Below are 57,450 nucleotides of genomic sequence, written 5' to 3' on the forward strand. Positions count from 1 at the left end.
GACGAGGTTTCCCTCTGTGTCGCCTTTCCAGGCGTGCACCAGCGAAATGTCGGCTATGAGGGCTGTTTCCATGACATACTCATCGTCACCGAACCGACGGACCTCTTTACCTTCGGCGACCAGGGTGCCGACACCGGTCTTCGTGTAAAATGCCGGTATTCCGGCGCCGCCGGCGCGGATGCGCTCTGCAAGTGTTCCCTGTGGATTGAATTCCAACTCTAGAGCGCCGGAGAGATATTGTTCGGCAAAAAGTTTGTTTTCACCGACATAAGACGAGATCATTTTTTTGATCTGCTTACTTTCAAGCAATATCCCGAGCCCGTAGCCGTCTACGCCAGCATTGTTCGAGATGGCAGTGAGGCCCGTTACCCCGGAAAGACGGATCGCTTCGATCAACGTCATCGGTATCCCGCAAAGTCCGAACCCGCCTGACATGATTGTCATGCCATTGACCAATGCCCCGGACAGGGCCTGTACTGCGTCAGTGCTAACCTTTCGCATGTCTCCTCCTCAACCACTCCGCTTCCCAAATCGAAGTTGCAGATATGGTAACCGTTGCCTGGGCGTTCGGTTAGCAGTATTTATACTGCATAATGTCGGTGAAAATCATGCCCGTCGAGACATCCACGCTTCGTTTTTCCTTGGCTGACCTGCCTGTACCCATGGTCTTTGCGACCCACCGCATCATTCGGGATTGCAATGAAGAGTTCTTGGCTCTGTTCGGGTACGCTCGAGAAGAGTTGGTCAATAAGAGCTTTGCGCGGCTATATCCGAAACACGATGATTTTATTCGAACAGGGCTGATGTGGAGTGCTCACCTGCCAGAAGGACGGGTCTATTATGACGAACGGATCATGACGAATGGGAGCGGTCATTCGTTCTGGTGTCAGGTTCATGGCCGCAGTAGAAACCTGGCCGATCCATTCGCAGAGGCTCTTTACTGCTTTCAGCCCATCGCACGCTCCGTTTCGGGGGAGCGGCTGCAACTCACTGATCGTCAGAGGCAAATCTTGGCACTCGTGGCACAAGGCAAGACAAATGCGGTGATCGCCGAAGAACTGGCGCTGTCCGTCAGAACCGTCGAGAGCCATCGCGCCAGGGTGATGAAGGCGGCTGGTATCAAGAATGCAGCGGAGTTGATCGCTCGGTTCAATAGCCTCTAGCCGAGGCAATGTTAAAAACCAGATCTTCCCTGATTAATGATTTGGTTCTCATGATTTTACATATCGGGATCTCGACTGTAACGTGAAGTCACGGACAGGGAGGAGAACCGATGTCTGGCCTGGATTTCGCTTTGACCGACATGGCGGATCAAATCCGCGAAACGACGTCCCGTTTTGCGCGGGACCGCATTGCGCCAATCGCATCGGAGATAGACGATAAAGATCGGTTCCCGGTTGAGCTATGGCCTGAAATGGGTGCGCTCGGTCTTCATGGCATCACGGCGCAGGAGGAATTTGGTGGGCTTGCCCTCGGCTATCTGGAACATGTGGTCGCCTGCGAGGAAATCAGCCGGGCCTCAGCCTCTGTCGGTTTGTCCTATGGTGCCCATTCCAATCTTTGCGTCAACCAGATCGTGCGGTGGGGGTCTGCCGAACAAAAGCAAAAGTTTCTGCCCGGTCTGATCTCCGGCCGACATGTCGGCAGTCTCGCCATGTCGGAGGCAGGTTCCGGCTCGGATGTCGTGTCGATGAAGCTGCGTGCCGACAAGGTAGAAGGTGGCTATCGCTTGAACGGCACAAAGTTCTGGATCACCAACGCGCCCTATGCGCAGACACTGGTGGTCTATGCCAAGACGGTTCCGGATGGCGGATCGAAGGGTATTACCGCCTTTTTGATCGAAAAGGATTTCGAAGGGTTTTCCATAGGCCAGAAGATCGACAAGGTCGGTATGCGGGGCTCGCCTACTGCCGAACTGGTTTTCAACGATTGCTTCGTGCGTGAGGAAAACGTCATGGGCCCGCTGAATGGCGGGGTGAAGGTTTTGATGTCGGGTCTGGATTACGAGCGCGTCGTACTCTCCGGCATTCAGCTTGGCATCATGCAAGCTTGTCTCGATGTGGTGCTGCCATATGTGCGGGAACGCAAGCAGTTCGGGACGCGTATCGGCAGCTTCCAACTAATCCAGGCGAAGATCGCAGACATGGTGGTCGCGCTGAATTCTGCCCGCTCCTATGTCTATACCGTCGCCAAAGCCTGCGATGCGGGGCGCACCACGCGAGAGGATGCCGCAGGCGCAATTCTGTATGCGTCTGAATCCGCAGTGAAGGTTGCCGAGCAGGCGGTGCAGGCACTTGGCGGTGCAGGTTACACCAAGGACTGGCCGGTGGCGCGTTACTGGCGGGATGCCAAACTTCTAGACATTGGTGCGGGTACCAACGAAGTGCGACGGATTCTGATTGGCCGAGAGGTGATCGGCAATGAAGGGCAAAAAGTATGACCCTGCTGCAAACCATGCTCGATACCGCGTCTGAAAGCTTTGCTGTCAACGCTGCCCATAATCGCGCATTGGCTCAAGAATTGCGCGGCAAGGTGGCTACGGCAGCGCTGGGTGGCCCCGAAAAACACCGTGAGCGTCATGTTTCGCGCGGTAAGCTGTTGCCGCGCGACCGTGTGCAGGGTCTTCTCGATGCTGGCGCGCCGTTTCTGGAAATAGGACAGCTCGCCGCGGGCGGCATGTATGGCGATGAGGCTCCCGGCGCTGGCATGATCGCCGGTATCGGTCGCGTTTCTGGCCGCGAATGCATGATCGTCGCGCATGATCCGACTGTCAAAGGCGGCGCCTATTATCCGATGACGGTGAAGAAGCATTTGCGGGCGCAGGAAATAGCTTTCGAAAACCGGCTACCCTGTATCTACCTCGTTGATTCCGGCGGCGCGAACTTGCCGCATCAGGCTGAAGTATTTCCGGATCGGGATCATTTCGGGCGTATCTTTTATAATCAGGCGCAAATGTCGGCGGCGGGAATTCCGCAAATCGCCTGCGTCATGGGAAGCTGTACTGCGGGCGGGGCCTATGTGCCTGCCATGTCCGATGAAACTGTCATCGTGCGTAATCAGGGCACGATCTTTCTCGCCGGCCCGCCGCTGGTCAAGGCAGCAACGGGGGAGGTGATTTCGGCGGAAGAACTTGGCGGCGCTGAAACGCATGGCCGAAAATCCGGCGTAGTCGATCATGTTGCCGAAAACGACGAGCACGCGCTTTTCATCGTGCGGGACATCGTGGCGACGCTCAATCGTCCAAAACATATCGATATCGAAATCACGGAACCAAAGCCTCCTAAGCTTGATCCAAAAGAACTCTATGGCATCGTGCCGAAGGATGTGCGTACGCCTTATGATGTACGGGAAGTCATCGCCCGTATTGTAGACGGGTCCGAAATGCAGGAGTTCAAGCCGCTCTATGGGTCCAGCCTTGTGTGCGGTTTCGCTCGAATATGGGGGATGCCAGTCGCGATTTTGGCCAATAATGGCGTTCTGTTTTCAGAAAGTGCGCTGAAGGGAGCGCACTTCATCGAACTTGCCTGCCAGCGGCGTATTCCACTGCTTTTCCTGCAAAATATCTCCGGCTTCATGGTCGGCGGAAAATATGAGGCCGAAGGCATTGCAAAGAACGGCGCAAAGCTGGTGACGGCGGTAGCAACCGCCTCGGTCCCGAAAATCACGGTGCTAATAGGCGGCAGTTTCGGGGCGGGAAATTATGGCATGTGCGGGCGGGCTTATCAGCCGCGCTTTCTCTTCACCTGGCCCAATGCGCGCATTTCCGTGATGGGGGGCGAGCAAGCTGCGTCAGTGCTTGCAACCGTCCACCGGGACGCGGAACGTTGGACACCGGATCAGGCAGAGGCGTTCAAGGCACCGGTCCGGCAGAAATATGAGGACGAGGGCAACCCCTATTATGCCACGGCGCGAATGTGGGACGATGGTGTCATCGATCCCATTCAAAGCCGCGACGTGTTGGGCCTCGCGCTTTCGGCGACGTTGAATGCGCCGATACCGGAACGCGCGCAATTCGGCATATTCCGCATGTGATGATCGGGAGGATTAAACGGTGATTGAAAGCCTCTTGATTGCCAATCGTGGCGAAATCGCACGGCGTATCATTAAAACGGCGCGCAGGCTCGGTATCCGCACCATCGCCGTTCATTCCGATGCCGATCGCGACATGCCTTTTGTGCGTGAGGCGGACGAGGCGGTGCTGATAGGCCCTGCTGCCGCGCGCGAAAGCTATCTTCGGCAGGACCGTATCCTGGAGGCGGCTAAATCCACAGGAGCGCAGGCTATTCACCCCGGCTATGGTTTTCTTTCCGAAAATGCCGGGTTTGCTGAGGCTGTTATGAAAGCGGAACTGGTCTGGGTGGGTGCACCACCTGAATCCATTCGCGCCATGGGGCTGAAGGATGCCGCCAAGGAAAGGATGATTGCGGCAGGTGTGCCCGTCACGCCCGGATATCTCGGTGAAGATCAGAATGCGGATCGCCTGCAAAGAGAGGCCGCGGCCATCGGGTATCCGGTGCTGATCAAGGCTGTCGCAGGCGGCGGCGGCAAGGGTATGCGGCGGGTCGATGAGCGGGGGGATTTTCAGTCGGCCCTGGCGAGTTGCAGACGTGAGGCTGCGTCTTCTTTCGGAGATGACCGGGTTCTGATCGAAAAATACATCCTTTCCCCTCGGCACATCGAAGTTCAGGTTTTTGGCGATACATTCGGTAACGTGGTCCACCTGTTCGAGCGCGATTGCTCGCTCCAGCGCCGTCATCAGAAAGTCATCGAGGAGGCACCGGCACCCGGCATGGATACGACGACCCGCGAAGCCGTTTGCCTGTCAGCCGTCACGGCGGCGCGCGCGGTTGACTATGTGGGTGCTGGCACCATCGAATTCATTGCAGATGCATCGGAAGGTCTTCGCGCCGACCGCATCTGGTTCATGGAAATGAACACCCGGCTTCAGGTGGAGCATCCCGTCACCGAAGCGATTACCGGTCAGGATTTGGTCGAGTGGCAGTTGCGGGTTGCATCGGGCGAGCCCTTGCCGCTGCGTCAGGACGAGTTGTTCATTAACGGTTGGGCAATGGAGGCACGGCTTTATGCGGAAAATCCGGCCACCGGTTTCCTGCCGTCCATCGGTCGGCTCGAACATTTTCGTCTGCCGAGTGATCTGCGCGTTGACAGCGGTGTTGAACAGGGCGGCGAAGTCACCTCCTATTACGATCCGATGATTGCCAAGTTGATCAGCCATGCACCGACCCGCCGCGAGGCGGCGCAACGACTGGCAACCGCTGCGGCAAACGTCGAGATATGGCCAGTGAAAACAAATGCCGCATTTCTGGCAAAGACGTTACGACAATCGGACTTCCTGAAAGGCGCAGTGGATACCGGCTTCATAGAGCGCCATTCCGCAGAGCTTGTGCCTGCATCCGAGCCTGATGATCATGTGCTGCAAGCCGCCGCAGCCGCGCTCCTGCCTCGTAACAATCGCGATCCGTGGACCGCTCTTCATGGGTTTCGGATGAATGCCGATGTTTCATCCCGTATCAGCGTTGAAGTCGATGACAGGCCTTATCAGGTCGATTTGCGGGACACCAAAATTGCGGCCCGCACTGAAAATGGCGTTCTGTTCGTGGAGGGAGCGGCCTGGTCCTCTGGGCCTCGGCGGGCAGGCCATGCAAGTAGTGCATCCGGTGCCGCAGATGGCGCGATCATTGCGCCCATGCCAGGCAACGTGATTGCGGTTTCGGTAGAGGAGGGGGCGAGCGTCAAGAAAGGTCAGCCGCTTGTGGTGATAGAAGCCATGAAGATGGAACAAACCTTTAGCGCTCCGTTTGACGGTGTCGTCAGAGACCTCAAGGCAATTATGGGAACCCAGGTTGTTGAAGGCAGTCTTCTGGTTAGCATCGAGGGAGCTACATAATGGCCGGTCGTTACTTTGAAGACTGGAATGAGGGAGACCGGATCGTCCATGACATAAGACGCACAGTAACCGAGACCGATAATCTTCTTTTCTCGACGATGACCCACAATCCGCAGCCGCTTCACATCGATATCGAGGCCGCCAAGGCCAGCGAGTTCGGACAAATCCTTGTCAACGGCACCTTCACCTTTTCGCTCATGGTTGGCCTTTCGGTGGGGGACACGACGCTAGGTACGCTGGTTGCCAATCTTGGATATGACAAACTCGTTATGCCGAAACCCGTTTTCATCGGCGATACGATGCGTGCGGAAACCGAAGTCGCTGAGGTCAGAGAGAGCCGCTCGCGTCCCGCAGCGGGCATCGTAACCTTCCGACATGAGTTGTTGAACCAACGCAACGAGATCGTCTGTCATTGCCTTCGCGCAGCCCTTATCCACCGGAGGCCTCGATGAGATTGCGTTCGCTGCTGTTCGTCCCCGGTGACAGGCCAGACCGAATGGAAAAGGCGCTGGCGAGCGGTGCCGACGCCCTTATTCTCGACCTGGAGGACGCTGTGGCTCCAGAGGCGAAGGCGGCGGCGAGAGTAGCGACGGCGGCGTTTCTTTATTCTGCACCGCGCTCGCCAAAACTGTTCGTTCGCGTCAACCAGCTCGACAGTGGGTTGATCGAGGGCGATCTTTCCGCTGTTCTGGAGGCGCGGCCAGATGCGCTGGTTTTACCCAAGGCGGAGGGCGCGAAGAGCGTCGAAGCGTTGGCCGCCATGGCAAAAGACCTGCCAATTCTGCCAATCGCCACAGAAACGCCAGCAGCGATCTTTGAACTAGGCAGCTACCGAGAGGTAGGAGGGCGTCTGATCGGTCTAACGTGGGGAGCGGAGGATCTACCAGCAGCCATCGGCGCATCGAGTGCACGAGAAGAGGACGGTCGCTACACTCCGCCTTATGAACTGGCACGGTCGCTCACCCTGTTTGGAGCACACGCCGCAGACGTCGTTGCTATCGAAACAGTCTATCCTGCGTTTCGTGATCTGGAGGGTCTGTCGCTATATGCCAGCCGTGCTCGCCGTGATGGCTTTACCGGCATGATGGCAATCCACCCTTCGCAGGTTCCTATCATCAACGAGGCATTCACCCCCAGCGAAGAAGAACTTGCCCATGCTCACGCCATCGTTGCGGCATTCGCCTTAAATCCGGGTCAAGGCGTTTTACAGATCAATGGCCGCATGGTCGATACGCCCCATCTTAAGAAGGCGAAGCGATTGATTGAACAGGCGAACGCCAGCTCCAGCGTTGCCAGTGCGGTGGATTGATGATGACCGTAGTTGCACCGACGCCATCGATATCCGCGAACTTCTATAAGTTGCCTATTATTTATTTTATCTCTTAGGTTGTATTTTGTTGTTGCTACGCTGACCGTTATCGAATAGGTCTATCGGTAGACGCTCATTTACGGCAGGTGCTCGATGAAAAGCATTCAAGGTGAATGGAATTTGGTGGGTTGGGAGCGCAAGACGCCCGGTCAGGATGTTGTTCTTCCCTTCGGAAAAAAGCCCAAGGGGCTTTTGATCTACGCGCCGGACAAGAGCATGGCCGTGCAGATGATTGCAGCGGATCGCGCGCAAATCGGAACTGGAGACCCTCTAGGCGGCACCGATGCACAAAAAGCGGCGGCCTATTCGAGCAATCTTTCCTATTTCGGTCGTTACGAGGTGGAAGGTGATGTTATCGTTCACGCCGTTACCGGAAGTGCCTATCCTGATTGGTCGGGAACGGTTCAAAGGCGTTCCTTCGTTCTCGACGGAGATCGGCTGGTCTTAAAAACAATACCGGCTGCCGACGATGAGACCAGAGTTGTAAATTCTATGTTTTGGGTTCGATCCAGCGCCGAAGCCAGATGACGACCCGCGTTCAAGTGTAATCCTATTGCCGTATCCCTCATCAAGGGGGCGGATTGTTCCATCGTGACCATGATTACGGGCGGTAACGCTTAGAGATACCCGCCGGATACCCGTCCGGCTAGCCAGACATAAAAGAAGACGGGCCTTTTCGGTGTGTAGACCGATATTGGTGGTGCGTTCGCGCCTTGGATATCCGTGCGCAGCTGGGGACGCCATAACTTTCGGAGCCTGCCATGACCCACTCGGATCCGGCCTATCTCGGCCCGGCTCTTGGCGCTGCCGCGCCTGCCAGAACACCAGTATCCGCATTCTCACAAACAGATTTGTCGGTTCTGTCGCAATATTTCTTTTTGCTGATGATGCGTAACGTTACGAGTGCCGGTTTTGTCATCGAACACCCACCGGCATCCGGTAATTTTTCGGCTCCGGGCTGCATCATCGCTGCGCCGTCCTATCCGGCCAACACTCCGGGGGTGGATCAGGACTACATCTTCAACTGGGTGCGCGACGGAGCGATCACTGCGATAGAGATTGCGCTGGCTGAGCTCCCTCCTGCTCCCGGAGGTGGTGTTCCAAGCCTGATCGACTACGTGAATTTTGCGGCACTGTGTCAAACCAATGCGAAGAATTCTTCGTCTGTGACGTTGGGTCACGCCTGCTTCACCGTCAGCGGCGAAGTCCGCCCGTGGTCGGAGCAGAACGACGGCCCCGCCATCCAGTCCCTTGCGATCCTCAATGCCTTCGATCAGCTGGACACTGCGACCCAGGCTCTCGGCAAGCAGATCATAGAAACAAACCTCTCCTATCTCCTGGGTGTCTACAAAGACAAGACCACCAATCTATGGGAGGAGTATGAGGGGTACTCATTTTTCTCGAGAGCGGTACAGCTGCGTTTCTTCCGGGAGATTTCCCAAAACACTATAGGCATTACCGTGCCGACCGGCGTTGCGGAGGCGACGACTTGGCTTGAAGCCCAGCTTGCCACTCACTGGAACGGTCAGCTTTACGTCAGCGTCATGGATGCGCCAACGCAGCCCGGGTACGATGCCAATATCGATATCATCTCCTCGGTCTGTTACGGCGCTATCGATCCGACCGACACAAAGGTCATCGCCACCGCCGCCATCCTGAAACAGCAATGGGCCGATCCATCGGTATCGACCTATTTTCCCGTCAATGGCGCGGATGCACAGCAAGGACTTGGGCCGCTGTTTGGCCGGTATCCGGGCGATCACTATGATGGCGATGTGGCGCATCCCGTTCTCGGCGGACACCCATGGGCCTTGTGTACGGCCAATTTTGCGGAGTTCCAGTATCGCCTCGCCAGTGCAATAGAGGTAGGCGGCAAGGTTCCGCTGGACCAATTCTCAAACGGGTTCTTCGAGGACTTGGGGATTAATTCTACCAGCTCGGCAAGCGATGCGGCCGCCGCACTTCGCAGTTCCTCAGACGCAATGCTGCGGGCCATCGTCTATCACAGCGACCACTACGAATTGAGCGAACAATTCGACGGCACCAGCGGCTATGAAAAGAGCGTCAGGAACCTGACCTGGAGTTATGCATCATTCATGTCTGCGGTCAGACACCGTTCGCTGGGCAGCAATCTTTCACGGCCCCCGGCAACCGCCAAGGCTGCGACCAAAGGTGCCGCATGACCAAATCTCTTCAAGCATTCATCAAAATTTCGTCTGTGCTGACCGGATATTCCGAGCTTCAGCTGGGTGCCGCAGATGTTGCGGTGACCTACCAAAGTCTGTTGGAAAGCCTTCTCCAGGCTAACATCTACGAACGGCTGATGAGCCAGGCAGAAGCGCTGCCCGATGATGATTACGACGCTGAACGGGAGGTTGTTGCTCTCCTGATCGACCCTGTGCTTGGGCCGGTACTGCGGAACATCATTCTGGTCTGGTACACAGGCACCTGGAACACTCTTCCCGATGATTGGCGTCAGACATTTGGAATGTCTGCGCTGGACAGGACGCACGTCGTGTCTTCAAGCGCCTATAAGGGCGGTTTGCAATGGCTGGCCTCAGGCGGGCATGCCTCTGGCGCCAATCATCAAGGCTTTGGCGCATGGTCTTTCGAGCCACGGGAGGCTCGGCTATGAGCGAACATCCAGAGCATGATGTCGTCATCGTTGGCGCGGGCATTGCGGGGGCACTGATAAGCAAGCGCCTGACGAACAAGGGGCTAAGAGTTTTGCTGCTTGAGGCAGGGGAGGGAACGGCACTCGATGCAGCTGGATACCAGCACCACCTCGACACCTTTTATAGAGCCAGCGGTAAAGGCCCGGAATCGCCATGGCCTCCATCGAAGGCCGCTCCGCAGCCGGACACTGCCGACCTGAAGAATAATGATGGCTACTTCGTGCAGCGCGGCCCTCAACTTTATGGCAGCAGTTATACACGGCTGGCAGGCGGTTCGACCCTGCATTTCCTTGGCGTTTCGCTCCGTATGCTGCCGGAAGACTTCAGAATGAGGAGCCTGCATCACGTCGCCCGCGACTGGCCACTCAGCTATGATGATCTGGAGCCGTACTACTCCATGGCGGAGCATGAAATCGGGGTTTCTGCGGATGTGGAGGAGCAAGGCTATCTCGGGATCGGCTTTCGTGAGGGCTATGATTACCCGATGAGGAAGGTGCCGCTGAGCTATTCGGATGAATTTCTGGCAAAATCCGTCAATGGCATGGACGTGAAACTGCAGGGTCAGGACTTCAGGGTCAAAATCAGGAGCTATCCGGCCGCGCGAAACTCCATTCCCCGGGGTGATTACAAGCCGGTTGGAATGACGGCATCTGGTTTTGCCGGAATGGCTGGTGAGAGCTATCTGGGGCAACGCTGCGAGGGCAACACGGCGTGTATTCCGATCTGTCCCGTGCAGGCGAAATATAATGCGGGAAAGACGCTCGCCCAATGTCGCCCGGAAGGTCTGTCGCTGAAACTTCGAAGCGTCGTATCGCGGGTGTTGTTCGATCCTGCTCGCGGGGGCGTTCAAGGTATCGAGTACAAGCATTATGACGGACATATATCGTCCAGTTACACCACCCATGTCGCGCGGGGTCGCTATTATATCCTTGCCGCCCATGCGGTGGAAAATGCGAAGCTGATGCTTGCTTCAGGTATCAACGGACCCGCCGATAGCATGGGACGGACGCTGATGGACCACCCGACGCTCTATGCATGGGGACTGGCACCGAAGGAGATCGGGGCTTATCGTGGCCCGCAATCCACTTCTGGTATCGAGGATTTGCGAGGCGGGCGCTTCCGCTCAAGACATGCCGCATTTCGCTTCGATGTCGGCAATGACGGTTGGCGCGCCGCGACAGGTGCGCCGGATAGCTTGGTCGTTCAGGCGGTGAATGGCGAAAATCGCCATGGGCGTGGCCTGCGCCAGCACTTGGAGGGCTTGCTAAGGCGGCAGTTGCGGTTTTCGATTGCTGTGGAGCAACTTCCCTTGCCGGAAAACCGCGTTAGCATCGATCCCCGCTATCTCGATGCTCTCGGCAATCCACGGCCTGTGATCGACTATCGGATCGATGACTATACGCTGAAGGGCATGGAAGCAGCATCCAAGGTGGCGCAGAAGATATTCCGCAAGGCCGGTGTGGAAGACTGTACCGAAAAGACTGCGAGCAACTGGTTTCCGAGTGTCGTCCATAATGAACGAACCTTTCATTACCACGGAATGGGCCACTTTGCTGGAACGCATGCCATGGGAAGTGATCCTTCAAATTCGATTGTGGATAGGGACCAGCGGTGTTGGGAGCATCCCAACCTTTTCATGCTGGGCTCCGGCAGTTTCCCGACCATGGGCACCTCCAACCCGACACTGACATTGGCGGCACTTGCGCTGAGGACCGCCGATAATTTGCTGCAGGCCTTTCAACAGGCGGCTTGAGCCGGCCAGAAACGCCGATCCAGGACAGATTCAGATCGAATTTTTTCGAGGCCGGGCTTTTCTAGCTCGCCTGGACATAAGGGAGAATTGCATGCTTTTTCCAAAATCCTCCGTGCTGGAGATGACGCCTGAAAGGGCCGCATCGGAAGATTATGACATCGTGATCGTCGGCACCGGCATATCCGGCGCGATCATCGCAAAACAGGCGGCAGAGGCGGGAAAGCGTGTTCTCGTTCTGGAAGCGGGAAAGGGCTCCAACCGAACACTCGAAGGTTACGACGACCTGCTGACGACATTTTATTCCGCCGCTACCCGGGATAACCAGTCGCCTTTTCCCGTTAACGCCAATGCCGACATGCCGCGCAGCCCGCGACTGCGGAAGCTCCAGCCGGGGGAAACGGATGCCTCGACCTACATCGTTCAATCCGGCCCCTATGTCAGTGACACAACCTACACCCGGATATTCGGCGGCACCACGATGCACTGGGAGGCGAAGGTTCCCCGTATGCTGCGGAGCGATTTCACGTCGCGCACGACCTATGGGCAGGGGCTGGACTGGCCACTGACACTTGAGGAGCTGGAGCCCGATTACGTCCGTGCGGAAGAGGAAATCGGCGTCTCTGCCGATGTGGAGGCTCAGGAATATCTGGGGCAGACCTTCAGCAATGATTATGTCTTTCCCATGCGCGGCCTGCCGCTTTCCTATCTCGACCAGCAGGTCAACAATGGGATCGAAGGCACGATGGTCGAGCTTCAGGGCGAAACCTATCCCTTAAAGGTGCGCCCCTACCCCCAGGGGCGCAACGGCATACCAAATCCTGACTACGCAGGCGGAAAAGGGTTTCGCCCCGTCGGTGCCGTCGATACGCATCAGGTGGAGGAGGGAGAGCGCTGTCAGGGTAACACCAACTGCGTTCCTCTCTGTCCGGTGCAGGCGCGCTACCACTCGGGAAAAACACTTGCCAAGGCCTTTGCGGTGGAGGCGCAGAGTGGAGAGCGCCGGGTCGAACTGCTGTCGCAGGCGGTCGCTTCCCGTGTGATCCTCGATAAAGACAGCGGCCGGATCAGCGCCATCGAGGTCAAGGTTTACAAGGATGCGTCATCCGGCGTTCACGAGACGATAACCGTCAAGGGCAAGGTCTTCGTACTCGGCGCTGGCGCAATCGAGACCGCACGGCTGATGCTGGCGTCTGGCCTGCGCAGCACGAGCGGCCTTGTCGGACGCAACCTGATGGACCACGCCTATCTGCTCAACTGGGGTCTGATGCCACAGATTTGCGGCACCATGCGGGGTACCAGTTCGACGGGCGGCATCGTTGATCTGAGAGACGGCTCCTTCCGCCAGAAGCAGGCGGCTTTCGCCATCGATATTCACAATGACGGCTGGGGCTGGGCGACGGGTTCGCCGATGTCGGATCTCGTGGAACTCGTGGACGAGGGCAATCTCTTCGGGGCCGATTTGCGACGCGGCATGATCGATCGCGTCTCGCGCCAATTGCTTCTGGCCTTCATGATCGAGGTCATGCCGGTCGAAAGCAACCGTATCACGGTCGATCCGCAATATACCGATCCCCTCGGCAATATGAGACCCATCCTTTCCTTCACGGTGCCCGAATACACGATGCGCGGCGCAGCCTATGGACGTCAGTTCGCCAGAACGGTGTTTTCACGTCTGGGTGTGGAGGACCACACCAACTACGATCCGGGCGATTTCGGCTACACGACCTATGAGGGCGAGGGTTACGCGATCCGTGGTGGCAACCATCTCGCCGGTACGCACATCATGGGGACCGACAAGTTCAATTCGGTTGTCGACAAGAACCAGCGCAGTTGGGACCACGAGAACCTTTATCTGGTGGGCGGCGGCAGCATGCCCACCATCGGCACCGCCAATGTGACCCTGACGCTTGCGGCCATGTGTTTCCGCAGCGGCCGCGACATCCTGAAACAACTGAACTGAAACAACCCGGGGCTGTCGCGCGACGATAGCCTTGCCGCGCACTCGAATTTCCTGAGTGACGATTTCTTGAGTGACAAGGAGCCAACATGTCATCCCACGCAATTACGACGCTCGATGCGTTGAAGGAATTTCTCTACAAGGCCATGCAGCTCGAGCATGCGACGATTCCGCCTTATCTGACGGCGCTCTATTCCATCAAACCCGGTTTCAACCAGGCCGCGACGCAGGTCTTGCGGGTCATTGCCGTGGAAGAGATGCTGCATTTGACGCTTGCTGCAAATCTACTGAACGCCATCGGGGGAACACCCGATCTCACCAGAGCGGATTTCGTGCCGGATTATCCGGCCTATCTGCCAGATGGCGAGGAGGATTTCCAGGTGGGCATCGGCGCGTTCAGCCGCGAAACGCTTGAGACCTTCCTCAAGATCGAGCGACCGGCGATACGGTCCGAGAACGCCAAAATGAAAGACGGTCTGATCCTGCGAAACTATGCGGCGGATCAAACGGTGCTGGCCAGCCATCCCACCCACCCGGACCTGCACTATTACAGCATCGGAGAATTCTACGAGGCCATCGCGCAGGGCATACGGGACCTCGAAGAGGAGGCACGGAAAAACGGCGGCACCATTTTCGTTGGAGACCCCGCCCGTCAGATCACCTCGGAATACTACTACTCCGGTGGCGGCGAGCTTCATGCGGTGCACGATCTGGATAGCGCCATCGATGCGATCAACCTTGTCATCGAGCAGGGCGAAGGCGAGGGCGGGGGCATCTATGATGGTGGAAGCGACGAGCTCGCCCATTATTACCGCTTCGAGGAGCTGGCGAAAGGCCGATATTACCAGAGGGGCGACGAGCCGGGAAAACCGACCGGGCCGCAATTGACGGTGGAATGGGATGCCGCATACCCCATCAAACCCGATGTCAAACTTGCCGACATTCCCGAGCATTCGGAGCTTCATGCAGCCGCTGCCGCGTTCAACACGCGGTATGGTGAGTTTTTGGCGCTGTTGACGCAGGCCTATAACGGCAAGCCCGAGCTTCTGCTTAAAGCCGTTCCGATCATGTTCGAGTTTCGCAACTTAATGTTCGATCTCATCAGAAACCCGCTGCCTGGCCATCCCGGTCTGCACGGTGGACCGACCTTCGAAGTTGCCACGTCTGATCATGAGACGGCGCGACAGGTGGCGGAGGTGGTCGCATGAGCAACCGTTCCGATGCGTTTTTAAGCCTGTCCAGCGCCCTTACGGCATTCTCGGAATTTCACCTGCTGGGGACCGGGCTGGTAAATCGCTATCTTCAGACGCTCGATGATGTCGTCGGCGTCGATATTTCCGACCGATTGCTGGACGCATACACAGCCATACCGGAAGGCGACGAGACGCGACGTCTTCACGCCCTGCGCGTGACGATTATGGGTGACGAGTTGCTCGGCGATGTCGCGCGGGCGCTCACCAAGCTCTGGTATTCCGGCACCTGGTTCGAATTGCCGAGCAGTTGGACCGAGCGTTTCGGCCCCATGCCGAACGACACCACCTTCGTGGTCTCTCCCGATGCCTATGTCGAAGGCCTTCTGTGGAAGGCAATCGGTGCGCACCCCGCAGGCGCAAAGGCTCCCGGTTACGGTTCGTGGGCCTATCCCCCGCAAATCCCGGCGTTTCCGGGCTTTACGCAGACCAACTGACCCTTTTCACAAAGCACAGGCATTGGAAATCAGCCATGGTAAACCCTTTGAAAAATCTGTCTCCCGATAAGGTCTGGTTGGGTGTGATCCCCACATTGTGGTGGAACGACGACTTTATCAATATCGATATCGGCATCCCCTACGAGCAGGCCTTGAGCGAGATGGCGCTGGCCGGATATGTCGGCTGCGGCGTGGGGCACAAATATCCGACCGATTCCAAGGTGCTGCGTCCGGCGCTCGAACTCAGAGGCCTCAGGATTTCCGAACCTTGGGTCAGCACCTATTTCACCATCAAGGCCATGAAAGACCACACCCTGGCCAACGTGGATACGCAGCTCGATTTTCTCCAGGAAATGGAGAAGGATAGTTCGGACCCGCGCAGGGCCGATCTCGTTGTTTCCGAATTTGGTGGCGCGGTGAACCCGCTACCTGTCGCTCTGTTTCCCAATTGCCCGGAATTTACCGACGACCAGTGGACACGCCTGATCGAGGGTTTGCACGAAGCGGGCCGGAAAGCAAAAGCCCGTAACCGGCGCCTGTGCTACCATCCGCATTTGGGAACCGGGGTGATGAAAACGGAAGCGATCCATCGGCTGATGGACAACACCGACCCCGATCTCGTTCACATGCTCCTAGATACGGCGCATCAGGCTGCCGCCGGTGTAGATGTTCTGGCGCTTGCCAGAAAATATGCACATCGCATCAAGCATGTTCATCTGAAAGATATCCGCTCCAAGGTCGTGGACGACATTCACGCCAAGGGTCTTTCCTTTCAGCAGGGTATCGAAGCAGGCATCTTCACGGTGCCGGGCAATGGCGACATAAAGGTTTTTCCGCAGGTTTTGGAAGCGCTGGCCGAAGTCGGCTTCGCGGGCTGGATATGCGTGGAGGCGGAACAGGACCCGGCAAAAGCAAATCCGCTTGAATACGCCAAGATGGGCCGGGAATATCTGCGCCAGTTGCTGGGATGGTGACAATGGCGAACGATATATTTTTCAGCCTGTTCATGTTCACCGCCAATGTGCAGCCAGGGGATGTGGCCTATGGCGAGCGACTTTTCCAACACATGCGAAAGATCGCCGAGCTGGGCTACAACGGCTTCGATATTCCGGTTGCCGCACAGGAAACGGCTGACCATGCCGCGGAAATCGAGCTTTACAGGGGCTTCAGGAGCAGGCTTGAACAGGCCGGGCTTGCACATCTCGGCTTTACCACCAATGTCGGCGCGACGCGAAGCTTCGATCCCACATCACCCTATAAGGAGCAGCGGGAGAGCGCGCTGGCCTATCTGAAGTCCCGCGTGGAGATTACGGCGATATTAGGCGGGAAAACCGTCATGGCTGGTCCGATCGTGTTCCCCTATGGCGTGTTTCCTGTGCTTGACGATGGAACGCCGCTTTGGTCCGACGCTTTGCAGGATTGGCTCAAGGCCAGATATGAGGCCGCAGAACCCGTCATTTCCGAACTGGCCACATATGCGGACAAGAAAGATGTCAAGCTCGCCATCGAACCCGTCGACCATTGGGAAACACCTGCTCCCAACATGGTCTCCGACGTTCTGGATTTCCTCGTCGGGATCAAGAACCCTACCGCCGGACTGACCGTCGATAGCGCGCATGTCGTGCTGGGAAGCAACGGGCCGCTGGTTTTCAAACGGAATATCACCGATCTGCTTGTCGAGAAGCGGTTGCATTACGTCCATGTATCCGCGCCGGACCGCGGGGAATTGAAGGATAGCTGGATACCATGGGAGACGTTTCTGCCGCCGATCCAGAAGCAATATACCGGCCCCTATCTCATCGAAGTCTTCAACGCAGTGCCGCCCTTTCTCCAGGGGCTTCGCATCACCCGCAGAAAATTCTGGATACCGGGAGAAGACACGCCGGTTCCAGGCGCTCCCAGCGCATATGACGTGGCCATAGACGGTTTGAGCGCGCTCCGACAGGCCTTGGGTGACGTCACATGACGATCTTTCAAAACTGAACATTGGCTATTTCCCGCCGCCTGCACGGCTGAACCTTAAAGGATGACCATTATGGATGTGACAGTAACGCCGACACCGTTGCGTGCAGTTGCCCCTCAATCGATCACGGGAGACCGGCTTGGGGCGCTGGAGGATTTGCCTGGCTTTTGGGAAGGAACAGGCTTCAGCCTGATCGCGCGACCGGACCGAAAGAGCCTGACCGGTTTCTTTCTCCAGCTCGACCTGTTGCGGGAGACCATCGAATTTACCAGCATTGGTTCGCCCGTGTTCAACAGGGGCAGCGTTCAGGACGACATTTCGATTTACGGCGTGACCTATCTTCACCGTGTGACCGACGCGGTTTCGGGTGGGGCGCTGCATATCGAGCCGGGCATGTGGCTTAACATTCCCGCCACGACGGACCCCAAGGCGGACGCCAGCATAGCGCGGCTTGCGACCATTCCCCACGGCGATGCGTTTTCCACCATCGGTTTCGTCCAGTATGCGGTTTACGACCGGATTCCGGAGATTCCGCCGGCTAATACCGTTCCCTTCAAGATAGGCGAGCAGCCACCCCCGTCGGGAACTGCCAACCCTTACGAACAATATCGGCTGGATATTCCTTCCCAGTTCAGAAGCTGCCCGCTGGTAAGCGACATAAGTCAGGCCATCGTAACGGACCCCAACCAGATGTTGCGGGATACCCTCAACCGTCAGGTTTTGACGGAACAAAAGACGCTGAAATCCATCACGCGTCTGATTACGTCTACCCAAAATCTCGGTGGCATCGAAAACATTCCCTTTATCAAGGCCAATGCAAACGCAGCGACGTTAGACTCGGTGTTTGCCATAGAGACGGTTATCGACGCCAGTGGTCGGGAGTTCCTGCAACTGCAATACTCACAAACCAGCCTTCTGAACTTCGGCGGCATGAGCTTTCCCCATGTCACGGTAGGGACGCTGGTCAAATCGTTTTGAGCGGGCTTCAGGCTGTCCGTCGAATATCAGCTTATGATTAGTTGCTGAATTGCAACGTCATGCCTGTTTGCTTGTCGAACAAGTCTGGTGAAGCATGCCGATGATGGACACGACGCGCGAATAAGGTCACGGTGATGCGTCGGCGGGGGCTGACCTTTGAAAGGCTTTTTCTATGAACCGCACCATCAAGCTGGCAAGCGCTCTTGCCTTGTTCGCTTCCTCTGCCATGGCGGCTGATCTTACGGTTCAGAACGAACCTGTAGCTGTTGCCGATCCGGGTGGTTTTTATCTCGGTACCCTGAGCAGCCTTAATTTTCTGGACGACACGGGCTTTTCAGACGGCACGTCCGATTTTTCCAGCGATTACGATGTTGGTTTCTACAGCGCGCTTCGTGCAGGTTACAGCTTCGGCTCCTACGGCTTTGTTTCCCCGCGTCTTGAACTCGAAGTCGGCTACGGAAGTGCCGATGTCGATGAGCACACGGTCAACGGCGTTAACGCAGGTGGCGGTTCGTTCGGCTCGGCACGCAGCATTCAGGGCTACGTCAACGCCTATCTCGATGTTCCGACAGGTACGGCCTTCACGCCTTACTTCGGCGGTGGCGTGGGCGCCATGAATCTCGAGTTGCGCCGTCAGGGCAGTTCCGCAACGGGCGTCGTTATGGATGATGACGACACCAAGTTCGCCTACCACCTCGACGCCGGTCTCGGCATCGAACTGAATACGATTTCGCTCTTCCGCGACAGCAGCCTGTTCAACAATACGACGTTCGATATCGGCTATCGTTATACCGCTGCCGACGACTTCCATTTTACAGCAAATGATGGAACGACATCCAGCACCGACTTCAGCAACCATGCCATCACGGCCGGTTTCCGTCGTCAGTTCTAAAAATAAGATTTCAGAACTCGATCGGGCCGCCTTGAGCGGCCCTTTTCTTTGGTTGCAAGCCAATCTTTCGACGTCAGGCCGTGAACACAGCTTCGCCGGAGATCCATGTGGATATGATGTCGTAACCCCCGGTCAGCATGACGAAATCGGCATCGTAGCCTTCCAGCAGACGTCCTTTGCGGTCTGACACGCGGGCGACCTGTGCAGGATACAGGGATGCCATGCGCACCGCCTCCTCGATGCCGAAGCCAAGTTGCCTGTGAACGAAGAGGACGGATGAGAGCATATCGATGTCGGCACCTGCCAGCGTTCCATCCGCCAGCGTCAGACGGCCATCCTTGCGATAGATCTGCCTGCCGTTCAGCGTCAGTCCGTCGATATCGGTCCCGATGGTCGACATTGCGTCCGTTACGATAAAGATTTTTCCGGGACCGCGTTTTGCGCGAAGCGCCGCCCCCATCGAGGCTGGATGGACGTGAAAGCCGTCCGCGATGATGCCGCTCGAGAGCGTACCGAGATCGAGAGCCGCGCCGACCAGGCCGGGCGAGCGGTTTTCCAGTGGGCTCATGGCGTTGAAGAGATGCGTAACAGTGCTTGCGCCAGCCTCGGCATAGCTCTTTGCCGTTTCATAAGAGGCGTTGGTGTGACCGAGGCTGACGATAAAACCTGCATCCGCAAGCCTGGCGACCTGATCGACCGTCACGTTCTCCGGAGCGATAGTGATCATTAGTGCGTCGAAGCTGCGCCCGATGGTGAGAAGCTCTTCCAGATCGCTGTCTTCCATGGGCCGGATAAGCTCTGGGTGATGGGTGCCCTTGCGCGCGACCGAGAGATGTGGACCTTCCAGATGCAGGCCCAGAAACCCCGGTACGCCTGCTTGCTTCGCCTCCAGTCCGGCTGTGATGGCTCTGGTCGTGATCTCACGTTTATCGGTGATCAGGGTCGGCAACAGCGCAGTCGTGCCGAATTTGGCGTGAGCGGCGCAAATGCCCTGAATGGCGGCCACGGACTGGTCATCGTTCAGCATGACGCCGCCGCCGCCATTGACCTGGAGATCAATGAAGCCGGGAACGATGATTGCGCCTTTCGCATCGACGCACGTCATGTCAGGGTGCGATTCTTCAGGGGAGGCGAACCCTGCGATTTTTCCTGCTTCAAGGATCAGCGTCCGGTTCTCGGTCCACTCAACTCCATCGAAAATACGCGCATTGGTGATAGCAGTCGCCATGATCAGCGTGTCTCCGTAACCTTTTTCAGTGCAGCCGGCGCGTCGGGATTGAACCCGCGCGATCGCGACCATGCTTCCACGAAGCCGTAGAACGGAACGATCGAGGCGAGAGCGTCGGTGAACGGATGGCCGGTCTTGACGACAGGCAGTGGGCGGGCCTTCAATGCGCCTTCGGCCGTTATGAAGGCGAGGGCGCCTCTCTGCGCAAGATCGTCAGCAGTCGAAATTACTGACGAGAGAGCTTCATCCTCCACGGCGAACGCAATGACCGGAAAACGGCGTTCGACCAGTGCGACCGGCCCATGCAGCACTTCGGCGCTGGAATAGGCCTCGGCGTGAAGTTCAGACGTCTCCTTGAACTTCAAGGCTGCTTCATTTGCGATGGCAAGAGCAGGACCTCTGCCCAAAACATAAAGCGATTCCGCCTCGGCCAGTTCCGCTGCCAGTTCATTCCACTCCAGCTCTACCGCTCCACGAAGCTTTTCTGGAAGCTCCCGAACTGCGTCCTGAAGGCTGCTATCCTGCGTCCATTCGCCAAGGATCGCGAGCCCGGCGAGAATGGAGTTGAAGAAGGACTTCGTAGCTGCAACTGCAAGCTCCGGTCCGGCATTGATATCGATTGCGTGTTCGGACGCTTCTGCAAGCGGCGACGGGTGGGTATTCGTGAGAGAAATCGTCAGCGCTCCCGATCCGGCCGCAGATCTTGCCAGCGCAACGATATCGGGGCTTTTGCCGGATTGGGAAATGGAGATCGCCGCAGCGTTATCCAGCTTTAGCGATTTTCCATAAATCGAGGCAAGGGATGGGCCGACGGAGGCAACCGCGCGTCCCGCTTTCTGCTCAATCGCATATTTCAGAAACTGCGCCGCGTGATCGGACGATCCGCGTGCGATGGTGACGAGGAAGGCAGGGTCGCGTTCACGAAGCGCCGCTCCGGCTGCCTTTAGGGTAGTGTGCGATTGGCCCAGAAGACGGGCCGCCGCTTCTGGTATTTCGCTGATTTCCTGTCGCATATGCGTTGGCATGGCAATCTTTCGTGTTGTTTGTCTTGAAGTCGTCAGGCGTCCGTAAGCGTCATCTCGGCGACGAAATCGTAAGCGTCACCCCTGTAGAGAGAGCGGGTCAACTCCACCACGCGTCCGGATTCGAGATAGGAAATGCGTTCGATTGCCAGACCGGCCGAACCTTCTGGAACGGCGAGCAGGCTCGCTTCCTCCCGCGTGACGTTGCGCGATGAAATGCGCTGCACGGCGCGAACAGGCGTGTGGCCGTTACGGCGAAGCTCGGCGTAAAGCGATGTTGCGACCAGCTTCGGATCGGGCAGGATATCGGATGCCAGACTGGCGTTCTCGATGGCGAGCGGGAGTTCATTGGCGATGCGAAGGCGCTCGAGGCGGGCGACCATCATCCCGGTCTTCAGCCCTAGCATCATCATTTCGTCCGGCGATGCATGAAAAAGTCCGCGCCGCAGCCATTCGGACCGGGTGACATATCCGCGATGCGCCATGTCCTCCGTAAAGGAGGTCAGGCGCGACAAAGGTTGCTGCAAGCGCGAGACCGGCTTGATCACGAAGGTGCCCGATCCGTGCTTTCTGGCCAGCAGCCCGTCTTTCACCAGATCATCGACGGCCTTGCGCACCGTCACGCGGCTGATATTGGCGAATTCGGCAAGGTCGCGTTCGGGAGGGAGAGCCTGCCCGTGATTGAGCCTGCCGGAGAGGATTGCCTGCTCCAGCGACTTGCGCAATTTGATATAGAGAGGCCCGGTGGACGTTTTCTGCCACTCTTCGGACGACAGGAATTCCGATATCGCCTCTGTCATGCTGCACCCGATGCATGGGACCGCAGGCGCAGAGCACAGGCAGCATCAGTGAACGCCTGCCTGCCTGCGGCACACGCAGTCGCGCGCAGATCTCCCGCGCCGCTGACTTCTCCTGCCTCATTTCGCCACATGATTGGTCTCCTCAATGCACCATACCAAAAAGCTACCAATTATCCAGTGGGAGGCATCATTTTTTAACAGAGGTAAATAAAATGCTTTATATACAATGTTTTGTGAGAGGAATTTCGGATTTTCGCAGCAAAAATAAACGAAATCCTAAAAGGGTGCTAGACAATTGGTATTTTTTTGGCATTAGATTGCGCGAGGAGTTTTCGAGATGAATGTGAGCGCAACGGAAGAACTGAATGGCGAGGCTGCGGGGCTGGATGTTATGGCTCCGCTCGACATTCTGTCTCTTCTGAGCTCAGGCCAGCAGCGCGCTGCTGCGGTGGTCGAAAAGGCGCATCGCGCAATTGCGCAGGCGTCGGCACTGGCGGCCAAATCGATCGAGTCCGGCGGGAAACTCATTTATGCGGGGGCTGGCAGCTCAGGCCTGATGGCCATGGCCGATGCGCTGGAGTTGCCGGGCACCTATGGCCTTCTGCCCGAGCAGGTCGTGATTCTGTTTGCGGGCGGAATGCGTGATCTGTCCGGGATGCCCGGTGGCCCCGAAGATGACGTGGACCGTGCAAAGGCCGATGCCGAGGCTGTCATAAAGCCAGGCGACTGTGTGATCGTGCTGTCGGCAAGTGGATCGACACCCTATGCTCTTGCGGTATCGGAGGTTGCTCAGAGCAAAAAGGCACATGTGATCGCCATTGCCAACAATGCGGGTGCCACGCTTTTTACCGACGCGGATGTTGCCATCTTGCTCCAGACCCCGCCGGAATTCGTTTCGGGTTCCACGCGCATGGGGGCGGCAACGGCCCAGAAAATCGCTCTCAACATGTTTTCGACATTGATGGCGATCCAGCTCGGTCATGTCCATGACGGCTACATGGTCAACTTCCAGGCAGACAACAAGAAGCTTGTGGAGCGAGCAGCCCGCACCGTTGCGGACATAACGGGCGTAGAAAAGGATGAGGCTGGGCGTTTGGTGGAAAAGGCGTCTGGCTCCGTCAAGGTCGCGATCCTGCTCGGGGCAGGGGCGCGGGATAAGAAATCAGCCGAGGATTTGCTTCAGAAAAGCGGCCAGAACGTTCGGCGCGCACTGGAGCTCATCGGCAGATCGGAATGAAAAACCATAGTTGCTGGACGCCGCAATGGCGTCACATCAAGAGGGAGAACAGATAATGACCCGTAATATCACTAGGGCTTTGCTGCTCGGCGTAAGCCTGTTCGGCACTGCCAATCTCGCCGCCGCGCAAGACGTGACGCTGACCATCGAAAGCTGGCGCAACGACGATCTCGCCATCTGGAAGGACAAGTTCATTCCGGCATTCGAAGCGAAAAACCCCGGCATCAAGGTGGTTTTCCAGCCCATGGCGCCGACGGAATATAATGCCGCGCTCAATGCCAAGCTGGAATCCGGCTCTGCGGGCGACCTCATAACCTGCCGCCCTTTCGATGCTTCGCTCGAACTTTTCAAGAAGGGTTATCTCAAGGATCTGACGAAGAACGCCGGCATGGAGAACTTCTCCGACGTGGCGAAGGCGGCATGGTCGACCGATGACGGGAGCCAGACCTTCTGCGTGCCGATGGCATCTGTCATTCACGGCTTCATCTATAACAAGGATGCATTCGAACAGTTGAAGATCGAGGTGCCGAAGACGGAAGCCGAATTCTTCGCCGCTCTCGACAAGATCAAAGCGGACGGCACTTACGTCCCGATGGCGATGGGCACGAAGGATCTCTGGGAAGCTGCGACCATGGGCTATCAGAACATCGGTCCGAACTACTGGAAGGGTGAGGAAGGCCGTCTGGCGCTGATCAAGGGCGAGCAGAAACTGACCGATGCCGACTGGGTCAAGCCCTATGAAGTCCTTGCCAAGTGGAAGGATTATCTTGGCGATGGTTTCGAGGCGCAGACCTACCCTGACAGCCAGAACATGTTCACACTCGGCCGGGCTGCGATCTATCCGGCAGGCTCTTGGGAAATCTCCGGCTTCAACACGCAAGCCCAGTTCAAGATGGGTGCATTCCCGCCACCAGTCGCAAAGGAAGGTGATGCTTGCTACATTTCCGACCATACTGACATTGGTATCGGTCTCAACGCGAAGTCGGCGCATGCCGCAGAAGCCACGAAATTTCTTGAATGGGTCGCTTCGCCGGAATTTGCAGACCTCTATGCAAACGCGCTTCCGGGCTTTTTCAGCCTGAACAATACTGCCGTCAAGATGGCCGATCCTTTGGCGCAAGAATTCGTGTCCTGGCGTGAAAAGTGCAAGCCGACCATCCGCTCGACCTACCAGATCCTGTCACGCGGAACACCCAACCTCGAAAACGAGACCTGGGTTGAATCCGCCAACGTGATCAACGGCACCGATACGCCGGCCGTCGCTGCCGAGAAGCTGCAAAAGGGCCTCGACAGCTGGTACAAACCGGCAAAGTAAGGCTGAATGCTCAATACCCAAGGTGCTTTTCGGCGCCTTGGGTTTTTGCGCTATCGTCACCGCGAAAATCTCGCTGTACCATCGTCGCACCTGCGTTGTGCTTCGATCTGTTTTCCCTGATCCGAGGCCGGGCTGATCAATGAGCACCGACATCACTTCCATCGATGAAACACCGGCACGGCGCCCGGTCCGCTGGCACATCATGCTGTTCATGCTGCCTGCCTTTCTGGTCTACACGGCGGTGATGATCGTGCCGCTCGGCAGCACACTGTGGCTCTCGTTCTTCACGGAAGTGGACGGTCAACGGGTCTTCGTCGGTTTGCAGAATTTCAGGACACTGTTCGGAGAGCCTCGCTGGTCCGAGAGCTTCTGGAACGCGCTGAAAAACAATACGATCTTCTTCATCATTCACATGTTGATGCAAAACCCTATCGGCATCGCGCTTGCTGCCCTGCTCTCGGTGCCGAAACTGCGTTTTTCAGCTTTCTATCGAACCGCGATTTTCCTTCCGACACTTTTGTCCTTCGTCATAGTCGGCTTTATCTGGAAGCTCATCCTGTCTCCGCTCTGGGGCATCGCTCCGATGCTGCTCGATCTTGTGTATCTAAAGAGCCTTTTCGCGCCATGGCTGGGCCGTCCGAACTCGGCGCTGATCACGGTGTCGCTCATCTCGGTCTGGCAATATGTCGGCATTCCCATGATGCTGATCTACGCCGCCCTCCTGAATATTCCCGATGAAGTCATCGAGGCTGCCGAAATCGATGGGATCACGGGGTGGAGCCAGTTCTGGAAGATCAAGCTGCCGCTCATCCTTCCTGCTATCGGTATTATCTCGATCCTGACATTCGTAGGCAATTTCAACGCTTTCGACCTGATCTATACGGTGCAGGGTGCCTTGGCGGGGCCGGATGGATCGACCGATATCTTGGGAACGCTGCTTTACCGCACCTTCTTCGGCTTCCAGCTACAGCTGGGGGATCGTTCCATGGGCGCGACAATCGCAACCGTGATGTTCCTCATCATTCTTGCGGGCGTCGGCTTCTATCTCTTTGCCATCCAGCGCCGCATGCGTCGCTACCAGTTTTGAGGAGATGAGAATGTCCAAGGCACGCTCCTCTTTCGCCCGAACGGCATCTGCCCACGCGATCCTCATCGCCTACACTGCGATCTCGCTGTTTCCGGTGGTGCTGACGATCATAAACTCGTTCAAGTCCCGAAACGCTATATTCCGTAATCCCATGCAGCCGCCGACCCCAGGCACCTTCGATCTGGTGGGTTACACCACGGTGCTGGGGCAGGGGGATTTTGTGCACTACATGCAGAATTCGCTGATCGTGACGGTTGGATCGATTGCGCTGGTTCTGCTGTTCGGAGCCATGGCCGCGTTCGCGCTGTCCGAATATCGCTTTCGGGGCAATACCCTGCTTGGCCTTTATATGGCACTCGGTATCATGATCCCGATCCGTCTCGGCACCATCGGCATTTTGCAGGGAATGGTCGCAACCGGTCTCGTCAATACCAGGACGGCGCTGATCCTCGTTTACACCGCGCAAGGGTTGCCGCTGGCCATCTTCATCCTGTCCGAGTTTATGCGCACGGTTTCCGACGATCTCAAGAATGCCGGGCGCATCGACGGACTTTCGGAATACAAGATATTCTTCAGGCTCGTTCTGCCGCTCATCCGCCCGGCCATGGCAACCGTTGCCGTCTTCACGATGATCCCGATCTGGAACGATCTGTGGTTTCCGCTGATCCTTGCGCCCAGTGAGGCAACCAAGACGATTACGCTCGGCGCACAAATCTTCATCGGGCAATTCGTGACCAACTGGAACGCCGTGCTGGCGGCGCTTTCGCTGGCGATCGCGCCCGTTCTCGTCCTCTACACGATCTTCTCGCGGCAGCTGATCCGCGGCATCACGGCGGGAGCGGTAAAATGAATACGAAACCACTCAGGGTTCTGGTCGCGGGCCTCGGCAATATGGGTTTGAGCCATGCGCTTGCCTATTCTGCCAATCCCGGTTTCGAGATCGTCGGTCTCGTCAACCGCTCCAGGCCCGATTTACCTGCTCCCCTTGCGGGCTACGACATCCAGCAGTCTTTCGAGGACGCGCTGGCCACCCTCAAACCGGATATCTGTTCGATCAACACCTATTCTGACAGCCATGCGGACTACGCGATCAAGGCGATGGAAGCGGGTTCGCACGTCTTTGTGGAAAAGCCATTAGCGACCACGGTCGCGGATGCCGAAAGGGTCGTTGCCTGTGCGCGTGCGAATGGGCGGAAGCTGGTGGTCGGCTATATCCTTCGCCATCACCCCTCCTGGGTGAAGCTCATTTCGCTCGCACGGGAGCTCGGTGGTCCTTATGTTTTCCGCATGAACCTCAATCAGCAATCCTCCGGGAAAACCTGGGCGACGCACAAGGCCTTGATGCAGACGACACCGCCCATCGTTGATTGCGGAGTCCACTACGTCGATGTGATGTGCCAGATAACCGATGCCAAGCCCGTATCGGTGCGTGGCATGGGCTTGCGGCTATCGGATGAGATTGCGCCTGACATGTATAATTATGGGCATCTCCAGGTGATTTTCGACGATGGCTCTATCGGTTGGTACGAGGCCGGATGGGGGCCGATGATCTCGGAAACGGCGTTCTTCGTGAAAGATGTGATCTCGCCCAAAGGCTGCGTGTCCATCGTCATGGACCAGAACGCGAAATCCGATGATATCGATACGCACACCAAGACCTCGACCATACGCCTGCATCGCGCAGAAACGGCTAAAGACGGCCAGTTCGCAAACCCCGACCAGCTTCTTCAGATGGCCGGAGAACCTGGACATCAGGAGCTGTGCGATCTGGAACAAGCCTATGTGCTGAAAGCGATCCGTGAAGATCTCGATCTCGAGCGCCACATGACCGATGCCGTCCAATCGCTGCGCATCTGCCTTGCAGCAGATGAGAGCGTGCGAACCGGCCGCATGGTCGACCTTTGAAATCTGGAGTATTGTTTTGGGTAATCTGACACTCAAATCCGTTGCGAAGTCCTTTGGCACGGTCGATGTGCTCAAAGGCATCGATCTGGAGGTAAAGGACGGCGAGTTCGTGATTTTCGTCGGTCCATCCGGCTGCGGCAAGTCCACGCTGTTGCGCAGTATCGCGGGTCTGGAAGACATCACCTCCGGCCAGATCGTCATCGACGGGCGCGAGGTTTCCACCGTGCCACCCGCCAAGCGCGGCATTGCCATGGTCTTTCAATCCTATGCGCTCTACCCGCATCTGACGGTCAAGGACAATATGGGGCTTGGCCTGAAACAGGCTGGAACGCCGAAGGCCGAAATCGAGGCGCGTGTCGGCATGGCCTCGTCGCTTCTGTCGCTTGGTCCTTATCTCGAGCGCCGTCCGGCAGAGCTTTCGGGCGGCCAACGCCAGCGTGTCGCCATCGGTCGTGCCATCGTGCGTGAGCCGACACTGTTTCTGTTCGATGAGCCGCTGTCCAACCTCGACGCTGCATTGCGCGTACAGACCCGCCTGGAAATCGCGCGTCTGCACAGGCGCCTGAAAGCGACGATGATCTACGTCACCCACGATCAGGTCGAGGCGATGACGTTGGCCGACAAGATCGTGGTGCTCAATGCCGGGCGCATCGAGCAGGTCGGTTCTCCCATGGAGCTCTACAATTCCCCCGCCAATCTCTTCGTAGCAGGCTTCATCGGTTCGCCGCAGATGAATTTCATCGATGCCGAACGGTTGGGAGAAAGCGGGTACAAAACTCTCGGCATCAGGCCGGAGCACATGTCATTGTCCCGTGAAAGCGGAACCTGGACCGGCAAGGTCATTCATGTCGAACATCTGGGCGCCGACACGATCGTCTATCTCGAAAGCGAGGCTGCTGGTCTTTTGACGGTGAGGCTGTTTGGAGAACATGCCTACGCCCCTGACGATGTGGTTCACGCATCGCCCAATGGCGGTTCTACGCATCGTTTCGATTCCGATGGCATTATTATTCGTTGAGGCCATGCCTGATATGATTCTCGAAGTTTGCGTGGACGATATAGAAGGTCTGAATGCTGCGATCACGGGCGGCGCGGACAGGATCGAACTTTGCAGTGCGCTTGCCCTCGGCGGATTGACACCCTCGGCAGCGCTGATGCGCAAGGGTGCGGCATCTTCCTTGCCGTGTTACGCCATGATCAGGCCGCGCTCCGGTGACTTCGTCTATACAGCGAATGAGCTGTCGCTGATGCGTGACGAGATAGAATTTGCAAAATCGTGCGGCGTTGCGGGCGTGGTGTTCGGTGCAAATCTGAATGACGGCAGTCTCGACCTTGAGGCTCTGGCTAAGCTCTCACGAGCTTGCGGTCCGTTGCCAAAAACGCTGCATCGCTGTTTCGATCTCGTTCCCGATTTGCAGGCGGCGATAGAAATTGCAATTGAGTGCGGCTTTGAACGCATTCTGACATCCGGCCGTGCCCCATCCGCAAATCAGGGGATTGCCGATATCAAGGTGGCTACGGAGATTGCCGCTGGGCGGATTTCAATCATGCCGGGGGCGGGGGTCAATCTGCAAACACTGGATAATCTTTTGCAGCTGGATGTATTGGAGTTACACTCCTCCTGTTCGACATCCCGTTTCTCGGAATCTGCGGCGAAATCTTTCGGATTTGCCAAAGAGGATGAAAAACGCACCGACGCTGCCATTGTAGCGGCCATGAAAAAACGCCTGTCTGATTTCAAAGGCAAAGGTATTCGACTGTCGTGATATCTTCGGCGTGCAGCTCCAACGATTTCGAACTGTCTGGGCGATAGTGCGAATGGCAATAAGCGCAAAAGCGTAAAAAAAATCGCCGTCAAGCAGGCCAATCTCACCAGGTTGGCTATGTCGCTCATCAACTCCCGTCGTTTCCGAAGGATGTGTCACAAGGACACTAGCGCGGTTAACGCGATATTTCGTCAGGGACTTATCGCAATACGAAAAGTTGCTATCCGAGCTTATAATTGCTTCTTATAATCAAGGAGTGTTTTATATGTTGGATTTCGGAAACTTGTTGCCGCTGCTCATCGTGGCATTGGCTCTTTTCGGCTTCTTTAAATGGGTAGGGCGCGACATGAGCGGTCCGTCCGAAAAGCGCAAAAGAGGACGGTAGTTCCTCTTTCTTTTGCCAAGCAAGTCTAATGCGGTTTCGAGATCGAAAACGGGGCTCGTGCAAACACGCGCTCCGTTTTGTTTTTCACACGCTTTTGGCAGCCTTAGCGAACCAAAACCGCTGCAGTCACGGCTGACGTCTGCGCGTCTGGGCCGAACTCGTTTTCGTTTTCAATACCCAGCAGTTCCTGGAGCCTCAAGCGAGCGCGGCTGACGCGGCTCTTGATAGTGCCAACAGGGCAACCGCAGATTTCGGCGGCTTCCTCGTACGCGAAACCTGATGCACCGATCAGCAGGATGGCCTCTCGCTGATCGTCCGGCAGTTTGTTTAGCGCCTGTCTGAAATCTTGGAGATCAACAGACCCATGCTGCTCAGGTGGCACCGACAATCGAGACGTATACGCGCCGTCAGTGTCTTGTACTTCCCGCCCTGATTTTCTGATCTGGCTATAGAATTCATTACGCAGGATGGTCACAAGCCATGCCCGCATGTTGGTTCCGGGCTGATAGCTCTCCTGCTTGGCCCACGCCTTCATGATGGTGTCTTGAACAAGGTCGTCTGCCCTGTCGCGGGATCTGATCAATGAGATTGCGAATGCGCGGAGGTTGGGGAGTGCTGCAAGCATTTCGCGCTTGAAATTATTGCTGTTCGCGTCAATGTCTTTGGTCATCATCCCCCCGAAGCTTTCGATTTGCTTTCGGCCTCGTCCAGCTTTTCCAGGAGATCGAGAAATTTGTCCGGGATGCCCTCGTCCTGAACGGCGTCGTAAAGCTCTCTCAGCTTGCGAGAAATGACAGCGCGTCCGGAATCGGGAACAGTCGGACTCGTCCCATTATCAGATGGATCCTGATCTGATTGAAATATACTCATGAGTTCCGGTATTCCTTGTGTGACGTCGCTATAATGCGGGCGACGAAAAATCGTTCCTGACGCGTGGAACTTTTTTTAGACGCTTGCGTTTATCTCGCGGGCTTGCCTTGCAGGCCGCATGAACAGGGGAGAATTCCATGTCAGTTTCTACTCGCATCGCACCGCATCTGCCATACTTGCGCAGGTTCGCTCGTGCCGTTTGCGGTTCTCAATCCACAGGCGATGCGTATGTTGCAGCCAGCCTGGAAGCGCTGATCGCAGATGTCAGCATTTTTCCGCAGGCAAGTAGCGATCGCGTTGCACTCTACCAATTGTTTGTTTCCATCTTTAGTTCCGTCACCATCAATATTAAGAGCGATGAAAACCTGACAGGTTGGGAAAAGCGCGCTTCTGCCAATCTCTCCGCCGTGCCCGCAGTGCCGAGGCAGGCGTTTCTTTTGACCACCGTTGAAGAATTTTCCCCTGCGGAAGCTGCTGAAGTTCTGAAGGTTCCTGAAACTGAGATCGGCAGGCTTATCGATGAAGCCGCTTCCGAGATTGCACGCCAGGTCGCGACCGATATCATGATCATTGAAGATGAGCCGTTGATCGCGATGGACATCGAGCAGATGGTGACCGACCTTGGTCACAATGTCACGGGTATCGCGCGTACGCACAAGGAAGCACTTGAGCTGTTCCATCGCACCAGCCCCAAGATGATCCTTGCGGACATTCAGCTCGCGGACGGAAGCTCGGGTCTCGATGCGATGAAGGAAATTCTCCAGATGACCACTCTGCCGGTTATCTTCATCACCGCGTTCCCGGAACGGCTTTTGACCGGCGAGCGGCCAGAGCCTACCTTCCTTGTCACGAAGCCGTTCAACCCGGATATGGTGAAGGCGCTGATAAGCCAGGCCCTCTTCTTCAACGAGAGTTCACGAGTCGCTGCTTAAACCGCAGACTATTGAAGTGTTCGACAATCGGTATTTTAACCGGTGCCGGCAACGGAATGTTCGCTCGAGCATTTCCGTCTTCAGAACTGTTTCTCGTTAGGAGAGTGAATTTTGCATCGGCTGGCGTGGCACAATGCGGACCGTAATGAGAGTGAGCTGCACGATTCGCTCGTGCTTGCTCTGCTCGACTCCGGCGAAACCGTGATGCTGCAAGATCGCGATAGGGATTACATCTTCATCGCGAACCTTCCTGACGTGTGGTGCTTGCCCCGCAGTGCAGGCGAAGACCCGACGGACGACAATATCTTCGGAAAAGATCTGGCCTCGCGGCTGTTCGAGCTGAAGAAGGATCTGACATCGGCTGGCAGTCGCGGCATGCTGGAGGTGGTGGCCGGTAAGGATCGCGTCTTCCAGTTTCATGTCTATTCGACCGTCAACATGTCCGGGCAGCGGGTCTTGAAGACCACGATCCGGGAGGTAACAGTCGATCGCAGGCGTGAGCAATTGTTGCGGTCTCTACTGCGCGAGGTAAGCCACCGCTCCAAAAACCTCCTGGCAATCATACAGAGCCTTTCGGCGCAGACAGCCCGCTTCAGTCTTACGAAAGACGACTTCCTTCGAAAGTTCAGAGGGAGGCTGCACGCGCTTGCTCAGTCTCAGGATTTGATTACGGATTCAGATTGGCGTGGAGCCGAGATTTTCGACTTGCTTAAACAGCAGTCCGATTTATATTTGCCTGAGTACCCTCATATGATCCAGATGAAGGGTGAGAATCTCCTGCTCAATCCGAATGGCGCGCTTTACGTAGGTCTGGCGTTCCATGAACTTGTCGTGAATACTGTCAGTCACAGCGGTAATCTATCCAACCATCTGCCCATAACGCTTGAATGTAGCTCGGATGATGAGTTCTTCGACGTCCATTGGAAAGAGCCGTTGGCGTTGAACCGTGCGGATTTACCAAACGAAGATACAAAAAGAAGTAATTTTGGAAGCGTCGTCCTCGAGAAGGTTGTTCCGGCAGCACTCGCGGGAACCGCAGAGTATCAGGTTACGGGAGACGAAGTGACGTATTCACTCCGCTTTCCATCCCCATTGTCGGCTTGAACCGCACATCATCTGAAGATTGCGGACTTGCGCTGAATATTCGCGGTCGAAATGGAAACTCCCAAGCTGATCGCCTGACCAAACGAGAAAAGCACGGCTCTGGGGGAGCCGTGCTATTCATGGCAGACCTTCAGGGGCAAAGTCTGCATCGCCAAGCCGCAGGCGGGGACGGGGGAATGGCTTGGCTTGCTTGAAAAACGCATTGGTCGGAGCTTTGTTCCTGTAGAAATGATTTTTATTGAAAAGATTGCTCGGACGGCGGTTTAATGAAATGGCGCGCGGGTGCCGACATTTGCCAAATGAAGCCAGATACCGCGTAGCTTATTGTAATATCGGCAGAAAATGCGCTCTCAGCATGCCGCTTTATAATCGTATTTCCAAAACCCTTACGGGCCGGCGGCTCTGCGGCAGGTCCATCTGCTTCTTTCCATTCGATGTTCAACAGATCGTGATCATCGACAATCACGCGATCCCACCGGACAAACACCTTGCCTTGGCGCTCGGAAAGTGCGCCGTATTTAATGGAATTCGTCGCCAATTCATGAAGGATGAGGCCGAAGTTTTGCGCTGCCTCGGGAGACAGTATAAAGTCATCGCCTTGAAGCTGGATTTGTTGTGCTACGCTTCCAAAAACGTCCAGATGAGACTTTACAAGTCTGCTCATCGGCAAGCCTTCCCATTGCACTTCTGACAGTGCGGAGATCGACATGGCGAGACCCCGCAGCCGATGATCGACTGCTTTTTGAAAATCCGTGATCGATGTGTTTTCCTTAGCCAGCTGCCGCATCATTGCCTGAACAAGTGTCAGCATGTTTTTCGACCGGTGAACCATTTCATGCAAAATGAGATGCGTGCGGTCCTCCGCCTGGCTTCGATCGAATGACGCATTCGACAAGGCTACGGATACCTGGTTCATCTCCTTGATCTTCGTGTTGATGGGAGAGACGATATCCCCTTCTCCGATACGCTCGGCGACGGCGGTGAGCTGGCGAACGGAGCCGCGCAACTGTCTTCCCACCACATAGGCACCGAGTATTGCGCATGACACAAGAACAAGGCTTCCGATCATCATCTGACGCCAGATGCTGGTGAGTGCGGATTCGCTTCTCGCAGTCTGCCCCCAAACCACGGTTTTCCAAGACCAACCGGGTAACTGCGCATATCCGTGTATTTCATCATGCTCATCGGTGAAGCTGCCGCTAAAGGACGCCATCTGCTCTATGACGGCAGGCACAGCATAAAGCTGACCCGTCTTGGCGCTGTTGCTATCGCTTGAGATGATGATGTGGCCAGTGCTGTCCAGCACGGCGGCATGCCACCCTTCGGGTATTCCCTCTGCCGAAATCAATGACGATAAATCGCGGGCATTTTGCGTAATGATCAACACGTCGCCTGCGGCAGAGAGCTGTCGAGGTAGCGGCAGGGTAACGTTAAAGACCCATTCTTTGCTTGTGCTGCCATAAAATATGTTGGAGACGGTTACCCTGTTCGCCGCAATTGCAGCCTGGATATTTGCTTCCGCTGGTACCTTTTGAAGAGGCGAGCCGTAGGCAAGCCGACTGTTCAACCGCTGGGTTCCGTCCCGAGTTGCAATAATGACATATAGCCCACGTTCTCTCAGGCTGTCGCTAACGCGTTTGTGAAAGCTCTCTAGATCGCCGTTTTCAAGTTCTGGAAACTGTGACAACAAGCTCAGCGTCGTCGCCATTTCCTGAAGGCGGCGTTCAATGTTGCGGCTGATGACGCGTGCGTCATCCACCGCTTCACGCTGCAAGTCATCGCGTTCATTTGCTTCCAGCCGGAGCATGAGATAACCGGCGAAGACAATTAGCGGCAACGTGACAACCGCTGTCATTACAACAAGATAAGCCCCGATTGAGGCTGTTGGAAAGAAACCCGCCAGAGCTTTTTTAAACGAAGAAATCTTACTCTTCCGCATGCGTTCGCCGAATTCAGCTTAGGCTGATATTAGTGCCTGATAATACGTGTCTTCATTGCCTGCACAATGTTAAAGAGGGCATTCCTGACCTAATTGCTGTGTCACTGCTGGAATATTTTTCCATAATCCGCGCTCGAATCCCGTCTCGTTACCGCGGAACCAATTTCTCAGTAGCGTCGTTTGCTAATCGAACAGGCTGAAGGGAGGAACGGATAAACCGGCTCCAGCCGTTTATACGACGATGAAAGGAAGGTACGATATGAAAAAGACACTCACCCTAATCGCTACTGCCGCCCTCATGGGTACGACAGCGTTCGCACCGTTGGCCATCGCTCAGGAGGCAACTCAGACAGCCCCTGCTAATCCAGGTGCGGCTGCACCGGCAACGCCAGACGCAACACCGGCTCAGCCGATGATACCTGCGACCCCCGGCACCTCTGCGGATGCAGGCGCTGCATCGGGCACTTATTTGACAGAGCAGTCCCCAACTCAGATTAGCGCCAACGATTATATCGGTAGCGCAGTCTACACCGGTGCATCCGGTGACGAGAACATCGGTAACGTCACAAACCTTATCCTTGAGGAAAACGGCGGCATCACCGCAGCTGTCGTCGGCGTCGGCGGCTTCCTTGGTATCGGTACCAAGGACGTGGCTGTCCCGATGGACAAGATCACCATGACGCGTGATACCGACAACGGTTCCATCCGTCTGACAACGACAGAGACAGCTGAGTCTCTTAAGGCTGCCCCGGAATTCAAGACGATGGAAGACAAGGCGAGCGAAAGTGCTTCGACACCAGCTCCGGCAACCCCGGACAACACTACCACGTCTTCGACCAATCCCTGATAACTCTGGGAGAGGAGAGAGCCATGATGGCTTTCGGAACACCGGCCTTCTGGCCGGTGTTTTTTTATTCGGATGCCAGAAGAGGATAAAGAACCTGTCCATCCTCTTCGCCGCGCGGAAAAGCACCTTCTCGGTGTCGTCGCTCAGCCTCCTTATAGCCCGCTGGACTCACACCAATATATCGCTTGAACATCCGTGAGAAATAATAGGAATCGTTATAGCCGGAACGTTCCGCGGTCTGTTTGACATTGCACCCGCTGGCCAACAGCCCCATCGCCCGTTCCATGCGCTTGAATTCCTGAAACTTGGCCGGTGTCCAGCCGATCTGCCGCTTGAACTCCCTTTTGAAATAATCTGCATTGTACGGCGCGTTCTGCACCACGGTCTCAGCTACCGTTTCGCTCAAAGGCTCCGCCACGATCTGGCTTGCCGCCACCATGATTGCGAATGACAAGGCATCAGGATTGTTGATATTGCCAACGGACTGGTCCCGCCAGTCGATAAATGCCGCGCCGATAAACTCCATCAACAACACCATGAAGAGGTGGTGTTGAAGCAAAGTCGTCGAAGAGGGGGCGGCGATCTCGTGATAACGGCGGACCATGCCTTCGAAGACGGCCCAGTTCGGAAAACGGACACTGCGCCGGAAATCCATCTGCTTCAGCAGGTCCAAGCTGCCAAAAAGATCCAGAGAGAAATGCTGGGCGACGCCAGTGTATAACTCTTTTGATGTCGAGTGACCTAAGAAACGCGTGTGTGCGGGAATGAGCAGCGCGTCCCCCGCCCCGATTTCGATTGTATTGCCCTCGATTTCGTACAGGGCCTTACCGCTGAGGCAAATAATCAGGTCATGAACCGAGTTCGTCTTGTCGATACTCCATGTCGGAGAATGCCACATCTTGATGGTTGATCGCGTTAGCGTCAAAGCCAGCGCATTAGGCGGAATTTCAGCAAAAATGGCACCTTCATTTTTATCCATCTTTTCTTCCGGAAATGTCGATTTCGTCATGCGAGTATGGAAGTCATATTATCTCTCATGCTTGCAGAGGAAGCAAGGTTTCGATGAATTGGGAGGAGTTGGGGGTTTGAGACTGTAGTTCGCCGATATTGGCGGGCAATGTCGAATGTCCTCAAAACGCAGCCATGTATAATATAGAACATCTCTGCGATGGCTTTGATGCTATCGCTGCGCCTATTGGCGCGCTCGTAATCTGGTCAAGAACACCGCAACACGACGTGTCGAGTGAGGCATGGCGATGAGCGGCGATAATCGCTTTCTGGGGCTGTTTTACCTGACGCCCTATATCATTGGCCTGCTGGTCTTCACCGCACTGCCTTTCTTCGCATCGCTTTACCTGAGCTTCACGAATTACAACCTGCTTGATCAGCCGGTTTTCAACGGTCTCGCGAACTACATTAAGCTTTTCACCAGCGACCGCACCTTCCGCAAGTCGTTATGGGTGACGCTGATCTATGTGTTTACGACCGTCCCGCTTAAACTGGCCTTCGCTCTCTTCATTGCGGTCATTCTGAATTATAAGCTGAAATTCATCAATTTCTTCCGCACGGCCTATTATGTTCCATCGATCCTCGGTGGCTCCATCGCCATTGCGGTTCTGTGGCGTTACATTTTCGCCGATACAGGCCTCGTCAATATGGGCCTGAGTTTCTTGGGCCTCGAAGGCGTCAACTGGTTCGGTGACCCGACCAATGCGCTGTTCACCATCACGATATTGCGGATATGGCAGTTCGGCTCTGCCATGGTCATCTTCCTTGCGGCGCTGCAAAGCGTGGACAAGTCTCTTTACGAGGCCGCCTCCATCGATGGTGCAGGTAAGTGGAAAACCTTCGTCCACATTACTTTGCCGCTGATCACCCCGGTCATTTTCTTCAACCTTATCATGCAGATGGTTCAGGCATTCCAGGAGTTCAACGGCCCTTACATCATTACGCAGGGTGGCCCGTTGAAATCGACTTACCTGCTTCCGCTCTACATCTATGACGAAGCCTTCAAGCGGTTCGATATGGGATATGCCTCGGCAATCGCGTGGGTTCTCTTCGTCATCATCATGATACTGACCGTCGTTGCCTTCTGGTCTTCGCGCCACTGGGTCTACTACGCCGGCGACAAGAGGAGCTGATCATGGTCGATCAAACTATCTCCAATATGGACCTGGTGGCTGCAAACGCTGAAAAGGCCCGCAACCGCGAAGTCGTCCGTGCTCGTTTCAGCGCCGGGTTCCGCTACTTCCTTCTTGCCGCCGTCGGTTTGCTGATGCTCTATCCGCTGATCTGGCTGATAGGTGCTTCCTTCAAGACGAATGCGGAAATCTTCAACAATCCCGGTTTCTGGCCGGAAAATCCGACGCTGGACGGCTATATCAAAGGCTGGCAGACCTCGACGCCTTACACGTTTGGTACGTTCTTCCTGAACACGCTCTGGATCGTCGTACCGAAAATGATCGGTACTGCAATTTCCTGCACGGCGGTCGCTTATGGCTTTGCACGCTTCGAATTTCCCTACAAGAAAATCCTGTTTGCATCCCTTATCGCAACGCTTCTCTTGCCGAACGTCGTAACCCGCATCCCGCAGTATCTGCTGTTCCGCGATCTCGGCTGGCTGGATACTTATCTGCCGCTTTGGGTGCCGTCGGCTTTCGCAGGCGATGCATTCTTCGTTTTCATGCTGGTGCAGTTCCTGCGTGCCATTCCGCGTGACATGGAAGAAGCAGCCCGCGTCGATGGCGCGTCAACCATGCAGACCTTGATTTTCATCGTCGTGCCGCTTTTGATGCCTGCGCTGATTTCGGTGTGCCTGTTCCAGTTCATGTGGACCATGAACGACTTCCTTGGTCCGCTGATCTACCTCTCCTCCGTTGAAAAATATCCGGTTTCGCTCGCGCTCAAACTTTCGATCGATACCACCGAAGCATTCGACTGGAACCGCATTCTCGCCATGTCCGTCCTCGCGCTCGCACCTGCTCTGGCAGTGTTCTTCATCGCGCAGAAATACTTCATCGACGGCATCTCGTCTGGCGGCATCAAAGGATAAATGACATGGCACGTCTCCAACTCAGAAATCTCGAAAAAGACTACTCATCCTTCCGTGCCGTGCATGGGATCAACCTCGATATCGAGGACGGTGAATTCATGGTTCTGGTCGGTCCTTCCGGCTGTGCCAAATCCACCACTCTGCGCATGATCGCGGGCCTGGAGCGCATAACCGGCGGCGAAATTCTGATCGGTGGTGAGCTTGTCAACGACAAGCCGCCGGGTGAGCGCGGCATCTCCATGGTGTTCCAGAACTACGCGCTTTATCCGCATATGAAGGTGCGCAAGAACCTGTCTTTCAGCATGCGCCTGAAGCGCCGCTCGAAGGCGGAGATCGAAAACGCCACGCAGGACGTTTCCGAAACGCTTGAAATTCAGGCGCTCCTTGACCGTCTGCCAAAACAGCTTTCCGGTGGTCAGGCGCAGCGCGTTGCCGTTGGTCGCGCGCTCATCAAGAAGCCGCAGGTATTTCTGTTCGATGAGCCGCTGTCCAACCTCGATGCCAAGCTGCGCGCCTCCATGCGCGTCCGCATCACCGATCTTCACAAACGGCTCAAGGCGGAAGGCCAGCAGGCGACTGTGGTTTACGTCACCCACGACCAGACGGAAGCCATGACGATGGGCGACCGCATCTGTGTGATGAAGGAGGGTCACATCATGCAGGTGGCTGATCCGGTCACACTTTACACCAAGCCTGCCAATACTTTCGTGGCCGGTTTCATCGGCAGCCCGGAAATGAACCTGATCGATGCCACCTTGGAAAGCGATGGAGCGATCAACGTCGCAGGACAGAGGCTTGCACTTGGGCCTGAACTGACGGATCGGCTGGCGGCCAACGCGCCGAAAGATATCGTCTTCGGCGTCCGCCCGCAGCATTTCAGCCTCGTTGCACCAGATTCGACCAATGCGATCTCGGGAAAAATCAGCCATGTCGAGTTCATGGGGCACGAGGTCTATCTGCATCTGAGAGCCGGGCAGAACAAACTGATCGCGGTCGTTCCTTCTCATGCCTATGACCGCAAAGCACTGCGCGACGATCAGGTCTGGCTTAGCGCCGACGCGAAATCCGTTCATGTCTTTAACCGCCAGACCGGCGAAAATATCAGCCTGGTCTGACATCCGTCTTCACACGTCGATTTATCGGGAGGAAATATAATGAAACGTGCAATCATTCTCGCAGCCCTTTTTGCTGCAACAAGTATCGGCAGCGCGAGCGCCGCCAATCTTCGCATGTCCTGGTGGGGCAGCGATGATCGCCACCTTGCCACGCAGGAGGCATTGAAGGTCTGCGGCGCGAAGTTCGGCCATATGATTTCGCCGGAATTCACCGGTTGGGGCGGTCATCAGGAAAAGATCGCGACTCAGCTCGCTGGTCGCACCGAGCCGGATATCATGCAGATCAACTGGCCATGGCTGCCGCTTTTCTCCAAGAGTGGAGAGGGCTTTGCCGACCTGAACCAGTTTAAGGACGTCATCGACTTCAGCCAGTGGTCCGATTCAGAGCTGCAAAGCGGCGTTGTGAAGGGCAAGATGAACGGCGTTCCGGTCTCCACGACCGGGCGAATTTTCATGTTCAACAAGACGATTTATGAAAAGGCTGGCATTGCCGTTCCCAAGACATGGGACGAAATGTTCGCAGCGGCTCCGGTTCTAAAAGCCAAACTGGGCAACGACTATTACCCCTTCGAAGCGGCACCTTCCGAAGGCAACGGCCTGAATGCGCGCATCGTAGTCATTCTGCGCGCCACGCAGATGACGGGCAAGACCTTCATCGACCCGGAAACCAACAAGGTCGCCTGGACGGAAGAAGAGCTGGCAGCTGCTCTCAATTTCTACCAGTCGATGGTGGACAAAGGCGTCATCGAATCCTGGAAGAATTCATCAGCGGGAGGCAATCGCCCGCTTTTCGAAAACCAGAAGTGGTCGGATGGCCGTTACGCCAGCTCTTACCAGTGGGATAGCACCTACGGCAAAATTGCCGCTCCGCTCCAGAAAGGTCTCGAACTCGTTCCAACCATGAACCTGACGTCGGAAGGCGGCAAGACGGAAGGCATCTACCGCAAACCGTCCATGCTGTTCGCCATTTCGAAAAACAGCAAGGAACCCAAGGCAGCTGCCGAGATCATCAATTGCCTGCTCAACGATCCTGAGGCCGTGACCATTCTCGGTGCAACGCGTGGCATTCCCTCCAGCAAGATCGCCATCAAGACGTTGACGGATGCCGGCAAGATCAAGCCCGTCCAGATAGACGCCTACAAGATCGTCACGGAATCGGAAGGTCCGAAGGTTTCTCCTCTTATCGAACATCCCCGCATCACGGATGCGTTCGATACCAATCTTGAGGCCTTCGCCTACGGTCAGCAGTCCGCAGAGGATACCGCAGCGGAAATCATCGCCAGCGTCGATGAAGCGCTGACGGGTATCTAAGGGGCAATTTCCATGACAGGTACCGTCATCCAGGTCGTCGCAACAACCTCCCGCACGGCAACGTTCAGCGTGGATTCTCACAGGCATCTTTACGCGCTGAACAGGGCGGCGGGCTGGAGCATTGCGGGGGAGGATGGCGGTGTCGTCCTGCGCGGTGAAACATCCTCTGTCGTTTTTACCGTGACCGGACTCGAGCCCTCTCTATCCTATAATCTTTCCGTGAGTGGTGAGGTTGCGAATTTCTCAACAAAGCCCGAAACCGCTTTGCTCGATATTCGCGACTTCGGCGCGGATACGGATCAGGCCGATAATGCCAGTGCCATCAATCGCGCCATCAAAGCTTTGCCGAAAGGTGGAACGCTTACAATTCCGTCGGGTCTGTGGAAAAGCGGCCCAATCTTCCTGAAGAGCCATATGACGTTGCTGCTTGAGGGTGGCGCTGAGCTTTCGTCTTTGTCGGACTGGAACGATCTACAGATTTTCCCTCACCGGCATGAAGACGGTCGTGTCTTCGGAACCTGGGAAGGTGTGGCGGAGCCGATATTTGCCAGCATCATCAATGCCATCGACTGTGAAAACCTGACGATCACGGGAGCAGGCATTATCGATGGCGGCGGAGATCGTGGCGACTGGTGGACGTGGCCCAAGGAAACGCGGCGGGGTGCGCGGCGTCCGCGCACTCTGTTTCTCTCCGGCTGCCGCGACCTGACGCTGACGGGCTTCACCGTCCGCAACTCACCCTCATGGACCGTGCATCCGGTTCTATGCGACCGTGTGCTGGCGGCCGATCTGAAAATTCACAACGAGCCGAACTCCCCAAACACGGACGGATTGAACCCAGAGTGTTGCCAGGATGTGCGGCTGGTCGGCCTGTTCATTTCCGTAGGCGATGACTGCATCGCCATCAAGGCGGGCAAAAAACATCCTTTTGGCGGGCCGAATCGTCCAACCGAACGTATCGATATCGTCAACTGCCTGATGGAACGCGGCCATGGCGCGGTCGTCATGGGCAGCGAAATGAGTGCTGGAGTCCACGACATCAATATCAGCCACTGCCATTTCGTCGGCACGGATCGCGGCTTGCGCATCAAGACCCGGCGAGGACGAGGCGGGGGCGTTTCCAATGTTCAGGTTCTCGATTGCCGTATGGAGAACGTCTCGACGCCGATTGCCGTCAACGCCTTCTATTTCTGCGATGCAGATGGCCGTTCGGACTACGTGCAGTCGCGTGAGGCTTTGCCAGTGACAGCTGAGACCCCGAGCCTATCGAGCTTTACGATCCGAAATGTTGACGTCATCGACGCATCGATCTGCGCGGCCGCATTTTATGGCCTGCCGGAATCCCAAATCCGTGACGTGACCATAGACAATTACAACGTGACCTATCGAGAGGACGCCGAGCCTGAGGTGGCCGAAATGGCCTGTTATCTACCGGCACTCAGACACGCAGGCATCGTTGCCGAGAACACGCAGTTCAAGAAACTGGCAGGGCTCAGCCCCGCATCCATAGACCCAAGAGAGAATGACAAAGCCGATGCTGAACAGCTATTTTGACGATTACGCCCGCGACTATGATTACTACAAGGGTGGCGCGTGGTGTTATGAGGATGGCTGCCTCTATCGCGGTTTGATCTCGCTCTACGAAGCGAGCGGCGACCAGCGCTGGCTCGACCATCTTCTACGTCTCGTCAATGGGCAGGTGGATGCCGAAAACCGGCTGCGCGAATACCGGATCGATGAGTTCAACATCGACAATGTCCTGGCGGGTCGTGCGCTGATCTATCTTTATCGCAAGACGGGCGATCAGAAATGGTTGGAGACGGCAAAGCCTTTAGCCGAGCAGTTGCGTTTCCACCCGCGCACAAATGCCGGGCCATACTGGCATAAACTCCGTTACCCGCATCAGGTCTGGCTTGACGGGCTATACATGGCCCTGCCGTTCAAGATCGAATATGCCCTTGCCGAAGGTGCGCCGGAGTTACTTTCCGATACCGCAGAGCAGTTTTTGACATCCCTCGATCTTACCCATGATAAGGCATCTGGCCTTTATAAACACGGTTACGACGAGGCCCGGATTCAGGAATGGGCGGACAAGGAAACGGGCCTGTCGCCGTCGCTCTGGGCGCGCGCGCTCGGCTGGCTCGCCATGGCCTTCGTGGATATTCTGGAGTTTCTGCCGCAGGGTTCGCAGAAAAAGGAAATCGAGAAGCGGGCGAGTGCATTTGCAGAGCAAATCTCACGGCTTCAACAGGAAGACGGACGCTGGTTGCAGGTTATCGACAGACCCGATGTCTCGGGCAATTATCCGGAGAGCTCGGCAACGGCGATGTTCGCCTATTTCTTCCTTAAGGGCGCGCGCCTCGGTGTAACGGGTATTATGGCGGGTCCGGGTCAGAGGGCGTTGGACGCTCTTGTTTCCACGGAACTCAAAGCCCAGGCGGGTGAACGCCTGAAGCTGCAAAACATCTGCTGTGTCGCCGGGCTTGGTGGTTTTGGCGGAGTTTACCGGGACGGGACGGTGGAATATTATCTTTCGGAAATCATTCGTGCCGATGACATCAAAGGCGTCGGCCCACTGATGATGGCGCATAGCGAAAGTCTGCTCGCGTCAAAGCAAAAGCCGGTGTTGGCAGCGGCGGGATAACCCGCCGCTTCGAGCGTCTCGTCTCAGACGCTGGCGTTCCGCGAAGAATGCCAGCGCCATGCTGAGCGGATGATGTCAGTCAACGTATATTTCGGCTCCCAGCCCAACACGTCTCGGGCCTTGTCATTATTGGCGACAAGCGTGGTCGAGTCGCCTTCGCGGCGTTCCGCAAACTCTACGGGGAACGGTCTGCCCGAGACTTCCGAAATCGCGTCGAGCAGTTCCTTGACGGTGGTTCCGGTGCCGGTGCCCAGGTTCAGTTCAACTGTTTCACCGCCTGCCAGCAGATAATCCACGGCGCGTACATGCGCGTCGGCAAGATCGAGAATATGGATGTAGTCGCGAACGCAGGTTCCGTCGCGCGTCTCGTAATCCGTGCCGAATACCTTGAAGCCCTCTCGACGCCCGAGCGCGGCCTCTATGGCGAGCGGGATGGCGTGGGTTTCCGGCTTATGCCATTCGCCAATTCGGCCTTCGAAATCAGCACCGGCTGCGTTGAAGTAGCGCAGCATCACTGATTTCAAACCCTTGTATGTGCTGAAATCCTTCAATGCCTGTTCTACAATCCACTTGGTGCGACCGTAAGGATTGATCGGTGCCTGCGGATGCGTTTCATCCAACGGTACGCGTTCCGGCAGGCCATAGGTGGCGCAAGTGGAGGAGAAAACGAAGGCCTCAACGCCCGCATCCATCGTCGCGGTCAACAGGGTCAGCGCGCCTGTGACGTTGTTATCGTAGAAAGCGACGGGGTTTTTGACGGATTCACCGACCTCGATCAGCGCTGCAAAATGCAAAACCGCGTCGGGCTTGTGCTTGGCAAAGACCTCGTCCAGCCTTGCCTTGTCGCGGATGTCGCCCTGTTCGAAGGGTCCCCAGCGGACGAATTCCTCGTGGCCATTCGAGAGATTGTCGAAAACGACGGGTTCATACCCGCGTTCGGCAAGCAACAGGCACGTGTGCGATCCGATATATCCGGCTCCGCCAACCACAAGAACTTTCTTCCGCATTCAGCATCCTCTTGTTGAAACGATGTGTCGGAAGACTGCGTAACATTTTGTCGTGAGAAGGGCAGGGGGAATTTATCGCGAATGAAAGTGCATAGATGAAAACGCGCACTCCCGGTCTCGAGAGTGCGCGGAGATATCATTATTTCTTTTTGACCGTCACACGGGTGGTAATGAAGCCGAGGGCAACCGCGATCAGAAGTGTCGTGAAAGGCCGCTTGACTAGCGCCCCGGCCGCAAGTGCCTCTGCCGCAAGCGGGGCTGCGGTTAGAGGCGTTGCAACGGGTGTACGATAGACTGTGGGCCGCCGAACGATAGCAAGGATCACCAGCATTATGACGCCGAGCAGGAACGCGACGGCAGCGATGACAAGTGCTGCCGGACCAGCACCGAGTTCCTTCGCCAGATAGATAGAGCCGCCGATCCCGGCGGCAATCACGGCAATCAAAAAGAACAAGCCCGCCAGCATTCTGAGAATGATTGCGGACTTGATGCGACGCGTGACAAAGGTTCCTTCGCGCTGCGTGTCGCCGAGATAAAGCAGGAATGCCTGAAGCATGTTGCTGCCTTAACGGCGGGTGACGAGTGCGAGAAGGAAGCCGGTTGCAACCGCGATACCGAGAGACTGAAGGGGGTTTTTCTGAACCTGATAGGTGAGGTTGTCGTTGATCGTCTGGATTTCGCTGCGAACATAGTCCAGCTTTTCTTCACCAGCGGAAATGGCGTCGTCAGCCACGCGCGCAGCCTGTGCCTTCACCTCATGCGAAACGCCCAGGCCTAGCGCCTTCACGCTGCCGGCAAGGTTCGCAAGGTCTTCACGCAGCTGCGAAAGTTGGGCTGCCACATCGGCTGCATCGCCGTTTTCTATGGATTGACGTACCTTGTCTTCTACGTTGCGAACGGTTGCCATGACATATCCTTTTAGTGGTGATGTTAGAACGCGGCTGATCTACAAACGCTGACACTCTGTTTTGGTTCCGCGACGGATGCTTCGTGTAGAAAATTGTCCTTTTAACTCGAATTCCAGCAACGGGTTTGTTTTCCTGTCACAAGCATCATATAAGGCCGGTCAAAACGATCCGTATGTGATCTCAATCAATCGAATGATGTAACCGACTGATGCTGCAAACGCCTTATTACCTGATCGACAAAACGAAACTTCTCCGCAACATGGAAAAGATTGCCTATGTGCGCGAAAAATCCGGCGCCAAGGCGCTTCTTGCGCTTAAATGTTTTGCAACATGGTCGGTGTTCGATTTCATGGCGCAGTATATGGACGGAACAACCTCATCGTCCCTCTATGAAGTTCGTCTCGGCCACGAGAAGTTCGGGGGTGAAACCCATGCCTATTCGGTGGCTTATGCCGATTACGAGATCGATGAAGTCGTGTCGTACGCAGACAAGATCATCTTCAACTCCATCGGTCAGCTGGAGCGCTTCGGCGAAAAGGCTTCGGGCATCGTGCGTGGCCTGCGCTTAAATCCACAGGTCAGCTCTTCTACCTTCGATCTTGCTGATCCGGCCCGCCCCTTCAGCCGTCTGGGAGAATGGGACGTTGCCAAGGTGGAGAAGGTGATGGACCGCGTCTCCGGCTTCATGATCCACAACAACTGCGAAAATAACGATTTCGGCTTGTTCGATCGTATGCTGAACCAGATTGAGGAAAAATTCGGCTCGCTGCTGTCGCAAGCGGAGTGGGTCAGCCTTGGTGGCGGGATTCACTTCACCGGCGAAGACTATCCGCTCGACCAGTTCTGTGATCGCCTGAAGGCGTTCTCCGAAAAATACGGCGTTCAGGTTTATCTCGAGCCGGGAGAAGCATCGATCACCAAGAGCACCACGCTGGAGGTGACGGTTCTCGATACGCTGTTCAACGGCAAAAACCTGGCCATTGTCGACAGCTCCATCGAAGCCCATATGCTTGACCTTCTGATCTATCGCGAAAGCGCAAAGGTTGCGCCGAACGAGGGTGAGTACCCATATATGGTCTGTGGCAAGTCCTGCCTAGCGGGCGATGTTTTCGGCGAATTCAAATTCGAGCAGGAACTGAAAGTCGGCGATCGCGTGTCTTTCCAGGACGCTGCCGGTTACACGATGGTCAAGAAGAACTGGTTCAATGGCGTGAAGATGCCTGCGATTGCCATCAGGGAACTGGACGGAAGCATTCGTACCGTTCGTGAGTTCGACTTTGCAGATTACGAGAAGAGCCTTTCGTAACGACGCTTTTGATTGAAAGCGTCTAAACCTCAACCAAATCAAGCTCATCCCTGCGGGGATAAAGGGGGCATCACCTGAAATGAAGAAGAACGTTCTCATCATCGGCGCCGGTGGCGTAGCACAAGTGGTAGCCCACAAGTGCGCCCAGAATAGCGATGTATTGGGAGACATTCATATTGCGTCACGCACAGTTGAAAAGTGCCGCACGATTGTCGAATCCGTACGTGAAAAGAAGAGCCTCAAGACAGAGGTGAAACTTGAAGCCCATGCGCTGGATGCCATGGATATCGAGGCAACAAAGGCCTTGATCGAAAAAACGGGTGTCCAGATTGTCATCAACGTCGGTTCGGCCTTCGTCAATATGTCCGTTCTTCAGGCCTGCATGGACACAGGTGTTGCCTATATGGATACGGCAATCCACGAGGATCCTACGAAAATCTGTGAAACGCCGCCTTGGTACGGGAACTACGAGTGGAAGCGTGCCGCCGAATGCAAGGAAAAGGGCGTAACCGCCATTCTCGGCGTCGGCTTCGATCCGGGTGTCGTCAATGCCTATGCGCGTCTGGCCAAGGATGAGTATTTCGACAAGGTGAGCGCGGTCGATATCGTCGATATCAATGCGGGCAGCCATGGTCGCTGGTTCTCCACCAACTTCGACCCGGAAATCAACTTCCGCGAATTCACGGGCGTCGTCTATTCCTGGCAGAACGGCCAGTGGCAGACGAACCAGATGTTCGAAGTCGGCCAGGAATTCGATCTGCCGGTTGTTGGCAAGCAGAAGGCCTATATGACTGGCCACGACGAAGTTCATTCGCTATCCAGAAACATGGATGGCGCAGATGTTCGCTTCTGGATGGGCTTCGGCGATCACTACATCAACGTTTTCACCGTTCTGAAAAACCTCGGCCTTCTCTCTGAAAAGCCGGTAAAGACTGCCGAAGGTCTGGAAGTCGTTCCGCTGAAAGTGGTCAAAGCCGTGCTGCCCGACCCGTCTTCGCTGGCACCTGATTACGTCGGCAAGACCTGCATTGGCGATATCGTCAAGGGCACAAAAGACGGCAAGGAAAAGGAAGTCTTCATCTACAACGTGGCGGACCACAAGGAAGCCTACGAAGAGGTAGGCTCTCAAGGCATTTCCTACACTGCCGGCGTGCCGCCGGTTGCCGCTGCGATGCTGATCGCCACCGGCGAGTGGGACGTCAAGCAGATGGCCAATGTTGAGGAACTTCCGCCGCAGCCATTCCTCAACATCCTGAACAGAATCGGCCTTCCAAGCCGTATCAAGGACGAGGATGGCGACCGCGCCCTGACGTTCTGATAAGGATAACAGACAATCCCCGAATGCCATACGGCTTCGGGGGTTTTGTTTGCGGGCTTTTCTGAAGCGTTCCATTGGAAATGAAATGCTCCGAATTTCTGTCTTGATGCAATTTCCAGAAGCAGAAGCGCTTTATAATTCTGCCGGAAATTCTTTAGCTAGGCATTCGCCTTGCGGGCGCGCGACTTTGGCTTTCCGGTCGCCTCGGTAAGAGTTGCAACCTTGACTTCTGACTTTTTTCGATGCGCAGGCTTCGTTGCTTTGGATGTTTCCAGCAGTGAAAATTCCTTTTTTGCCTGAGCCCAGTGCTCGGCGTCGCGCCCGTGCGGATGCCCTTCGCTTTCCCAGAGGGTGTATGCGCGCTTGCTGATCCACTCGTATTCTGAAACCTGCATGTCTGTCTCCTGTTGATGATTCATCGCCCTTGGAGGGCTTTCCGAATGGTCCGGCCGGGAACGCTGGACAGGAATATGCGCCGGTATTTTCGAAATCTATTAGATGCCACGATTCGACTAAGGGTCAAGTGAATTTGCTGCACTGCAATAACCCTATGGTTGTTGGTTTCATGACACATGCAACGTGGCACGCCCCAATCCCATTCACTTCCGGTCGATAAACGTTGCGTGATGCCGTCATGACATCCAAACTGCCGAGCAACGGTTCGGGAGGCACGGCGTGGAAAATAATTTGGTCGACAGAGAGATCATTGCGGAGAGACGGGGCAAGGCAGGAATTATCTGGCTGAACAGGCCAAAGGCAATAAACAGTCTCAATGAAACCATGGTTCACGAGATGAAGGCAGCTCTGGATGCGTTTGCGTTCGATCCTGATATTGCCTGTCTTATTCTCTTGGGAAATGGGGAGCGTGGTCTATGCGCGGGCGGCGATGTGAAAGCGATTTATGATGCGCGCAACGCCACTGAACAGGAACGGACCCGGTTCTGGCGGGAAGAGTTTCCGCTCAATTACAGCATTTCACGCTATCCCAAACCCTATGTGGCCGTGATGGATGGCATCGTCATGGGCGGTGGCGTGGGGATCGCTGCGCATGGTAGGCACCGCATCGTAACCGAGCGGACGCGACTTGCGATGCCTGAGACGGCAATCGGCTATTTTCCCGATGTTGGTACGACCTGGCTGTTGCCGAAGTCCCCCGGGGAAACGGGCACATGGTTGGGCCTGACCGGTCGGGAAATCGGTGCGGCGGACGCGATTTATGTTGGGTTGGCGGATCACCATGTTCTGTCGAACTCTCTGCCTGAACTTATGGATGCCCTGGCCGATGTCGTGAGTGCAGAAGACGTCCGTGCAACAATCGACAAGTTTTCAAGCGAACCCGCACAGGGCTTCCTGGCCGCCGATCGTAGCTTGATCGACCGCACATTCGGATTCGATACCGTGGAGGAAATGCTGGCGGCGCTCGAAGCGGAGGACAATCCTTTTGCCGCTGAAACGATTGCCACATTGAACCTGCGTTCTCCGACGAGCCTGAAACTTGCCTTACGCCTCTTGCGGAAAGGCCGTGAGAGTTCGGGGCTGGTGGAGTGTCTGGAGCGAGAATTCGTCGCGGGTTGCGAGGTTCTACGAGGTCATGATTTTTATGAGGGCGTGCGTGCCGCGCTTGTCGACAAGGACCGCAATCCGCGCTGGAAGCCTAATGGGCTTGCAGACGTGTCAAAACAGGATGTCGACCGTTACTTCGTTCCGACGAGCGCGCCGCTTTTCCCCGATCACCGACTTTGATTTGACAGTGAAATTTTCATTCGATTGAAGCGGTTCATCGAGTAAAAATTTCTTCCCCCCAGCGCCTGAGCGAGGGTGGGATTTCTCGCAGAGGATCAATCCTTTCTTTATTTTCGTGCCAGCTGAAATTCCTGGGGGTTACATGAAACGGATTGTCCTTATTGGTGCTGCACTTGCGGCGCTGGTCTCAACAGCAGCCTATGCTCAGGAGCCCAAGACGCTCCTCAACGCATCTTACGATGTCGCGCGCGAAGTTTTTGCTGCCGAAAACGAAGCCTTCATCAAGTCGCATCCGGGCGTGACCATTGGTCAATCTCATGCCGGGACGTCAAAGCAGGCACGAGCTATCGTAGAAGGCCTGGAAGCTGACGTTGTGACCTTTAATCAGGTCACGGATATCGATTTCCTCGTGAAACAGGGCTTTGTTTCGGTCGATTGGCAGAAGGATTTCGCCAATGATGCCTCGCCGTTTTATTCTTTCCCGTCTTTCCTCGTTCGCGCTGGGAACCCGAAAAACATCAAGAACTGGGACGATCTCGTTCGTGACGATGTAAAGATCGTTTTCCCGAATCCAAAAACCTCCGGCAACGCCCGCTACACCTATCTGGCCGCGACCGCTTTCGCCAAGGAGAAGTTCAATGGCGACGACGCGAAAGTGCAGGAATTCATCAAGAAGGTCTTCGACAACACGCCTGTTTTCGATACCGGAGGCCGTGCCGCGACCACGACATTCGTCGAGCGTGAAATTGGTGACGTGCTGATTACCTTCGAAGCTGAAACGCGCGGCATCGCCAAGCAATACGGCACGGATAAATTTGAACTCGTTGTCCCCACCGTCAGTCTTCTGGCTGAATTCCCGGTTGCCATCGTGGACAAGGTTGTCGACAAGCGCGGCTCCCGTGACCTCGCCAAGAGCTACCTGGATTTCCTCTACGCCGAAGAAGGCCAGCGTATTGCGGCGCAGTTCGGTCATCGCGTTCACGATGCCAAAGTCGTAGGCGAGTTCAAGGACCAGTTCCCTGAAATTCGCCTCGTCAACGTCAACGATGTTTTCGGTGGCTGGGAAAAAATCCAGAAGGAGCATTTTGCATCCGGCGCCGTGCTTGATACGCTTTACGGCAGCCGCTAATCGCTGATTATCGGATATGTTTTCGACCCGGTGGGTTTTCTGCCGGGTCGATTGTTTGCATCAAGCTGTATGGTGCGACGTGCTTCGGGGGATGGATTTGAGACGGAATGTTTTGCCGGGGCTGCGGTTGTCGCTCGGCGTGACGCTGCTTTATGTCGGCATTATCGTCGTGCTGCCGCTTGCAGCGCTTGTTTTCAAGGCAGCGAGCTTGGGGCCAGCAGAATATTGGGCCATCATCTCGTCACCCCGTGCAGTCGCAAGCTACCGGGTAACAGTGCTCTGTGCGCTGGCAGCAACCCTCTTCAACGTCGTCTTCGGCTTGGCACTCGCCTGGGTGCTGACACGGTATCGCTTCCCAGGCTGGCGCATCGTAGATGCAATCGTGGACCTGCCCTTTGCCTTGCCCACGGCAGTTGCCGGCATCGCGCTGACCGCGCTGTTTGCAGGCAATGGCTGGTTCGGCTCCGTTCTTGCCCAGTTCGGCATCAAAGTCGCATACACGCCGCTCGGTATCATGGTGGCGATGGCCTTCACCAGCCTGCCCTTCATCGTGCGCACCGTGCAGCCGGTGCTCGAGGATCTCGATCCGGCACTGGAAGAGGCGGCACAGTCTCTCGGCGGGTCGGACTTCGAAATCTTCCGCAAGGTCATCCTGCCGCTGCTGACACCAGCAATTCTGGCAGGCCTTTCGCTGTCCTTCGCTCGCAGCCTTGGCGAGTTCGGCGCAATCATCTTCATTGCGGGCAACCAGCCCATGTCGACGGAAATCACGGCGTTGCTGATCTTCATCCGGCTTGAGGAATACGATTATCAAGCCGCCGCCGCCGTTGCCTCGGTACTGCTCATCACTGCTTTCGTCATGTTGGCAGTGACGAATTATCTACAGTCCCGCGCCTTGCGCTACACGGTCAGGAGCTGATCGATGGTTGCCGTTTCTTCTCATCGCAAGCCGCCTCGCGTAGGTGACGCGCCGTTGGTGCGCCGCAGCCTGATCGCATTCGTACTTGCTGTCGGTGCCTTTCTGGTCGTCGCGCCGCTGGTTGTCATCGCGGTAGAGGCGTTTTCGCAAGGTATAAAAACGTATGCCGCGACGATCAATCACCCGGATACGCGCCACGCGATCATGTTGACGGTGATAACTGCGCTTATAGCCGTGCCGGTCAATACTATCTTCGGGGTCGCAGCTGCGTGGTCTATCACAAAGTTCGATTTCCGGGGCAAACGCTTGCTGTTGGTGTTGGTGGAGATTCCGTTTTCCATCTCGCCCATTGTCGCCGGTGTCGCCTATCTCTTCGTATATGGCTTGCAGGGCCTTTTCGGCCCACTTCTCGATGCTTACGACATCAAAATACTCTTTGCGTTGCCGGGCATCGTCATCGCTTCGATGTTTGTGACCGCGCCATTCGTAGCGCGTGAGTTGATCCCACTGATGCAGGCACAGGGACGCGATCTTGAAGAGGCGGCCACATCGCTCGGCGCATCCGGTTGGCGTACTTTCTTTTCGGTGACTTTGCCTAATATCAAGTGGGCGCTGCTATATGGCGTCGTGCTTTGTAATGCGCGCGTCATGGGCGAGTTCGGCGCGGTGTCTATCGTTTCCGGCAATATTCGCGGCCAGACGAACACACTGCCGCTGCATATCGAACTTTTGTATCACGATTATCAGGCGGCCGGTGCTTTCGCCTCGGCGTCCATCCTCGCCGCACTCGCTGTCGTGACCATCCTTGCCAAGGTTGCGTTGGAACGGCGCGGTGCAGGGCGGGGCGCCAGAAAGAAAAACGTCGATGCAGCCGTCGCCACGGAGAACAGCCTATGAAAATCCGCCTCGAAAATGTGGTGAAGACCTTCGACAGCTTCCGTGCCGTGCGGGATGTATCGCTGGATATTGAAAGCGGAGAATTGCTGGCGCTTCTTGGCCCCTCCGGTTCCGGCAAGACCACGATCCTGCGGATGGTGGCCGGGCTGGAATATACCGATGGTGGTCAAATCTATTTCGGTGACGAAGACGCGACCAACATTCCGGTGCGGGATCGTGGCGTCGGTTTCGTTTTCCAGCACTATGCGCTTTTCCCGCATATGACGCTGTACGAAAATATCGCCTTCGGCATGAAGGTTTCAAAGATCAAGCGCAGTAAATCGGAGATCGACGCCCGCGTTCACGAACTGCTGCGTCTGGTGAGGCTTGAAGGGCTGGGCGAACGGTTTCCAGCGCAGATTTCGGGCGGGCAGCGGCAACGTGTGGCGCTTGCGCGTGCGCTTTCTGTCGACCCGAAGGTCTTGCTGCTGGACGAGCCATTCGGCGCGCTGGATGCCAATGTGCGTCGCGATCTTCGTCGCTGGCTGCGCGAAATCCACGACGAGCTCGGTATCACCACCATTTTCGTGACGCACGATCAGGAAGAAGCACTCGATCTGGCCGACCGCGTGATCATTCTCAACAAGGGCGAAATCGTTCAGCAGGGAACGCCAAAGGAGGTCTGCCGCCAGCCGAATAGCGCTTTCGTGATGAAATTCCTGGGCGATGCGAACAAGGTCTCAGGCGTCGCGCGAAGCGGTAAGGTTTTCGTAGGCGATGCGGAAGTTCCGTTTGCTTACGCAAATGCCGATGGCCCGGTGGAAATCTATGCCCGCCCAGCGGATCTGGAGTGGGAAGACCTGCATGACGGTATTCCGGCGCAGGTATCACGCGTGCTGGATAGAGCAGGGGAGCGGAGGGTGATTGCGACGACGAAAGAGGGCGATCTGCTTGAGTTCGACGTGCCACCGGAATCATCCGTCGAGGCAGGAGACCACGGCCGTGTCGTCATTCGCCGTGCCAAGATTTTTCCAGCTTAAGCCGTATGAAAAGAGCATAACCCGGCATCTTTCGACGCCGGGTTTGGTGGTCGTTACTCTCAGCTCATCTGGCTGACAAAGCGGGTTTCAAGATAGGCCTCAACCGCTTCCGAACCGCCTTCGGTTCCGTAGCCCGAATCCTTGATGCCGCCGAATGGCACTTCAGGGATGGCAAGACCATTGTGATTTATGCTCAACATGCCCGCCTCGACGCGCTGGCCGAGTGCATGCGCCGTCTTGACCGAGCCGGTGAACGCGTAGGACGCCAGGCCAAACGGCAAGCGGTTTGCCTCTTCAAGTCCTTCCTCCAGAGTGGAGAAACGATTGACGATGGCGATTGGGCCAAAAGGCTCGTCGTTCATGATCTTGGCCGTTGTTGGAACGTCGGTCAGAACAGTGGGCTCGAAGAAATTGCCCTTGTTGCCGATGCGCTTGCCGCCGGTTTTCAGCGTTGCGCCGTGGGAAACTGCGTCCTGGATGAGGTCTTCCATGGCCGGGATGCGACGCTCGTTTGCGAGCGGACCCATTGTCGAATCCGCATCGAAGCCGTTACCAACCTTGATGTTTTGCGCATACTTCACGATACCGTCGATGAAGCGGTCGGCAACGTTGTCCTGAATGAGGAAGCGGGTGGGGGCCACGCAGACCTGCCCCGCATTGCGGAACTTTGCGGTGGCCGAGACTTCGATGGCCTTATCCAGATCCGCATCGTCAAAGACCAGCACCGGAGCATGGCCACCAAGCTCCATGGTTGCACGCTTCATATACTTGCCAGCAAGGGCCGCCAGATGCTTGCCGACTGGCGTGGAACCGGTGAAGGAAATTTTACGAATGACCGGATGCGGAATGAGGTATTCCGAGATTTCCGCAGGCACGCCGTAAACGAGGTTGACGACGCCGGCAGGCGCGCCTGCATCCACAAAAGCGCGGATGAGTTCTGCAGGCGACGCCGGGGTTTCTTCAGGCGCCTTGACGATGATGGAGCAGCCCGTGGCAACAGCGGCGGAAAGCTTGCGCACGACCTGGTTAATCGGGAAGTTCCATGGCGTGAAGGCTGCGACGGGACCGACCGGCAACTTGATGGCAAGGTTGGAAACGCCACTGAAGCGGGCAGGGATGATCTGACCGTACGTGCGGCGCGCTTCTTCGGCGAACCAGTCGATGGTGTCTGCGCCGTTGTTGATTTCGGCCTTGGACTGCGCGAGCGGCTTGCCCTGTTCGCGGGTCATCAGCCACGCGATATAGTCGATGCGTTCCCGAACGATATCGGCGGCCCGGCGCATGATCTTCGAGCGCTCGAACGCAGGGGTGTCGCGCCAGATCTTGAAACCTTTGTCAGCGGCTGCGAGCGCCAGATCTAGATCGGCTTGCTCCGCATGTGCGATAGAGCCGATAATTTCGTCCGTCGCGGGATCGGAAACGGCAATCGTCTTGCCGGAGAGCGCATCGCGCCATTCGCCGTTAATGAGAAGTTTGACGTCGGGATAGCTGTGCATGTGTAAATACCTTCGTGACTTTAACTGACCGGCAGGGCACCGGTATATTTCGCTCGATCAGCAAACTCAATTGCCGCGCGGAGCGGACGGAGTGTTTTCGAAGCGAGCCGAAAACTGACGAGGTCTTTATATTTAATTCCCTGAGCGCCGGATTCAACCGTAGCAGACGCCAAAAAGTATGATTTATTTTGCGCTGCACAAAGCCCGGAGTGATGCCGGGCCTCGGTGAGATTGACTGCTAGAAAAACGCCTGGAGGCCGGTTTGAGCTCTTCCGAGGATCAGCGCATGTACATCATGCGTGCCCTCATAGGTGTTCACCGTTTCCAGATTCTGTGCGTGGCGCATGACGTGATATTCGATCTGGATGCCGTTGCCGCCATGCATGTCGCGGGCTTGACGGGCAATATCCAGCGCCTTGCCGCAATTGTTTCGCTTGACGATGGAGATCATTTCCGGCGCCATCTTGTGATCGTCGAACAGGCGACCGACACGCAGCGATCCTTGAAGGCCGAGCGTGATTTCAGTCTGCATATCGGCCAGCTTCTTTTGGTAAAGCTGCATGGCTGCCAAAGGCTTGCCAAACTGCTTGCGATCCATGCCGTATTGATGGGCCCGGAACCAGCAGTCTTCAGCCGCACCCATCACGCCCCAGGAAATGCCGTAGCGGGCGCGGTTGAGGCAGCCGAACGGACCCTTGAGGCCCGAAACATTCGGCAGAAGCGCGTCTTCGCCGACCTCCACGCCGTCCATGACGATCTCGCCGGTGATAGATGCGCGCAGCGAAAGCTTGCCGCCGATCTTGGGTGCGGACAGACCCTTCATGCCTTTTTCCAGCACGAAGCCACGGATCTGATTGTCATGCGCTTCGGATTTGGCCCAGACGACGAAGACGTCGGCAATTGGTGCGTTGGAAATCCACATCTTGGAACCACGCAAGCGATATCCGCCCTCGATCTTTTCGGCACGCGTCTTCATGCCGTTGGGATCGGAACCTGCATCCGGTTCGGTCAGGCCGAAGCAGCCAATCAACTCGCCGGAGACAAGACCAGGCAGATATTTGTCCTTTTGCTCTTCGGAGCCGTAGGCATAGATGGGGTAGATGACGAGCGAGGACAGTACGCTCATCATCGAGCGATATCCGCTGTCGATGCGCTCGACTTCACGGGCAACAAGGCCGTAGGCGACGTAACTGGCTTCAGCCGCACCATATTTTTCAGGAAGCGTGACACCCAGAAGGCCGGTCTGGCCCATCAGGCGAAACAGTCCAGGTTCGGATGTTTCGCCGAGATAAGCGTCGTTGATGCGTGGCAGAAGCTCCGATTGGGCAAAGGCAGCGGCCGTATCGCGGATCATCCGCTCGTCTTCGGTCAGTTGGTCCTCGAGAAGAAACGGGTCCTGCCAATTGAATGCTGTGCGTTCGCTCACGATAAATCTCCAAAAAATACTGACGTCATTATTGGCCTTGGGTAGCATCGCGGCAAGCCATGTTTACTCATTTTGCTATTACAGATAGGAATGCGGCATGACCTCGCTCAGTCGCAAACTACTGCCCTCCACCAGCGCTCTCGCCGCGTTCGATTCCGTTGCGCGATTGGGAAGTTTTTCTCTTGCGGCAGACGAACTTTCGCTGACCCAAGGGGCGATAAGCAGGCAGGTTATGTCGCTCGAAGAGCAGCTTGGCGTCAAGCTTTTCCAGCGCGGCGCGCGTGGAGTTTCGTTGACGGACGAAGGTCAAACCTACGCCAAGGCAATCGGCGTTGCGCTTGGTGATATACGCTCCGCCTCGCTTCAGGTCATGACCAAAACGCATGCGAACACGCTTAACCTCGCCATGCTTCCGACATTCGGCACGCGCTGGCTCCTGCCGCGTATTCCCCAGTTCGTTGCAGCCCATCCCGAGATCACGCTGAATTTCGCCACCCGCATCGGCCAATTCGACTTCGAAAAGGAAGGGCTCGATATGGCC

General features: G+C 56.1%; 55 protein-coding genes (2 of these 55 only partly in view). 41 read left to right on the forward strand and 14 right to left on the reverse strand.

The annotated features are described in order from the left end of the window. Positions 1–501, reverse strand: partial view of a CoA transferase subunit A gene (locus G6L28_RS17000; RefSeq protein ID WP_174065005.1) — the 5' portion only. Its footprint begins 207 nt before the window's first position; the window shows 501 of its 708 coding nt (coding positions 1–501); the start codon lies at positions 499–501; its stop codon lies off the left edge, out of view. Positions 502–608: 107 nt separating this feature from the next. Between G6L28_RS17000 and G6L28_RS17005 the strand changes: the two genes are divergently transcribed. The 17 genes from G6L28_RS17005 (at position 609) to G6L28_RS17085 (ending at position 19,182) form a co-directional block, all read left to right on the forward strand. Continuing rightward, positions 609–1,163, forward strand: coding sequence for a LuxR C-terminal-related transcriptional regulator (locus G6L28_RS17005; RefSeq protein WP_174065006.1), 555 nt, complete (start codon positions 609–611; stop codon positions 1,161–1,163). Between the two features lie 110 nt (positions 1,164–1,273). Continuing rightward, positions 1,274–2,440: an isovaleryl-CoA dehydrogenase gene (locus G6L28_RS17010; protein WP_174065007.1), complete on the forward strand. Its 1,167-nt coding sequence runs from the start codon at positions 1,274–1,276 to the stop codon at positions 2,438–2,440. Next, on the forward strand, positions 2,437–4,032 hold the full coding sequence (locus tag G6L28_RS17015) for a carboxyl transferase domain-containing protein (RefSeq protein ID WP_174065008.1): 1,596 nt from the start codon (positions 2,437–2,439) through the stop codon (positions 4,030–4,032). Before G6L28_RS17010 ends, G6L28_RS17015 begins: the two co-directional genes overlap by 4 nt. 19 nt (positions 4,033–4,051) lie before the next feature. Further along, the gene (locus G6L28_RS17020; RefSeq protein ID WP_174065009.1) at positions 4,052–5,908 is read left to right on the forward strand and encodes a biotin carboxylase N-terminal domain-containing protein; all 1,857 of its coding nucleotides are present in this window, start codon (positions 4,052–4,054) and stop codon (positions 5,906–5,908) included. Further along, positions 5,908–6,360 (forward strand): MaoC family dehydratase, encoded by a 453-nt coding sequence (locus tag G6L28_RS17025; RefSeq protein WP_174065010.1) that lies wholly within the window; start codon positions 5,908–5,910, stop codon positions 6,358–6,360. The genes G6L28_RS17020 and G6L28_RS17025 overlap by 1 nt, the downstream gene beginning before the upstream one ends. Then, a complete protein-coding gene (locus G6L28_RS17030) occupies positions 6,357–7,217 on the forward strand; it encodes an HpcH/HpaI aldolase/citrate lyase family protein (RefSeq protein WP_174065011.1) in 861 nt (286 codons plus the stop codon). Before G6L28_RS17025 ends, G6L28_RS17030 begins: the two co-directional genes overlap by 4 nt. Positions 7,218–7,370: 153 nt before the next feature. Further along, positions 7,371–7,805, forward strand: coding sequence for a lipocalin-like domain-containing protein (locus G6L28_RS17035; protein ID WP_174065012.1), 435 nt, complete (start codon positions 7,371–7,373; stop codon positions 7,803–7,805). A gap of 233 nt (positions 7,806–8,038) precedes the next feature. After that, positions 8,039–9,460, forward strand: coding sequence for a glycoside hydrolase family 15 protein (locus G6L28_RS17040; RefSeq protein ID WP_174065013.1), 1,422 nt, complete (start codon positions 8,039–8,041; stop codon positions 9,458–9,460). Continuing rightward, complete coding sequence (locus G6L28_RS17045; protein WP_174065014.1) at positions 9,457–9,912, forward strand: hypothetical protein; 456 nt, start codon at positions 9,457–9,459, stop codon at positions 9,910–9,912. Before G6L28_RS17040 ends, G6L28_RS17045 begins: the two co-directional genes overlap by 4 nt. Next, the gene (locus G6L28_RS17050; protein ID WP_174065015.1) at positions 9,909–11,705 is read left to right on the forward strand and encodes a GMC family oxidoreductase; all 1,797 of its coding nucleotides are present in this window, start codon (positions 9,909–9,911) and stop codon (positions 11,703–11,705) included. Before G6L28_RS17045 ends, G6L28_RS17050 begins: the two co-directional genes overlap by 4 nt. A gap of 91 nt (positions 11,706–11,796) precedes the next feature. Next, entirely contained in the window at positions 11,797–13,665 is a 1,869-nt protein-coding gene (locus tag G6L28_RS17055; protein WP_174065016.1) for a GMC oxidoreductase, read from the forward strand. A gap of 86 nt (positions 13,666–13,751) precedes the next feature. After that, on the forward strand, positions 13,752–14,870 hold the full coding sequence (locus G6L28_RS17060; protein ID WP_174065017.1) for a ferritin-like domain-containing protein: 1,119 nt from the start codon (positions 13,752–13,754) through the stop codon (positions 14,868–14,870). Beyond that, on the forward strand, positions 14,867–15,349 hold the full coding sequence (locus G6L28_RS17065) for a hypothetical protein (RefSeq protein ID WP_174065018.1): 483 nt from the start codon (positions 14,867–14,869) through the stop codon (positions 15,347–15,349). Before G6L28_RS17060 ends, G6L28_RS17065 begins: the two co-directional genes overlap by 4 nt. A gap of 35 nt (positions 15,350–15,384) precedes the next feature. Next, positions 15,385–16,323: a myo-inosose-2 dehydratase gene (gene iolE / locus G6L28_RS17070; protein ID WP_174065019.1), complete on the forward strand. Its 939-nt coding sequence runs from the start codon at positions 15,385–15,387 to the stop codon at positions 16,321–16,323. A 2-nt stretch (positions 16,324–16,325) separates the two neighbouring features. Next, entirely contained in the window at positions 16,326–17,315 is a 990-nt protein-coding gene (locus G6L28_RS17075) for a sugar phosphate isomerase/epimerase family protein (protein ID WP_234902616.1), read from the forward strand. Between the two features lie 69 nt (positions 17,316–17,384). After that, entirely contained in the window at positions 17,385–18,290 is a 906-nt protein-coding gene (locus tag G6L28_RS17080; RefSeq protein ID WP_174065021.1) for a heme-binding protein, read from the forward strand. Positions 18,291–18,462: 172 nt separating this feature from the next. Continuing rightward, the gene (locus G6L28_RS17085) at positions 18,463–19,182 is read left to right on the forward strand and encodes an outer membrane protein (protein WP_174065022.1); all 720 of its coding nucleotides are present in this window, start codon (positions 18,463–18,465) and stop codon (positions 19,180–19,182) included. A gap of 73 nt (positions 19,183–19,255) precedes the next feature. On the opposite strand, the gene nagA is transcribed toward G6L28_RS17085, so the two are convergent. From nagA to G6L28_RS17100, 3 genes are read right to left on the reverse strand one after another with little or no spacing between them, the layout of a single operon-like run. Further along, a complete protein-coding gene (nagA, locus tag G6L28_RS17090; RefSeq protein ID WP_425292686.1) occupies positions 19,256–20,416 on the reverse strand; it encodes an N-acetylglucosamine-6-phosphate deacetylase in 1,161 nt (386 codons plus the stop codon). Beyond that, on the reverse strand, positions 20,413–21,435 hold the full coding sequence (locus G6L28_RS17095; protein WP_174065024.1) for an SIS domain-containing protein: 1,023 nt from the start codon (positions 21,433–21,435) through the stop codon (positions 20,413–20,415). The genes nagA and G6L28_RS17095 overlap by 4 nt, the downstream gene beginning before the upstream one ends. Before the next feature lie 32 nt (positions 21,436–21,467). Beyond that, positions 21,468–22,232 carry a GntR family transcriptional regulator gene (locus tag G6L28_RS17100; RefSeq protein WP_174065025.1) on the reverse strand — a complete coding sequence of 255 codons (765 nt, stop codon included), beginning with the start codon at positions 22,230–22,232 and terminating at the stop codon, positions 21,468–21,470. Between the two features lie 337 nt (positions 22,233–22,569). Between G6L28_RS17100 and G6L28_RS17105 the strand changes: the two genes are divergently transcribed. The 7 genes from G6L28_RS17105 (at position 22,570) to G6L28_RS17135 (ending at position 29,542) form a co-directional block, all read left to right on the forward strand. Further along, positions 22,570–23,469 carry an N-acetylmuramic acid 6-phosphate etherase gene (locus tag G6L28_RS17105; protein ID WP_174065026.1) on the forward strand — a complete coding sequence of 300 codons (900 nt, stop codon included), beginning with the start codon at positions 22,570–22,572 and terminating at the stop codon, positions 23,467–23,469. Between the two features lie 55 nt (positions 23,470–23,524). Continuing rightward, a complete protein-coding gene (locus tag G6L28_RS17110) occupies positions 23,525–24,784 on the forward strand; it encodes an ABC transporter substrate-binding protein (protein WP_174065027.1) in 1,260 nt (419 codons plus the stop codon). Between the two features lie 139 nt (positions 24,785–24,923). After that, complete coding sequence (locus G6L28_RS17115; protein ID WP_174065028.1) at positions 24,924–25,871, forward strand: carbohydrate ABC transporter permease; 948 nt, start codon at positions 24,924–24,926, stop codon at positions 25,869–25,871. A 10-nt stretch (positions 25,872–25,881) separates the two neighbouring features. Next, on the forward strand, positions 25,882–26,721 hold the full coding sequence (locus tag G6L28_RS17120; RefSeq protein ID WP_174065029.1) for a carbohydrate ABC transporter permease: 840 nt from the start codon (positions 25,882–25,884) through the stop codon (positions 26,719–26,721). After that, entirely contained in the window at positions 26,718–27,776 is a 1,059-nt protein-coding gene (locus G6L28_RS17125) for a Gfo/Idh/MocA family protein (RefSeq protein WP_174065030.1), read from the forward strand. The genes G6L28_RS17120 and G6L28_RS17125 overlap by 4 nt, the downstream gene beginning before the upstream one ends. Before the next feature lie 16 nt (positions 27,777–27,792). Continuing rightward, positions 27,793–28,794 carry an ABC transporter ATP-binding protein gene (locus G6L28_RS17130; RefSeq protein ID WP_174065031.1) on the forward strand — a complete coding sequence of 334 codons (1,002 nt, stop codon included), beginning with the start codon at positions 27,793–27,795 and terminating at the stop codon, positions 28,792–28,794. Between the two features lie 4 nt (positions 28,795–28,798). Further along, complete coding sequence (locus tag G6L28_RS17135; protein WP_174065032.1) at positions 28,799–29,542, forward strand: copper homeostasis protein CutC; 744 nt, start codon at positions 28,799–28,801, stop codon at positions 29,540–29,542. A gap of 488 nt (positions 29,543–30,030) precedes the next feature. Here G6L28_RS17135 and G6L28_RS17140 read toward each other — a convergent pair whose 3' ends face one another. Then, complete coding sequence (locus tag G6L28_RS17140; protein WP_174065033.1) at positions 30,031–30,597, reverse strand: RNA polymerase sigma factor; 567 nt, start codon at positions 30,595–30,597, stop codon at positions 30,031–30,033. Next, the gene (locus tag G6L28_RS17145) at positions 30,597–30,797 is read right to left on the reverse strand and encodes a NepR family anti-sigma factor (protein WP_174065034.1); all 201 of its coding nucleotides are present in this window, start codon (positions 30,795–30,797) and stop codon (positions 30,597–30,599) included. Before G6L28_RS17145 ends, G6L28_RS17140 begins: the two co-directional genes overlap by 1 nt. 137 nt (positions 30,798–30,934) lie before the next feature. On the opposite strand from G6L28_RS17145, the gene G6L28_RS17150 reads away from it, so the two are divergent. Next, a complete protein-coding gene (locus G6L28_RS17150) occupies positions 30,935–31,729 on the forward strand; it encodes a response regulator (RefSeq protein WP_174065035.1) in 795 nt (264 codons plus the stop codon). 111 nt (positions 31,730–31,840) lie between these two features. Next, positions 31,841–32,833 carry a sensor histidine kinase gene (locus G6L28_RS17155; protein WP_174065036.1) on the forward strand — a complete coding sequence of 331 codons (993 nt, stop codon included), beginning with the start codon at positions 31,841–31,843 and terminating at the stop codon, positions 32,831–32,833. A 235-nt stretch (positions 32,834–33,068) separates the two neighbouring features. Here the strand turns inward: G6L28_RS17155 and G6L28_RS17160 are convergent, their stop codons facing one another. Beyond that, positions 33,069–34,772, reverse strand: a complete 1,704-nt coding sequence (locus G6L28_RS17160; RefSeq protein ID WP_174065037.1) for a sensor histidine kinase — start codon at positions 34,770–34,772, stop codon at positions 33,069–33,071. Between the two features lie 259 nt (positions 34,773–35,031). Here G6L28_RS17160 and G6L28_RS17165 point away from each other — a divergent pair, with 259 nt between their 5' ends. After that, complete coding sequence (locus G6L28_RS17165) at positions 35,032–35,619, forward strand: PRC-barrel domain-containing protein (protein ID WP_174065038.1); 588 nt, start codon at positions 35,032–35,034, stop codon at positions 35,617–35,619. A 64-nt stretch (positions 35,620–35,683) separates the two neighbouring features. On the opposite strand, the gene G6L28_RS17170 is transcribed toward G6L28_RS17165, so the two are convergent. After that, positions 35,684–36,598, reverse strand: a complete 915-nt coding sequence (locus G6L28_RS17170) for an AraC family transcriptional regulator (protein ID WP_174065039.1) — start codon at positions 36,596–36,598, stop codon at positions 35,684–35,686. A gap of 277 nt (positions 36,599–36,875) precedes the next feature. On the opposite strand from G6L28_RS17170, the gene G6L28_RS17175 reads away from it, so the two are divergent. Genes G6L28_RS17175 through G6L28_RS17200 form a run of 6 tightly spaced genes read left to right on the forward strand, consistent with a single transcriptional unit; the run spans position 36,876 to position 43,741 of the window. Continuing rightward, a complete protein-coding gene (locus G6L28_RS17175; protein WP_174065040.1) occupies positions 36,876–37,760 on the forward strand; it encodes a carbohydrate ABC transporter permease in 885 nt (294 codons plus the stop codon). Positions 37,761–37,762: 2 nt separating this feature from the next. Further along, on the forward strand, positions 37,763–38,671 hold the full coding sequence (locus tag G6L28_RS17180) for a carbohydrate ABC transporter permease (RefSeq protein WP_174065041.1): 909 nt from the start codon (positions 37,763–37,765) through the stop codon (positions 38,669–38,671). Positions 38,672–38,676: 5 nt separating this feature from the next. Further along, positions 38,677–39,786, forward strand: a complete 1,110-nt coding sequence (locus G6L28_RS17185; protein ID WP_174065042.1) for an ABC transporter ATP-binding protein — start codon at positions 38,677–38,679, stop codon at positions 39,784–39,786. A gap of 39 nt (positions 39,787–39,825) precedes the next feature. Then, positions 39,826–41,097 (forward strand): ABC transporter substrate-binding protein, encoded by a 1,272-nt coding sequence (locus tag G6L28_RS17190; protein ID WP_174065043.1) that lies wholly within the window; start codon positions 39,826–39,828, stop codon positions 41,095–41,097. 12 nt (positions 41,098–41,109) lie between these two features. Next, on the forward strand, positions 41,110–42,651 hold the full coding sequence (locus tag G6L28_RS17195) for a glycoside hydrolase family 28 protein (protein WP_174065044.1): 1,542 nt from the start codon (positions 41,110–41,112) through the stop codon (positions 42,649–42,651). Then, complete coding sequence (locus tag G6L28_RS17200; protein WP_234902617.1) at positions 42,620–43,741, forward strand: glycoside hydrolase family 88/105 protein; 1,122 nt, start codon at positions 42,620–42,622, stop codon at positions 43,739–43,741. Before G6L28_RS17195 ends, G6L28_RS17200 begins: the two co-directional genes overlap by 32 nt. 23 nt (positions 43,742–43,764) lie before the next feature. Here the strand turns inward: G6L28_RS17200 and galE are convergent, their stop codons facing one another. From galE to G6L28_RS17215, 3 genes are all read right to left on the reverse strand, one after another. Beyond that, entirely contained in the window at positions 43,765–44,748 is a 984-nt protein-coding gene (gene galE / locus G6L28_RS17205; protein ID WP_174065046.1) for a UDP-glucose 4-epimerase GalE, read from the reverse strand. A gap of 139 nt (positions 44,749–44,887) precedes the next feature. Further along, positions 44,888–45,304, reverse strand: a complete 417-nt coding sequence (locus G6L28_RS17210) for a hypothetical protein (protein WP_174065047.1) — start codon at positions 45,302–45,304, stop codon at positions 44,888–44,890. A gap of 9 nt (positions 45,305–45,313) precedes the next feature. Continuing rightward, the gene (locus G6L28_RS17215; protein WP_174065048.1) at positions 45,314–45,655 is read right to left on the reverse strand and encodes a DUF883 family protein; all 342 of its coding nucleotides are present in this window, start codon (positions 45,653–45,655) and stop codon (positions 45,314–45,316) included. 209 nt (positions 45,656–45,864) lie between these two features. On the opposite strand from G6L28_RS17215, the gene nspC reads away from it, so the two are divergent. Both nspC and G6L28_RS17225 read left to right on the forward strand, forming a co-directional pair. Continuing rightward, positions 45,865–46,962, forward strand: coding sequence for a carboxynorspermidine decarboxylase (gene nspC, locus G6L28_RS17220; RefSeq protein ID WP_174065049.1), 1,098 nt, complete (start codon positions 45,865–45,867; stop codon positions 46,960–46,962). Positions 46,963–47,041: 79 nt separating this feature from the next. Further along, complete coding sequence (locus tag G6L28_RS17225; RefSeq protein ID WP_174065050.1) at positions 47,042–48,280, forward strand: saccharopine dehydrogenase family protein; 1,239 nt, start codon at positions 47,042–47,044, stop codon at positions 48,278–48,280. 158 nt (positions 48,281–48,438) lie between these two features. Here G6L28_RS17225 and G6L28_RS17230 read toward each other — a convergent pair whose 3' ends face one another. Continuing rightward, positions 48,439–48,675 (reverse strand): DUF2934 domain-containing protein, encoded by a 237-nt coding sequence (locus tag G6L28_RS17230; protein WP_174065051.1) that lies wholly within the window; start codon positions 48,673–48,675, stop codon positions 48,439–48,441. A 280-nt stretch (positions 48,676–48,955) separates the two neighbouring features. Between G6L28_RS17230 and G6L28_RS17235 the strand changes: the two genes are divergently transcribed. The 5 genes from G6L28_RS17235 (at position 48,956) to G6L28_RS17255 (ending at position 53,987) form a co-directional block, all read left to right on the forward strand. After that, entirely contained in the window at positions 48,956–50,023 is a 1,068-nt protein-coding gene (locus G6L28_RS17235; protein WP_174065052.1) for a 3-hydroxyisobutyryl-CoA hydrolase, read from the forward strand. 142 nt (positions 50,024–50,165) lie between these two features. Next, on the forward strand, positions 50,166–51,152 hold the full coding sequence (gene cysP / locus G6L28_RS17240) for a thiosulfate ABC transporter substrate-binding protein CysP (RefSeq protein WP_174065053.1): 987 nt from the start codon (positions 50,166–50,168) through the stop codon (positions 51,150–51,152). Positions 51,153–51,243: 91 nt separating this feature from the next. Next, a complete protein-coding gene (gene cysT, locus G6L28_RS17245) occupies positions 51,244–52,071 on the forward strand; it encodes a sulfate ABC transporter permease subunit CysT (protein ID WP_174065054.1) in 828 nt (275 codons plus the stop codon). 3 nt (positions 52,072–52,074) lie between these two features. Then, positions 52,075–52,968: a sulfate ABC transporter permease subunit CysW gene (gene cysW, locus G6L28_RS17250; RefSeq protein WP_174065055.1), complete on the forward strand. Its 894-nt coding sequence runs from the start codon at positions 52,075–52,077 to the stop codon at positions 52,966–52,968. Continuing rightward, the gene (locus tag G6L28_RS17255; protein ID WP_174065056.1) at positions 52,965–53,987 is read left to right on the forward strand and encodes a sulfate/molybdate ABC transporter ATP-binding protein; all 1,023 of its coding nucleotides are present in this window, start codon (positions 52,965–52,967) and stop codon (positions 53,985–53,987) included. The genes cysW and G6L28_RS17255 overlap by 4 nt, the downstream gene beginning before the upstream one ends. Before the next feature lie 59 nt (positions 53,988–54,046). Here G6L28_RS17255 and G6L28_RS17260 read toward each other — a convergent pair whose 3' ends face one another. After that, positions 54,047–55,483: an NAD-dependent succinate-semialdehyde dehydrogenase gene (locus G6L28_RS17260; RefSeq protein WP_174065057.1), complete on the reverse strand. Its 1,437-nt coding sequence runs from the start codon at positions 55,481–55,483 to the stop codon at positions 54,047–54,049. A gap of 238 nt (positions 55,484–55,721) precedes the next feature. Then, positions 55,722–56,909, reverse strand: a complete 1,188-nt coding sequence (locus G6L28_RS17265) for an acyl-CoA dehydrogenase (RefSeq protein WP_337795775.1) — start codon at positions 56,907–56,909, stop codon at positions 55,722–55,724. A 97-nt stretch (positions 56,910–57,006) separates the two neighbouring features. On the opposite strand from G6L28_RS17265, the gene G6L28_RS17270 reads away from it, so the two are divergent. Further along, positions 57,007–57,450, forward strand: the start of a protein-coding gene (locus G6L28_RS17270) for a LysR family transcriptional regulator (RefSeq protein ID WP_174065059.1). The gene runs 471 nt beyond the window's last position; 444 of the gene's 915 nt are visible here — the first part of the coding sequence; its start codon is at positions 57,007–57,009; its stop codon lies beyond the right edge, outside the window.

The sequence above is a fragment of the Agrobacterium larrymoorei genome (assembly GCF_013322225.1).
In the GTDB taxonomy this organism is placed as follows: domain Bacteria; phylum Pseudomonadota; class Alphaproteobacteria; order Rhizobiales; family Rhizobiaceae; genus Agrobacterium; species Agrobacterium larrymoorei_A.

Bases quoted from the DNA above. Each gene is read 5' to 3' on its own strand.
- G6L28_RS17005 (WP_174065006.1), top strand. From the start codon at position 609: ATGCCCGTCGAGACATCCACGCTTCGTTTTTCCTTGGCTGACCTGCCT.
- G6L28_RS17010 (WP_174065007.1), top strand. From the start codon at position 1,274: ATGTCTGGCCTGGATTTCGCTTTGACCGACATGGCGGATCAAATCCGC.
- G6L28_RS17015 (WP_174065008.1), top strand. From the start codon at position 2,437: ATGACCCTGCTGCAAACCATGCTCGATACCGCGTCTGAAAGCTTTGCT.
- G6L28_RS17025 (WP_174065010.1), top strand. From the start codon at position 5,908: ATGGCCGGTCGTTACTTTGAAGACTGGAATGAGGGAGACCGGATCGTC.
- G6L28_RS17030 (WP_174065011.1), top strand. From the start codon at position 6,357: ATGAGATTGCGTTCGCTGCTGTTCGTCCCCGGTGACAGGCCAGACCGA.
- G6L28_RS17035 (WP_174065012.1), top strand. From the start codon at position 7,371: ATGAAAAGCATTCAAGGTGAATGGAATTTGGTGGGTTGGGAGCGCAAG.
- G6L28_RS17040 (WP_174065013.1), top strand. From the start codon at position 8,039: ATGACCCACTCGGATCCGGCCTATCTCGGCCCGGCTCTTGGCGCTGCC.
- G6L28_RS17045 (WP_174065014.1), top strand. From the start codon at position 9,457: ATGACCAAATCTCTTCAAGCATTCATCAAAATTTCGTCTGTGCTGACC.
- G6L28_RS17050 (WP_174065015.1), top strand. From the start codon at position 9,909: ATGAGCGAACATCCAGAGCATGATGTCGTCATCGTTGGCGCGGGCATT.
- G6L28_RS17055 (WP_174065016.1), top strand. From the start codon at position 11,797: ATGCTTTTTCCAAAATCCTCCGTGCTGGAGATGACGCCTGAAAGGGCC.
- G6L28_RS17060 (WP_174065017.1), top strand. From the start codon at position 13,752: ATGTCATCCCACGCAATTACGACGCTCGATGCGTTGAAGGAATTTCTC.
- G6L28_RS17065 (WP_174065018.1), top strand. From the start codon at position 14,867: ATGAGCAACCGTTCCGATGCGTTTTTAAGCCTGTCCAGCGCCCTTACG.
- iolE (WP_174065019.1), top strand. From the start codon at position 15,385: ATGGTAAACCCTTTGAAAAATCTGTCTCCCGATAAGGTCTGGTTGGGT.
- G6L28_RS17075 (WP_234902616.1), top strand. From the start codon at position 16,326: ATGGCGAACGATATATTTTTCAGCCTGTTCATGTTCACCGCCAATGTG.
- G6L28_RS17080 (WP_174065021.1), top strand. From the start codon at position 17,385: ATGGATGTGACAGTAACGCCGACACCGTTGCGTGCAGTTGCCCCTCAA.
- G6L28_RS17085 (WP_174065022.1), top strand. From the start codon at position 18,463: ATGAACCGCACCATCAAGCTGGCAAGCGCTCTTGCCTTGTTCGCTTCC.
- G6L28_RS17095 (WP_174065024.1), bottom strand. From the start codon at position 21,435: ATGCCAACGCATATGCGACAGGAAATCAGCGAAATACCAGAAGCGGCG.
- G6L28_RS17100 (WP_174065025.1), bottom strand. From the start codon at position 22,232: ATGACAGAGGCGATATCGGAATTCCTGTCGTCCGAAGAGTGGCAGAAA.
- G6L28_RS17105 (WP_174065026.1), top strand. From the start codon at position 22,570: ATGAATGTGAGCGCAACGGAAGAACTGAATGGCGAGGCTGCGGGGCTG.
- G6L28_RS17110 (WP_174065027.1), top strand. From the start codon at position 23,525: ATGACCCGTAATATCACTAGGGCTTTGCTGCTCGGCGTAAGCCTGTTC.
- G6L28_RS17115 (WP_174065028.1), top strand. From the start codon at position 24,924: ATGAGCACCGACATCACTTCCATCGATGAAACACCGGCACGGCGCCCG.
- G6L28_RS17120 (WP_174065029.1), top strand. From the start codon at position 25,882: ATGTCCAAGGCACGCTCCTCTTTCGCCCGAACGGCATCTGCCCACGCG.
- G6L28_RS17125 (WP_174065030.1), top strand. From the start codon at position 26,718: ATGAATACGAAACCACTCAGGGTTCTGGTCGCGGGCCTCGGCAATATG.
- G6L28_RS17135 (WP_174065032.1), top strand. From the start codon at position 28,799: ATGCCTGATATGATTCTCGAAGTTTGCGTGGACGATATAGAAGGTCTG.
- G6L28_RS17140 (WP_174065033.1), bottom strand. From the start codon at position 30,597: ATGACCAAAGACATTGACGCGAACAGCAATAATTTCAAGCGCGAAATG.
- G6L28_RS17145 (WP_174065034.1), bottom strand. From the start codon at position 30,797: ATGAGTATATTTCAATCAGATCAGGATCCATCTGATAATGGGACGAGT.
- G6L28_RS17150 (WP_174065035.1), top strand. From the start codon at position 30,935: ATGTCAGTTTCTACTCGCATCGCACCGCATCTGCCATACTTGCGCAGG.
- G6L28_RS17160 (WP_174065037.1), bottom strand. From the start codon at position 34,772: ATGCGGAAGAGTAAGATTTCTTCGTTTAAAAAAGCTCTGGCGGGTTTC.
- G6L28_RS17165 (WP_174065038.1), top strand. From the start codon at position 35,032: ATGAAAAAGACACTCACCCTAATCGCTACTGCCGCCCTCATGGGTACG.
- G6L28_RS17170 (WP_174065039.1), bottom strand. From the start codon at position 36,598: ATGGATAAAAATGAAGGTGCCATTTTTGCTGAAATTCCGCCTAATGCG.
- G6L28_RS17175 (WP_174065040.1), top strand. From the start codon at position 36,876: ATGAGCGGCGATAATCGCTTTCTGGGGCTGTTTTACCTGACGCCCTAT.
- G6L28_RS17180 (WP_174065041.1), top strand. From the start codon at position 37,763: ATGGTCGATCAAACTATCTCCAATATGGACCTGGTGGCTGCAAACGCT.
- G6L28_RS17185 (WP_174065042.1), top strand. From the start codon at position 38,677: ATGGCACGTCTCCAACTCAGAAATCTCGAAAAAGACTACTCATCCTTC.
- G6L28_RS17190 (WP_174065043.1), top strand. From the start codon at position 39,826: ATGAAACGTGCAATCATTCTCGCAGCCCTTTTTGCTGCAACAAGTATC.
- G6L28_RS17195 (WP_174065044.1), top strand. From the start codon at position 41,110: ATGACAGGTACCGTCATCCAGGTCGTCGCAACAACCTCCCGCACGGCA.
- G6L28_RS17200 (WP_234902617.1), top strand. From the start codon at position 42,620: ATGACAAAGCCGATGCTGAACAGCTATTTTGACGATTACGCCCGCGAC.
- galE (WP_174065046.1), bottom strand. From the start codon at position 44,748: ATGCGGAAGAAAGTTCTTGTGGTTGGCGGAGCCGGATATATCGGATCG.
- G6L28_RS17210 (WP_174065047.1), bottom strand. From the start codon at position 45,304: ATGCTTCAGGCATTCCTGCTTTATCTCGGCGACACGCAGCGCGAAGGA.
- G6L28_RS17215 (WP_174065048.1), bottom strand. From the start codon at position 45,655: ATGGCAACCGTTCGCAACGTAGAAGACAAGGTACGTCAATCCATAGAA.
- nspC (WP_174065049.1), top strand. From the start codon at position 45,865: ATGCTGCAAACGCCTTATTACCTGATCGACAAAACGAAACTTCTCCGC.
- G6L28_RS17225 (WP_174065050.1), top strand. From the start codon at position 47,042: ATGAAGAAGAACGTTCTCATCATCGGCGCCGGTGGCGTAGCACAAGTG.
- G6L28_RS17230 (WP_174065051.1), bottom strand. From the start codon at position 48,675: ATGCAGGTTTCAGAATACGAGTGGATCAGCAAGCGCGCATACACCCTC.
- cysP (WP_174065053.1), top strand. From the start codon at position 50,166: ATGAAACGGATTGTCCTTATTGGTGCTGCACTTGCGGCGCTGGTCTCA.
- cysT (WP_174065054.1), top strand. From the start codon at position 51,244: ATGGATTTGAGACGGAATGTTTTGCCGGGGCTGCGGTTGTCGCTCGGC.
- cysW (WP_174065055.1), top strand. From the start codon at position 52,075: ATGGTTGCCGTTTCTTCTCATCGCAAGCCGCCTCGCGTAGGTGACGCG.
- G6L28_RS17255 (WP_174065056.1), top strand. From the start codon at position 52,965: ATGAAAATCCGCCTCGAAAATGTGGTGAAGACCTTCGACAGCTTCCGT.
- G6L28_RS17260 (WP_174065057.1), bottom strand. From the start codon at position 55,483: ATGCACAGCTATCCCGACGTCAAACTTCTCATTAACGGCGAATGGCGC.